The organism is Gryllotalpicola sp. CP2-P1 (assembly GCF_057512245.1).
This window is the reverse complement of the sequence record NZ_JBLRDT010000001.1, coordinates 1-57,671: the sequence shown is the minus strand read 5'-3', so window position 1 is coordinate 57,671 and position 57,671 is coordinate 1. Positions and strand designations below refer to the sequence as shown.

The window sequence follows — 57,671 nt, the reverse complement described above, 5'->3', positions numbered from 1 at the left end:
ACCCGCTCACCGATCGCATCTCGACCGACCAGTTCTCCCGGCGTTATCCGCAGCGCCCCAACTGGACGATTGGACCGTTCGCGCGCGACGAGTCGCTGACGTTCCGCCCGCAGGGCCAGTGGCCGGACCCAACGGGTATCGACTGGACGTCGAGCTCCGTCTTCAACCCGTCGCTGATCGTGGATGGCGACGCGCTGCACATGTTCTATCGGGCATCTCCACGTAAGGAGTCGACGGCCAGCAGGATCGGCCTGGCCACTTACACCGCGCAGCACGGCTGGAGCGACTCCCAAGCCAATCCGATCGTCTACCCGACAGTGGACGACGAACTGCTCAGCTGCGAAGACCCCAAGGTCTACCGCACCGACGACGGGTATGTGCTCTTCTACAACGGGATCTGGCAGGCGGCCGGCAGCGAGGAAGCGGAGCGCTATCCGTCCCCCGGCTATCCGATCGCCTCCCTCGGGTGCGATGTGAAGGTAGCGACCTCGACTGACCTGGTGCACTGGGAGAAGCGCGGGCTCGCCGTGCCCTACGAGGTGTCTCGGCTCTGGGCCAAGGGCGCTGTCATCCCGCGAGACTTGAGCGGCCGCGCGGTCCGCGTGGGCGGGCAGTACCTCATGTACCTGTCGGAGGGTTGTGGCGGGAGCCCGTACATCGGCCGATCGGACGACCTCGTGAACTGGTCGTTCACGCAGCAGCCCTACCTTGATCTGACGTCGCTCGGCGGATCGCTGCTGGAGGTGTCCTGCGCCGTGACGGGGCACGACGACTCCGGCAGCATCGTCCTCGACTTCTTCTACCGCGACTCGTCCGGCGAGTTCGCGGCGGCCCAGGCCCTGTACAGCGTCGACGACCCGTTCCGGCAGGTGGCGGTGAACCGCGGCGGGTCCCTCTCGTGGGGTGGCTTGGTTCGCTACGACGGCGACGTCCTGTTCGCGCAGGGCTGGGACGCACCCTCCGGGACGCATGAGATGTACGTCTATCGCGAGGTCACGGCGTGACGGCGGATTCCGCGGATACGGTCGATCTTTCCGGGGAGTGGATCCTGCGCGGATGGCGTCAGAACGACTGGCTGCTCGGCCTCACGCCCGAGCGGGCCAAAGTGTCCACCGCCGACATCGGCCCGATCCCGACCCCGGTCCCCGGCTCCGTCCGCGGCGCACTCGTGCGTGCCGGTGTCGTCCAGAGTCCCTATCGCGGAACGGATTCGCGAGCCTCCGAGTGGATCGAGAACCGCCACTGGACGTTCGAGCGAGCGATCCCCTCCGCGTCGCTAACGGATCGTGTCGCCGTCGCCGATGAGCGGGTCGTGCTCGAGGCCGACATGCTGGACGGCGAAGGCGTTATCCTCATCGGCGAGACCGTCGTCGGAGAGTTCGCGAACGCGTTCGTGCGCCAGCGCTTCGACATCACCGACAGCCTCGGTCGCGGCGACGACTTGCTCACGATCGTGTTCACCCGGGTTCCGGACGCCCTCGGCCAGAACGGCTGGACCTCCCGCATCCGGGACTGGAAGCCGCGCTTCTCATTCGGGTGGGACTGGACGCCGCGGACAGTGCAGATCGGCGTCGCCGAGGGCATCCGGCTCCGGGTGGGACCGGACTGGAGCATCGACGATGCCCTCGTGCGCAGCGTCGTGGATCGCACGGGTGACGGAGTGGTGGAGGTGGATCTGCATCGCTGCGGGCTCCCCGCCGACGGGGCCGTCGAGGTCTCGGTGATCGACGGTTCCGGAACAGTCGTCGCGTCGGAGTCGGGCGCGGTGGGCGAGCTGCGCACCCTGTCCGTCCCCCGGCCGCGGCTGTGGCACGTCCACCCGACCGCCGAGCAGGCCCTCTACACCGTCCGCGTCGACGTCCGGGCCGACGGCCGGTCGCGGACGACGACCCGTCAGGTGGGCTTCCGGACCCTGGAGTGGCGACGGAATCCCGGCGCCGTCCCCGACGCAGATCCCTGGCTGTGCGTCGTCAACGACCGGGAGATCTTCCTGGCGGGCGTCAACTGGGTCCCGCTGCGCGCGGACCACGCGGATGTGAGCGACGCCGAGGTCCGTGCCCGGGTCCAGACGTACCGTGAGCTCGGGTTCAACCTGATCCGCGTGTGGGGCGGCGCACGGGCTGAACGTCCGGCGTTCTACGACGAGTGCGACCGGCTCGGCGTGCTCGTGTGGCAGGACCTCCCGCTCAGCTCGTCCGGGCTCGACAACGAGCCTCCGTCCGACGCGTCGATCGTGGACGAGTTCCGCCGGATCGCCGCCGACTACGTCACGAGGCTCGGGCATCACCCTGCGCTCGCGTTGTGGTGCGGCGGCAACGAGCTCACCCGGGTGACGGCGCCCGCCGTCCCCGGCCCACCTTTGACGATCGAGCACCCCATGCTTCGTGCGGCCGGCGATGTGTGCGCCGATCTCGCTCCCGGAGCCCGGTATGTGGCGACGACGCCGTCCGGCCCGCGCTTCGAGGCCTCCGCCGCCGAGTTCGGCCGGGGCCTCCACCACGACGTTCACGGCCCGTGGGAGTTCAGCGGCGACGAAGACCAGTGGGCGGCCTACTGGGCGGCCGACGACGCGCTCTTCCGGTCGGAGGTGGGAGTGGCCGGAGCGAGCGGCGCAGACCTGCTCGAGGCCTTCGGACTGCTGCCCGACGGCCTCGAGGACAACCGGGTCCGGGCACTCTGGACGCACTCGTCCGGCTGGTGGCTCGCGGGCTTCGACGCCCGCGATCGCGACGTGCCCGTAGAGCAATGGTTGGACACCAGCGCCCAGCGTCAAGCCCGAATGCTCAGCGTCGCATTTGAGTGTGCGCTCCGACGTTTCCCCGCTACGGGCGGGTTCATGCTGTGGATGGGTCACGACACGTTCCCCTGCGCTGTGAGCCTGGCTGTCGTCGACTTCTGCGGGCGTCCGAAGCCGGCTGCACTGGCCCTCCTGAGCCTGCTCGATCAGTGCGGCGCGAACCTGTCGTCCGCGCCGCACTGATCGGGCTTACTTCGCTGCGAAGACCGCGACGGGTGTGCTCACCGCGTGGCCCGGGGTCCGGCAGCGTTCGCTCGCGGTCACAGCGACGCTCAGCTCGTGCCCTGCGTCCTTCTGTTGAACGGTGTACGTCCGCCCGCGAGCGCCCGGGATCTCCTGTCCGTCGCGGAGCCACCGGTACGAGAAGCTCGCGCCCGCCGGCGTCCAGCTGCCGGGATCGGCGGTGAGGACCGAACGCGGCGCCGCCGTGCCGCCGATCGTCGGTGCGACTGTCGGGATCGGCGACATCCTGGCGGCGATCTGCTCAGGCGTCCCGGTCGTCAGGGTGCCCTCCGAGGCATCCCTCAGGACCGTCACCTTCCGCCCGTCGAGGAGCGCGTAAGTCGCCGTCGTCTGTACGGGATAGAGGATCAGCGCGTCGAGTCCCGCATCGGCTTCCTGCGGGACGGTCACCGTGACAGTGGTTGCGCCGGCCGCCAGCGACGTCCGCCCGAGGTTCACGATCGACACCGTCCCCGCGCCGGACGGCACCGTCGTCGTCGAGCGGAACGCGCCGCCGACGCCGATCGCGGCGGTTGCGGCCTTCGACTGGCCCACCTCGCTCAGGAATACCGAGTACTCGCCTGCCGAGGCCACATCGACCGAGAAAGTGCGGCTGGAGCCGGCCTCGGCGAGCGCGTAGGCCGAGCCGGAGAGGCTCGTCGAGCCGTAGCGGACTTCTGGTGTGCCGAGCCGGAACAGGTTCGCCAGCGTGACGGTCGAGTATCCCTCGTAGGCGTTCGGATTCGTCGATGTGCTCGAGAACTCGACACGAACGGAGACGGTTCCCGCGGGAACAGTCGCCACCGGTGTGGTGTTCACCGACCCGCTGCCCGAGTACCAGGTTCGTGCGTTGTAGCTGAATCCGCTGTCGTCGGCCAGGAGCGTCTGAGCCCCGGACGCGTCGACGGCGAGCACGCGCGCGCGCAGCGCGGTTTGGAACTGCACCAGTGCGGCGAAGTTGAGTCGGAGGGCGTCCCCGACCTGGGGTTGTCCTGCGCCGCCCACGGGCACGTCGACGCTCAGGGACCCGCCGTCGAAGATGCGGACGTTGTTGTAGCCGACGCCCTTCACGAAGATCGCGTGCGTGCCCTGCCACTGTCCGTACACGGGCTGCTGCTGGGTCAGCGGCAGCCCGTCCGCGTAGATCGCCTTCTCGTCGGTGCCGGAGGTGGCGCTCTGACTCAGGAGCGCCTGCGCCGGATCGTTCAGCTGACCACCGGGCAGGGTGAGCGCCGCGTCGGCAGGCCGGCCCTGGCGGTACAGATCCTCGAACTGCACGGTCTGCGTGATGCGGTCCGCTGTCTTGGTCGAGGTCATCAGCGCTTCGGCCTCCGGCACCCGCTTGATCCGCAGAATGGCCCTGAGCGCTTCATCGACCGACTCCGCACCGCTGTTGTCATTGAGGCCGTCGACGGTGATGCCGTCGAACGCGAGGCCGAGCGTCTGGTCGAACATCGGGACGCCGAGCGCGTTCTGCCCCATCCACCAGCTGGCGGCGATCCCCGCCAGCTGGGCGTACTTCTTCTGGCCGGTCACCGAGTACAGAGTGAGGTAGTTCTCGACGTAGGACGCCGTCGCGTAGTTGATCGCCGGAAGCCCCGACTTGTTCGGACTCACCGAGAACGAGCGCCCCGAGATGAGGAGGTCGGAGAGGTAGCTGTCCGCCTCGAGCTCGGCCTTCTTCACCAGGGATTTGTCGCCGGAGAGCTGACCCGCGAGCGCGAGCGCCTTCACCTGGATGCTGCCCCATTCGTCCCACTGTCCACCAGTGTTCGTCACCGCGCCGAGGGGATACGTCGTGAAGTCGCCGGATTGGAAGGTGCCGATGCCCGTGCCCAGCTGGCGCGCGAGTGCCACGGCCTGCGCCTTGGCCGCGCCGGTGAGGCTCGGGGCGTGCGCGGCGAGCGCCGACACCGCGATGGACGACAGCCACACATCGCCGCCGAGCAGGGCCGGCGCCGACGAGCTCTTCGCCCCGGCGATCGGTGCGACGACCTGTCCCAGCCGCTTCAGGCTCAGCGAGAGGTGGGAGGTCAGCTGGGCCGTGAGCGTCGCGTCGCCCTTCTGGATGAGCGGAAGGGCTGTCGCCATTGCCTCATAGCCTCGGGCCGCCCAGTAGCTGAAGCTGGTCGACGACGATTGGCTGTCGCGCTTGTAGATGACGCCTGCGGGGTCGCGGTCGACGAAGTTGTCGAAGTCGCCGTTCGGGGCCTGCATCCACATGACGAAGGCCAGAGCGAGCTTCAGCTGCGCGTAGCTGTGCGCGTCCCGGTAGGTGCGGTAGTGCTCGGCCCAGACGATGGCCGCCCGTGCGACGTCGTCGAGTGCGGCGATGCCCTCCTGCGGATCCGAGATCCAGGTGTAGCCGCGACTGAGATCGGCCGGGTCGACCGGCGCGGAGTAGAGGTGCACGATCAGCATTGGGGTGCCGTCGACGGTGACATGCTCGCTGAGGAAGTCGAGATGCGCCAGGTTCGCGTACACCTCGCTGCGGTCGCCGAGGATGAAGCGGGTGAAGTACGAGACGTCGGCGAGGGTCACCTGCCCGTCGCCGTCGTAGTCGAGCCCGGGGTCGGTGGTTCCGGCCCTGACATGGGCGGCCAGCCACGTGGCATCCGCCGCGTTCACCACGCCGTCGCCGTTCAGATCATCGTTCCCGGGGGCGCGGGTCGCCGTGGCCTGTACGGCGGCGAGGCGCAGCGGCGTGTCGCCCGTGTTCGTCAGGGCTACGGTCACCGCCGTTGCGCCGAGCAGTACGACGCCGGCGCCGAGCGCACTGCTGGTCAGCGTCTGCCACGTTCCGCGGGAGGTCGACGACGGCAGGACAACGGATGCGATCGCCGTGTCCCCGGAGCTCACGGATGCCACCGGACGTGCTGCCGTGTCGTCGGGCGAGACGAACGCGCGGAACGACAGGGTGGGGGCGTCTCCGGGAAGCGGGCTGCTCGCGCCGGCTCCGACGGGCAGCGACTGGCTGATGCCCGCACCGGGTGCCAGCAGGACGCTGCGCAGGGACGTCGCGCCGCTGCCGGACCAGTTGCCGCTTCCGGTCGCCGCGGAGAAGTCGCCGTTCGGCACCGCGTAGTCGACGCGCTCACCGGCGCCGCGGATCCCCCACGCGTGCACGGCATGGAACTCGATGGGCGCGGCGGTGTCGTTGTGCAGTTCGAGATAGAGCGCGCCGGCTCCCGCGCCAATGGCCCCACCGTTCGAGACGAAGTTCGTCTCGGCAGTGACGCGGGCACCGCGGGCGAGACCCGTCAGGTCGCTCCGCTCGGCGAGGATTGAACTGCCGTCGGTGAGGCGCACGAGGACATCGGATTCCGTGGTCAGGCCTGAATCGAGGGTTACGTCGACGGAGGCGTGCACTACATCGCCGCTCTGCGGCGCGCTTCCGGGGCCGACGGGGATGCCCTCCCAGAGCACGCCGCCAGGAGCGATAAGGACCGAGTTCTCGGCGGTGACGGTCCCTGTCGCCGACCAGGGGTCGCCGAAGTCAGCGCCGGCGAGAGGGTAGGTGACTGCAGCGCCGGCGGCGGTGGTCGCCGCCGCCGGCGCTGCAGTCACCGGCGAGACGCTGAGCGTACCAAGAATGACACCGAGGATCATCGCCCCCGCCAACCCCGCCCGCATCGGGCCTTTCCCTGCTTCGGCCCACGTGGGTCGCACCATCGTAACCATCCTCATCGATCGTTAACGCCATCCGTCCGGACTCCGCAGCAGGATAAAACAACGTTGTTCGGCCGCGCAAGAGCACCCTTCGCCCCACCCCTTGGGATTCCTGGCCATTTGTGCAACAGTTGACCCACCAGATTAAACAACGTTGTCTCTCGTGTCTCACTCAGGATTAGGCGGCTGAATGCCCTCGCGTATTACTTCTGTCCTGCCCGAAGCGGCTCTGCCTCCGGGCATCTCGGTCCTGGACCGTTCGATCGACCGGTTCTCCCGTGCCCACGACGCCTCGCATTACCTCCTCGTCCCCTCAGTCGTCGTTCAGCCAGCGTCGGCCGAGGAAGTTGGCCAGGTTTTCCGCGTGTGCTCCGATCAGCAGATCCCGATCACCCTCCGCTCAGGCGGCACGAGCCTGAGCGGACAGGCCGTGAGCGACTCGGTACTCCTGGACACGCGCCAGCGCTTCCAGAAGATGTCCGTATCCCCCGACGGAACATCGGTGACCGTCCAACCCGGCCTGACCATCCGTCAGGTCAACGCTCGATTGGCCCGCTTTCGCCGCCGCCTCGGCCCAGACCCAGCGAGCGAGATTGCGTGCACGGTCGGCGGTGTGATCGCGAACAACTCCAGCGGTATGGCGTGCGGCACCGAGCAAAACACCTACCGGACCTTGCGCTCGCTGGTCGTCACCCTGGCCGACGGGACCACGATCGACACGGGCAGTTCGGACGCTGACGACATGCTCCTTAAGCGCGAGCCCGGGCTCTACCTCGGGCTCCGGGAACTGCGCGATTCGATCCTGCGCCGGCCTGACCTGGTGACGGAGATCAAACATCAGTACTCCATGAAGAACACTATGGGCTACGGGCTCAACTCGCTCCTCGATTTCGACAGGCCGATCGACATCCTGACGCACCTTCTCATCGGCAGCGAAGGAACGCTCGGGTTCGTTTCCGAGGCCACCTTCGAGACCGTCCCGATCTCACCGTCGATCGCAACCGGCCTCCTCGTCTTCCCCGATCTGCGGTCGGCCGCCGCCGCCCTCCCCCACCTCGTCGCGGCGGGCCTTGCAACTATCGAGCTCATGGACGCCACCTCTCTTCGCGTGGCGCAGTCTCTCAGCGATGTGCCGGCTGAAATCTCGACCATCCAGATCGTCGACCAGGCCGCCCTCCTCATCGAGCACCACGCCGCGGACGAGGCAGACTTGAATCGCAAGACAGCCGTGTTGGGGGAACTCCTACAGAGCCTTGAGATTGCCGCGCCGTTCGAGTTCGTCACCGACACGGCCGCCCGGGCATCACTCTGGCACGTCAGGAAGGGGCTATACACAGCGGTCGCGGGAGCACGCCCGTCCGGCACCACGGCGCTGCTTGAGGACGTGGCGGTTCCGGTTGAGCGGCTGCTCTTCACGTGTGAACGGCTGAATGTCCTGTTCGCGGCGCACGGCTACACGGACACGGTGATCTTCGGGCATGCGAAAGACGGCAACATCCACTTCATGATCGGCGAACGCTTCGACGACCCCGACTGCGTCGCACGCTACGAGCGCTTCACGGCCGACCTGGTCGACCTCGTCCTGGAGCAGAAAGGAACGCTCAAGGCCGAGCACGGAACCGGACGCATCATGGCGCCGTTCGTCCGCCGGCAGTTCGGCGAGGAGCTTTACGAGGTTATGTGGCGAATCAAGCGCTTGTTCGACCCGCATGGCATCCTCAATCCGGGCGTGCTGCTGTCGGACGACCCGTCCTCCTACCTCCAAAACCTCAAGTCGAGCGCCTCGGTCGAGCCGGAGGTCGACCGCTGTGTCGAGTGCGGATACTGCGAGCCGGCCTGCCCGAGCAAGAATCTCACGCTGACTCCGCGCCAACGCATCGTCCTCCGACGCGAGATGCGCGCGGCCGAAGAGCGCGGCGACACCGACTTGCTGCGAGAGCTGGCGGCCGACTACGACTACGACGGCGTGCAGACCTGCGCGGTCGACGGCATGTGCTCCGTCGCGTGCCCGGTCGACATCAACACCGGCGACCTCGTCCGCCGGCTCCGCGAAGAGACCGCCAACCGGTTCGCCGGTGCGGCATGGGGGTTCGCTGCCACACACTGGGGAGCCGTTTCGCGGGCCGGTGGTCTCGCTCTGAGCACTGCCGACCACCTGCCGCCCGCACTGGTGACAAGTGCGACCGACCTCGGACGAGCTGTTCTTGGCGCCGACCAGGTGCCACAGTACTCCGACGACCTGCCGCGTGGCGGGCGTGCGAGAAAGCCCGGCCAGCGCGTTCAAGGGCCCCAGGCGGTCTTCTTCGCAGCGTGTATCGGCACGATGTTCGGTCCGGGGGGCGACGGCGTCGGCAGCAGCGAGGCATTTAGGCTGCTGGCTCACCGAGCAGGCGTCACAATTGTGGAGCCCGAGGGGATAGCCGACATGTGCTGCGGGACGCCCTGGAAGTCGAAGGGGCACACGGCAGGTTATGTAACGATGTCCGACCGCGTGTTGCCGTCCCTTCTGGCAGCGAGCGACGGCGGCAGGCTGCCGATCGTGTGCGACGCCGCCTCCTGCACGGAAGGCCTCGAGACCATGGCGGAGCGTGCGCTCGCCGCTGGACCGGAGTATGCGTCTCTACGTTTCATTGACTCGGTGGAGTTCACGAACAGAACTCTCCTGCTGAAACTGTCCGTGAAAGCACCACTGGCTTCCGTCGCTCTGCATCGCACGTGTTCGACCACGACGCTTGACGTGAGCGACCACCTCGTGGGTATCGCCCAGGCAATCAGCGAGGAAGTCTATGAACCCGTCGACTGGGGATGCTGCGCCTTTGCTGGCGACCGAGGGATGCTCCACCCTGAGCTGACATCCTCAGCGACTGAGCGTGAGGCGGCTGAGATCGGCGCGCGCGAGTTTGAGGCCTATGCATCCGCAAACAGGACATGCGAATTGGGCATGTCGCGGGCGACAGGCCGCACCTACGTGCACATTCTCGAGTTGCTCGAGCAGGCGACGAGGGCGGGCGGTGACCAATCTGCGATTTGACGCCTCGGCACGCCCCCTGTCCAACGGCCGCGGCGCTGGCGCGCACGGTAACGAGCGCCAGCTTCCCGGTCGAGACCGCCGGAAGGGCCCGACCTATGCATTATCGGAGCGGTGATACGCGATGAACCGACTCAGTGACCTAGACGTGTCCAGTTGACTTGCGATTCACCTCGCCCGCAACTCAGGCATCCGAATGGCATCTCGTGCGCTACTCCAGCCGACTGGAGCTAACCGCCCTGGTGGTCGTAGTCCTCGCGCATCGACTGGGCGGGTGCCTTGAGGTGATCAGCTGATGCCCCCCGATCTCTGCTATCAGGTGGCGCCAAGTCGAGCGGAGTCGGGCGCGGCATTGATCATCAGCGAGCGCGACCTCAATGCTTTTCCTTGGGTTGAACGACCACATCGGTTGGGCTCCCCGGCGAGGCACACTCGGGCCAGTATCGCCCGCCGGACACGGTCACGCATTCGATCGACTGCTTCGGCCGCCGCGATGCCGAATGCATCGTGTTCGGTGACCGTTGAGATCCCGAGGATCCGCTTTCTCAAACTCCCTCGCTGAGGTTGCCGCCGTGCACGAGTGACGAGCGGAGCGAGTAGAACGCGTTGACGTTCTCGAAGATGCTCGTCGCCAAGTCCGCCGCTGTTTCGAGTAGCCGCCGCACGGCCCCGATAGCGGCCAGTGAGTTCTGAGGTGCCGTCCTCTTCATCGATGAGGATCGCCTCCAGAGCGGTGGCAAAATCCACGATCGTGGCGAGTCTATCGGAGTCGTACGAGCGTGTGAAACTTTGGACAGCTACGAGGCAGCAGCCCTGTTCCTCGCTTGATTTGGAGGGCGCTCCGGATGCGCGGAGGCTGGGCAGGGCACAGCTGATACGCCCGAACCCATCCACACGTTCCTGCCGATAAGCCGAGAATTGAAGAGCCGCACAAGTCGGGCGCTCGTCGGTCGGCAAGACAACGAAAAAGCCCCCGCTGCAACGGGGGCTGATTCTGAGTCGAACCGAGAGGCTGACTGCGTGAGACGGAGATGACGTCTCGAGACTTAGTTGTCCTCGGACTGCATGTTACCCCGGGAACCTGCCTAACGGCTAGAACTCCGGCTCCTTCCCACCAGCGGCTAAATCCCGCCTGGGATTGGAGGTGAGTGACTTGGCTGACAACCAACCAAGACCCTCACGAGGGACAGATGGTCACCTGTGTCGTCGCGATCGCGGGAGCGGTAACGGCGGTCTGCAGGGTCATCATCGCCCTCCACGGCTAACCGCCTAACGAGGCCCGTCGACCAACTGGTCGGCGGGCCTCCGTGCGTCCGCTTCCTGATGCCGCATGGGATCTGGCCCGGAACTCCCCCGCTGAGAAGTATTCAATTCAAGTCTGGCCCGCGAAAAGTTGCGGAATCAAGGCCGCGGGAAGGCTCTTGCGTCCCGGAACGAGCAGCGCCTTCTTGGCCAGGCGGTCGGAAGCTACTTCTGGAAACCCACAAACCGCAGGGCTACGCCGGGGAATCCTGCGAATCTGACTTGCGCTCGACCTGGCCTCCACCATCTGTGAGCACGCCGGCACTGGAAAGCAATCGGTCCAGACGAATCGCTTCGGCTGCAAGTGACTCTATTCGCGCCTCGAGCGCATCGATATCGGCCATGAGATCTGCGTCGCGAGAGTCGGCGGACACGTTCTTGACGATATGGAGCCGCTCGAGCTCGCGCCGTAGAACTCCGAGCTCGCGAAGCGTGTTCAATAGTTCGATGTCTGCTCGTTCCGCAGCAAGTGCGGGGCGGTAGTAGCTGGCCGGTGTCGCGGAGAGCCACGAGTCAAACTCCGCGGCGGTCATTTCGGTGAAATCCGCGCTGAGGTTCGGGAGGTCCAGCGCTGCGTCCGGTCTGGCGATCGGAGCCAGCAGAAGGCTGGGCGGGACGCCGAGGGCGCGGGCAATGTTCAGCAACTGGCTGACGCTGATATCTGCCTTCCTGCCTGACTCGATGTTCTCGAGGATCGCCGCCGTAATCCTTCCGTTCGGAATCGCGTCTGCGAGTTCGCGCGTCGTCCGGTAGCCGCGTTCGCGGCGGGCCAGCTTAATGCGCGCCCCAATGGTTGCTTCGGCTCGGAAATCGGTCATTTCGACAGGCTAATGCGGAATGGGTTGTCAAAAATGAGATTTAGCAATACTGTCACTTCGACAACTCGATCACTCAATGGCTGTCAAATAGGAGAGGAGCCCTCGCATGATCGCAAGCGACCGCGCGAATCACGTCCGCGAACTCGGAGAGGACGAGATCGCGGAGACGGATGAACCTCTTGGCGGCAGCTACATCGTTCCGATCGATCCGATGGAAGGTCTCGGCTGTGACTCGTGCGAATGAACTCCCGACCGACACGGGCGTGGCATCCCTCGTCTACCCCCGCACGGGGGTTACTTTTCGAATCGTGAAGAGGCGGATTCTGGTCCTCTTTGTTACGCCGCTCCACTCCCCGGCCGAGCCAGAGCGGCGGTGAGTCGACGTGACTGAGACTCAACTGACACAGGGTCGCAGTCACCTCCTCGCCCCAGCTTCTCGACGGTCTGTGCCGTCGCGCGCGCCGGCGTCCCGCGCGGATGTCCGCGCTACCGCGCTACCAGACGCGCAGCTCAACGAACTGCTTCGTGAGGTCGACAGCATGCGCCCATTCGTCTGCTATCGGCTTCGCGGGCGCCCGAACGACATTGACATCGTGCTGCAGCACGTGCGCGAAGTGGTCTGGCACCGCGCCCACCGCTACGACGCCCGCCGGGGCACGCCGAATGCTTTCGTGTTCGGCATCACCCGCAACGTTGTCCGAAGCACGCTCGGCAGGCCAGCTCAGACATCGGACGGTCTGCCAGATGAGATCGAGTCCGATTTGCTCGATCCGCTTACAGCGCTGGTGAGCCGGTTCGATTCCTATCGGTGGATGACGCTCGTGGCCGACTTCGTCGGCGAAGCCGATTGGACGCTGATCGCCGAACTCGCCCTCTCTGACGGCGCCGCCCAAGAGCTCCTCGCGGGCCGGAGCCTGACCTCACGTGCGCTGCGAACCGTTCGCGACCGCGTGAGCGACACCGCCTACACCGTGCGGGCCGCGCTCGTTGCGGTCGATGCCGAGGTCCCACTCACCGGATCGGTGCTCATTAGCTGCATCCCCGAGCACGGCGGGCTGCGCGCCGTCGCCGCAATGATCGGCACGGAACCCACACTGATCGCCGAAAAGCTCCATGTCCACGAGGGCACGGCTCGGGCGCGCATCGCCGCCGCGAAGCGGCTCCTCACGATCGCCGACGCAATCCTCCGTCAGGACGCCGCATGAGTCCGGTCGCCGCGGTCATCGCCGCACAGGCGGCCAAGCGTCCGAAGACGACGCGCAACCTGCTGATCGTTGCCGCGGTCGCGGTCTTAATCGTTCCCGCGTCACTCGTCGCGCTTCCCGCCTCGATAGTGCTGGCCATGGGCAACGGAAGCGGCTCACAGGCATCCCTCGGCGCATGCGTCGGCGACGCACCCAGCACGCCGTCCACGCAGACCGTCGACGGGTACGGGCCCGCTCAGCTGACGATCGCTGCGACGATCGTCTCGGTCGGGCAGCAACTGAACGTGCCGCCACAGGGGCAGGTGATCGCACTCATGGTGGCCATGGGCGAGTCCGGGCTGCGGAACCTCAACCACGGCGACGCCGTCGACAACACGACGATCGGCGTCTTCCAGCAGGGCGTCAGCTACGGCGCACAGGCCCAGCGCATGGACCCCGCGCAGGCATCCCGCGCGTTCTATGAGCGGATGCTTCGCGTGCCGAACTGGCAGACGACGGCGCCGACGCTCGTCGCCCAGAAGGTGCAGGTGAACCGGGACCCGAACCACTACACGAAGTACCTCGCGCCGGCCCGCGCTGTGCTCGCGGCGCTCACCGGCTCGGCCTCGGCCCCCTGCCAGACGCCTGCCGACGCGAAGGCGGCCGCCGCGCTGCTCGTCACGGCGATCCACGACGGCAAGCTGAACTTCCTCGACCCGCGCTACGAGCAGCAGGTCATCGACATGGCCAACGACACCGCGAAGCCGCAGTGCCGCATCGACGCGCACGTGCTGCAACTCATCGGCGTCGCGGTGCAGTCCTTCCAGCAGGTCGGCGTCAGCGATCTGAACCGTCGCTGCACGGGCGAGACGCCGGGTGCCGGTACCGAGTCGCAGCACTGGAAGGGCAAGGCCGTCGATTTCTACGCCCTCAACCGGCGCGATCTGACTGGCGCCAACGACCTGTCGATCCAGCTGATCCACACGCTGGATCCCTACGCCCCGCATGGCTCGGAGCTCGGCCAGAAGACCTGCCGACTCGACGCCGGTGACGAGGTCTCGGGCCTCGTCAACTTCACTGGTGACTTCGCTGACACGTGCAATCACCTGCACGTCCAAGTGCCCTGACCAATGACTGACCAACGAATTTCCGAAATGCGCGCCAAATCCGCAGTCCGTGTGCAACGTGCAGGTGAAGGGGCGCAAGCGAAAGGGGTGAACATCATGATCAAGAAACTGATCGCCCTCGTCGCACTCGCCCCGTGCCTGGCACTCGCCGGGTGCGTCGCCTCTGCACACGCACAAGATCAGGCATCCAAGCCGCTCGTCACGATCGATCCGATCAGCCCGTCGCCGACGCCCACGGATGTCGCGCCGGCCGCGACCGGGATCGTCGACACGGTGCTCGTCGACGTCTATCCCGGCAAGACCTTCAAGTCGACGCACGGGTGCGGATGCACTGTGCCCGGGTCGAAGCAGGAGATGTTCCCCGCCGGCACCCCAGCAGTACTGGTGAAGATCACGCTGACCGGCAAGTGGAAGCCTTCCCAAGGTGACCAGACGACGCAGGACGTGACTGGACTGAACCTCGGCGACACCAAGTTCGACGGGCGGCCCGAGCGCGCGGTGCTCGACACCGCTGACGGCCCCGCGCGGGCGGCGGACGCCGACCTGCCGTGGCTTCCGGTCGGCCTTTTCGCGGGGCACCGCGACTGGACGATTCCGAACGACCAGGGCCGCTCGTTCGCCGCCGTCTGGTATCTGCCGCCGGGTGTCGACCGGCTTCTGCTCACGGTGGACGTCCCCTCCGAGGGGATGCCCAACGACTTGATCGTCCCGCTGCCGGCGGACGCGGTCCGGGCCTCCAACCCAGGTGACGAATAGAAGGGGATGTACGAATCATGATTGCGATGAACGAAGCCGTGGCAACCGTGCACGCCCGCACGGTGAGCTACCTTTCCGTCTCGAACCCGACCCCGGACTTCTCCGGGCCAGGCGTCGGGGCGCTCCAGACGGTCGCGAACGTGGTGTTCGCGATCGTGCTGACCCTCGCCGTGATCGGCGGCCTCATCGCCGCCGGATGCATCGTCATCGGCCACGTCTCGAGCAACGGGCGCGTGCAGAAGATGGGCATCGTCGGGCTCATCAGCTGCGTCGCCGGGGTCGCCGTCGCCGGCGGCATCGCGGGCCTCATCAACTGGGGCCAGTCCCTCAACGTGGTGTAGCCATGCTGTCGTCTACCGCTGCTGTACTCGCCGCCAGCATACAACCGTGGTCGCCCGACTACGGCTGCGGGTTCGCCGACGTCGGATGCCAGGCGAACCAGACCATCGCCGGGTTCATGGCCTCGACCATACGCAACCTCGGCGACTTCATCGCGACGCTGATCTCGTCGGCGTTCGACACGACCATCGACCCCGCCAGCTGGGGCGTCGCCCACTCCCAGTTCCTGTTCTGGGTCGCGGTCACGGCGCCCGTGATCCTGATCATCGCGCTCGTGCAGATCGGGATCGCGATGATTCTGCAGGACTGGCACCGCATGGGCCGCGCCGCCGGTGGCGCCGCGCTCGCGATCCCGTTCGCGGCGATCTGCGTGTGGGCAATGCAGCAATTCTCGACGGTGACCGACGGTGTCACCAGCACCCTCACGACGAGCGTTCAGGGCGGCAGTCTCGCCGATGGCCTGCTTCGCGTTGTCGGCATCGTCGACGTTCGCGGTGACGTCGAGGGTGCAGTCATGTCCAGCTCGCAGTTCAGCAAGGACAGCGTGATCTACACGCTGGCGTCGCAGGGTGCCGCGGCGCAGAACGCGATCGGCGAATACGTCATGGCCCTGCTTCTCGTCGGCGTCATGATGATCGCCGCTCTCTTCCTTTTCATCGCCATGGCGATCCGAGAGTTCGGCCTGCTCGCGCTGGCCGCGATGGCGCCGATCGGGCTCATGATGATCGGCCAGCCCAAGCTGACCGCCTGGGCGAACAAGTGGATGAGCGTCACCACCGGGCTGCTCATCGCCAAGCCGCTCGCGGCCGGCATCGTGCTGCTGGCCGTCGAGCTCACCAAGTCGAGCGCCAGCATCGCAGTCATTCTCATCGCCTCAGGCGCCGTCGTCGGGGCGTCCTTCTCGCCCCTGTGGGCGACGCGCCTGGTCTCGTTCGCCGGCACCGAAGTCGGCACCGCCCTGCACCGCCGTCCCTCCGTGCGTGACCAGGTGTCGCGCGCCGGAACCGCGGCCGCCCCCGCACGCGGAGCCGTGCGCCTCATCACCCTCGGAAAGTGAAAACATGACCACCTTCGCCGCAGACCAGATCCTGTCTGAAGAAGGCGCCCCGCGCGTCCGCTTCGCTGCCCGCGAGCGCCGCGGCGCACTCCTCGGCCTCTCCTTTCTGCAGCTGATGGTGATCGGCGCCGCCGTCGCCATCCTGCTGATCAGCCTGTTCGTCGACGTGAACGCGATCTGGGTGCTGCTTCCCATCTGCACCGTGATCTGCTTCTTCGCGGTCGCGACCTATCGGCGCGAGCCCATCCTCGTCATCGCGGCCCAAGCGCTTCGATATGGGCTGCGGTCAACCGCTGGTCAGACGAAGTTCCGCCGCGACGTGTGGCTGCGAGTCAGCGTCGCCTCGCTCAACGTCGGGCACGCCGCGCAAGCTGCGGCCGCCCCGATCGTTGCCTCGCGATTCCTGCTGCCCGGTGCGCTCGGCGACGTGCAGATCGTGCAGATCCCGGGCGCGGGCGCCTTCATCTACAACGCACGTGGCCGGCTGGCATCCGTCACCGTCCGTGTCGGGTCGCGCGCGTGGGCGCTGCGCGACAAGGGCACGCAAGAGGGCGCGTACGACGGCTTCGTCGAATGGCTGAGCTCGCTCGAGAACCTGCCCGGGTTGCGCGAGACTTCAATCCGGATCCGCGTCGACCGCGCCGCCTCGACCGAACTGCGCGACTACCTCGTCGACCGCGAGTACGAGCGCCAGCCGCAGGTGAGCGCCGAGTTGCGGCACGAGTACTGGGCGCTGACGCAGGCGGCGTCGAAGAGCTCGATGGGGTTCACCAATTACGTCACGCTCACCTTCGACACCGGCATCCTCAACGCGGCGATCCGCGACGCCGGGCGTGGGCTCACGGGCCTCGCCGCCGTGCTGAAGGAGCGCGTCGCCGGCATCGAGACCGCCATGGAGCATGCACGACTCACTCCAGCCGGCTGGCTCGACTCGGACGAGCTCGACGAACTGCTCGCCGCCGCCTCCGACCCGATCGCCGCGGCCTCGCGCCGCGCGGGCAGCCCGCATCAGGCATCCGACGCGCACCAGTCGCCGCCACCCGTGATGGGCATCGACGAGACGTGGGATGCGCTGCGCGTCGACGAGTCCTGGCACCAGACGCTGTGGGTCGCCGAGTGGCCGCGCACCGACGTGCGCACCGGATTCCTCGAACCGCTGCTCTACGCCGGCGATGCCACGCGCGTCATCACCCTGCAGGTTCGGCCGATCCCGACGCACACCGCGCTGGCGCAGTTGAACCGGGCGCAGTCGGACATGGAGACCGCTGCGACCATCCGGCTCAAGCTGCAGTCGCGGATCCCGCTGACCCACATTCGGGAAGAGGAGAACCTCGCGATCCGCGAGCACGACCTCGTCGACGGGTTCGGCGACGTGGAGTTCCGCGGGTTCATCACGCTGTCGGCCGAGTCTCGCGACGGGCTTGCCAAGGCGCGTACCGACATCGGGCAGGCCTCGCACCCGGCGCGGCTCATGCTCGCGACGCTGTCCGGGCAGCAGGCGGCTGGGTTCGTCACGTCGGCGCTGCCAGTGCCGCTCGAGGGGGAATGAGAGATGAAGCAGGCAAGCGTCATCGGCCGGGTGTCGGCTGACAAAGGCTCGCGGATGCCTCAGCGCGCCGCAACGTCAGAGAACGAACACGACGGGTCGAACTGGAAGCTGCAGGCGCCCGAGCTTCCGGCGTCGAAGATGCCCGCATGGGGGTGGAAGCGCCCGCACAACCTGCGCGGGCCGCTGCGCGTCGCGCCGCCCGCACACCACACCTCGTCGAAGGTGCTCGGCGGCGCGTACCCGTTCCTCGCCGAGACGGGCGACATCCTCACCGGCGCGTACATCGGCGAGAACCAGCTCTCACGGGCTCCGTTCTGCTTCGACCCATGGGACGCCTACTCGGCCGAGGCAGTGCGCTCCCACTCGGTCGCGATCATCGGGGTGAAGGGCACAGGCAAGTCGATGCTCGCGAAGTCGTGGTCGTCGCGGCTGGCACGGCTGGGTCGGAAGATCGCGGTGCCGCACGACCCGAACGGCGAGTGGGTGCGGGTTGCTGAGTACGTCGGCGGTACGTCGATCAGCGTCGGCCCCGGCAAGCCGGCCCGCATCAACCTGCTCGACGAGGGCCCGCGGGATCCGTCGTTCTCGAACGAGGACTGGAACCAAAATGTCCTGCAGTACCGGCGAGCGACGGTGAAGACGATCATCCGCCGGCTGCGCGAGGGAGGGAACTTCGAGCCCATCGAGCACACCGCCCTCGACATGGCGCTCGACGCCCTGCGCGACAACTCGGTCGTGACGATCACGCAGGTCTACGCGCGGCTCGCCGAGCCCGACGCGAAGCTCCCGGCCGAGGTGGCCGACGCTGGCCGCCGACTCGCGCACACCCTTCGCCGCCTGGTCTCGGGCGACCTCACTGGGTTCTTCGACGGACCGTCGACGGTCGCCTTCGACGCATCCGCCCCGATGATGGTCGTCGACACCTCGGCGCTCAAAGGCGCATCCCCCGAGGCGCAGGCACTTGCCCGGCTCGCCACCGCCAACTGGATTCGCCGCGCGAACCGCGGAGCGAACCGCGAAGCCCGGGTGATCGTCCACGAGGAGGCGGCCGTCGAGCTGCTCAACGACGTCTCCGGTGGCGACGGACTCGCCGACCGCGTCGAGGACGAGAAGGTCGCCCGACACCTCGGCACGAGCAACTGGTACCTGCTGCACCGCGTCGCCGACCTCGACGCGCTCGGCGACCGCAACAGCGCCCTGCACTCCCGTGCCCTTGGGCTGCTCGCCGACTGCGAGACCCGCATCTCCTACGCGCAGCACGCCGGCGAAATTCCGCGCTCGCACGAGGTCCTCGGCTGGAATGACACCCAGGCGGATCTGGTGCGCAAGCTCCACAAGGGCGAAGGGCTCTGGCAGATCGGCCAGGACCGTGTCGCCAAGGTGCGCAACATCTGCACCGACCACGAGCTCGGCGTCTTCCGCACCGACGCGCTCGGCGGCGCGCGGCCATGAGAGCCCGACCATGAACAGCAAGCAGTCCTCGCAGTGGACGACGATCGCCGTCTACGGAATCTTCGGGCTCGTCGTCGCCGGCGGGCTGGCCACGCTGATCGGTGCGGCTGCGATCCGGCTCATCTGCGGAACCGGCGGCAGACCGAGCAGCGTCTTCGCCGGCCTGCAGCTGGCGATCAGCGGCAGCGCGGCGGGCTACGCAGGCGTCAGCGGATGCCACGTCCCGGTCATGTCCGTCAGGGTGCTCGATCTGCTGGCGCTCGTGCTGATCATCGCGGCGGGTGTCGCGATCGCCGTGTGGTGGTTCCGCTTTCAGCAGTCGGACCGGCACTTCATCCACGAGCTGCGGATGCGGGACGGGCTCGCCAAAGGCGGCGAGATCCGACGGCACGCCTCCGCCCGCACCGCACTTCGGCGATCGAGGACGCTGCGCCCGTCGCTCGCGAACCCGACTCCGGCATCCGTCGGCTGGAAAGTCGGCAGCTCGCACGGCCACGACGTGTACGTGTCCATCGAAGACTCGGTCGTTGTCGAAGGCGCGCCCCGCTCCGGCAAGGGCTACCGCTTCATCATCAACGCCATCCTCGACTGGGACGGCCCCCTGATCACCACCTCGACCCGCAACGACAACCTGTCCGCGACGATGCGCGCCCGCGAACGGCTGGGCGAAGTGACCGTCTTCGACCCGCAAGAGTTGTCAGGCATCCGCTCGTCTCTGCGCATCTCGCCGGTGACGGGGTGTGAGGATCCGCTGGTTGCTGACCAGCGCGGCCACGCTATCGTCGCGGGCACCGCGCTCGGCGAGTCGAAGACGAACCAGGAGTGGGCGCACGTCGCGTCCTCCGTGCTCTCGCGCCTGCTGCACGCGGCCGCGGTATCGGGCCGCGGCGCGGAGGCGCTCGCCCGCTGGGGCTCCAACCCGCGCCTCGCGCTCGAGGCGGTCAGCGTTCTGTCGAGCCAGGGCACGCCTGGCTGGGCCGAGGACCTTGACGCGATCATCAACGGGGACGAGAAGCTGCTCGCCTCCTCGTGGTTCGGGGTCTCGGGTGCCGTGCGGCCGCTGGCGATTCCGGCGATCCGCCGCGCAATGACACCGGGCCCCGGTGAGCACTTCGACGCCGACCGGTTCCTTACCGCGCCGAACAGCCTCTATCTCGTGGGCACCGGTTCCGGCGCGGGCTCCGTCGGCGGTTTCCTCGGCGCGGTGCTCGACGACGTGGTCGAGACCGCGCGCCGCAAGGCACTCGCTTCGCCCGGTTCACGCCTCGACCTGCCTCTGGCGCTGATCCTGGATGAGATCGCGAACATGTTCTCCTGGCCGGCGCTGCCGCGCATCATGGCCGATGGCGGCGGCCAGGGCATCTCCACCATCGTCGTGCTGCAAGCCCTCTCGCAGGCAGAGACCGCGTGGTCGAAGGCCGAGGCGGACACCATCTGGTCCGCGGCGACGGCGAAGCTCCTGCTCGGTGGCGCCAGCGACGTGGATCATCTGCGCGACGTCGAGTCGCTGCTCGGCACGCGGCGCATCCGCGACACGGGTCACTCCTACAACGACTCGGGGTCGTCGACGAGTGTGCGCAATGAGAAGGTGCCGGTGATGTCGGTCGACGAGATCCGGCGGATGCCTGAGACCGTCGGCCTGCTCGCGTACCGGACCCGGCGAGGCATCCTGCTCGATCTGCGCGGCTGGACCGATCGGCGCGACGCTGCTGACATCGCTTCGGCGAAGAAGGCGACGGAGACCGACCAGCAGAGCGTCTTCGCCGAGCAGTACCAGGAGTCCATCAGCCGGCGGCGCGCTGCCGAGGAGCGCAGCTGATGTCGAACCGGCGCCGGCCCGCATGGGACAACCGCTACCGCACCCGCTACCTGCGATCGCCGGCCTGGTTCGCACGCCGCGATCGCTGGTTCATCGACGAGGCGCACCGCAATGGCGTCGTGCGCTGCGCGCTCTGCCTCGGCGCCGGAACGTCGCGCACGCTCGAGCTGCACCACCTGGACTATCACGGCGTGATGCAGACGCCGTTCGGCTGGCGAGCCCATGAGCGCCACAAAGACCTCACGGCGCTGCATCCGCGTTGCCATGAATCCGTTCATCAGCTCATCGACCGCGATCGCGCGTTGTCAGGGCTTGTGTCGCGACGAGCGGCGTCCGCGGAGGCAATCGCCCGGCTGCGGACCAAGATCGTGCGCTTCGTCGAGGTTCCGGAGACGCCGTGAACGCGGGCGAGATGCCCAACGAGACGCCGTATGAAGAACTTCTTCAGTCGCTGCCGCCGGGATGGGAAGCCACCGCCAGCAGGCGAGAGCCGGGGATGCTCGGCATCACCGTCGTCAACTGGCGCACGCTTGAGGACGAGAAGGCGCCCGAAGTGTGGACCGAACTCGGGGACTGGGTCTCGTGGTTCGTCCGCCGCTACCGCCTGCCGGCCCGGAAGATCCCGCCGTGCTGGTACCGGCACGGCGCCCTCGTCGAGGAGCTCTCCGCGCTACATACGGCGTGGCTGGTGTCGTTCGACAGCCTCGATGCCGGGTACGGGCCGATCGGCTTCCACGAGCGCCTCGCCGCTGCGCTTCCGCGGCTCGCGAGCTGGTACAGCGGCGAGTGCCACGACGGGCACACCGAGTTGCCGCACGCCGCCGAGAGCGCCCCGCCGCAGGAGTGGGCTGACTGGATCGGACTGACACATGGGAGATGACCGGATGCGCGCCATTTCGGGGCCGAAATCGACGGTGCTGTGCAACGTGCAGGTAGAGGCGGCCCGAAAAGACGGACCGCGGCATCTGAGAGGAAGAAGACGATGAGCACACGCGTACCCATCACCATCGAAGGCAACCTCGTGGCCGACCCAACGTTCGGAGAGTCCGCCAACGGCACGAAGTTCGCCAAGTTCACCGTGGCCGTCACCGACCGCAAACTCGAAGCCGGCAAGTGGGTGGACGGCGACACCCAGTTCCACCGCACGACCGCGTTCGGCCACACCGCGGAGAACGTCAAGGCCAGCCTCACCAAGGGTGACGCCGTGCTGGTGAGCGGCCACCTCGAGTTCCATCACTGGACTGACGAGAGCACCGGCGAGAACCGGTCGGCGACTGCGGTCGTCGCCGACGCCGTCGGGCCATCACTGCGCTACAACCGGGTGGAGATCGCACGACGGCCGAAGACGGATGGGCCGGATGCCTCGGCAACCGGACCTGCAGTTGAGCAGTCGACACCAGCCGGAGCATCGGCGTCCGTCGCATAAGTGGTCGGCAGCGGGGTCGGCGAGGCCGACCCCGCTGTTGGCCCGTAACGGGAGGAATGGAGTCATGAGCGAAGACGATGAGCGTCCCGGTGTCGTGGCCGATGCCGACGCGGCGTACGAGGCGATCCGCGCCATCAATCACGCCACCATCTGGGGCGGCGGCATCCCAGCGCCGACGGTCCATGGCGTGCTTGGCAACCTCAAGACGGCGCTCGGATACGGCGCCGAGCAGGCGCTCAATCAGCTGGGCGAGCGGCTCGTGGATTCTCTCTGCGAGTACGCCGTCACGGAAGATGACGGACGCAACCCGACCGAGAGCGTGGCGTCGGCCGTCGACCACATGCGCGTAGCGGCGCACCTTGCCGAACAGATCGGGGAGCACTTGTCGGCGGCCCAGAGCGCGATCGGTGGCCAGGGCCACCGCGGTCGGCTCGAAGCCAGGGCGCGCGATTGGCCATTTGCTTCAGTCACCGGGCAGACGCCTGACAGTTCCGACATTGCTTGAGTCCGTGCCGGCGCTTCAATCCAGTTCCGCCGCGCGCTCCCACCGAATCACGGCGTACACCACGGACCACCACAGGTACGATCGCTTTTCGTGGCAGCGGGTGAAAGCGGAGCGGATGAGCACCCTTTGCGCGTGCGCACGCGACCCGCCTTCGAGGACGGCAATGGCTCGTTCCGGGTGGTCGATCTATTCGCGGGCTGCGGTGGCCTGACGCTTGGCGTAGCCCAGGCCGCGCATGCAAGAGGACTCGCTCTTAAGATTCCACTGGCGGTGGACTTCGAGCGCACCGCCACACAGGTCTACCGCTCGAATTTTCCTGGCGCGGAACGCGTCGAGTGCTGCCGGGTGGAGGAGCTCTTCGACGGTGACGCCGGGGCAGGCCACGAGCCGCATCAATCGTGGACATTGGCCGAAGCCCGAATCCGCAAAGAAATCGGGGCTATCGACGCGCTCATCGGCGGGCCGCCGTGCCAGGGCCACAGCAATCTCAACAACCACACGCGACGCGTGGACGCGAAGAACGCCCTGTACCTCCGCATGGTACGAGCGGCGCAGGTCCTCAAGCCGAAGATCATCCTCATCGAGAACGTGCCCGCGGTGGTGAACGATCGCCATGACGGCGAAGGCGTGGTCACGCGCGCAAGCACCCGACTGCAAGCCATGGGTTACCGCGTCGAGGCGCGCGTAATTCCGATCGCGGAACTCGGCGTCGCGCAGACGCGCCGACGGCATGTACTGGTCGCGACCATGCCTGGCGAGCTCTTGCCTAGTGATCTGTTCGATGAACTTGAGGCCACTGCGATCACGCATGACCTCAAGTGGGCAATTGGCGATCTCGTCGACGCTTCTGAGGAGGCGACGACGATCCTTGATCAGGCGCCACAGGCGAAGGCCGACAACTTGAAGCGAATGCAGTGGCTGCTCGACCACCCCGAAGAGTTCGATCTGCCGAATCATCTTCGGCCGGTGTGTCACCAGGGCGAGCACTCGTACAAGTCGATGTATGGGCAGCTCCGGTGGAGTGAGCCAGCGCAGACGATCACTTCCGGCTATGGCTCGATCGGACAAGGTCGCTACATGCACCCGTCGCGAGCGCGAGCCCTGACCGCTCATGAGGCCGCCCGCATCCAGGGTTTCCCTGACTACTTCGACTTCACGGGTTGCCGGACGCGCAGCGAGCTCGCGGTCATGATCGGCAACGCGGTTCCCCCACAAGTGGGGGAGCGCATGTTCTCACTGCTGCTTGAGTTCCGCGAAAACTCGCGGAAGTCGACGAGAACCAGTATTGCGTCAGGTGCTTGATGCAAGCGAATACGTGTAGACACGTTGGTAGCGAGGAGTTCGACCCCAGGAGTTGATATCGACGTGGATGCCGTGATCGAGTCGAGCAAGCGCGTCTCCATGGAGGTACCCGACGTCGGGCAACTTGTGAATGTGCGAGGCGCACGCTGGACGGTCACCGATGTGTGGCAGCAGGCGCTGCAGCACTCAAGCGCTGATGATGCCCGAGCCGAACTACAGCACGCGGTGCGCCTACAGTCGGTCGAAGAGGACCAGTACGGTCGCGAAATCACGGTGGTCTGGGAGCTTGAGGCGGGTGCGAGCACGATTCCCGACCAGGGGCTACCCGACGCGATTAGCGTGACCCGTTTCGACGAACCGAACCTCTTCGCGGCCTATGTGGATGCCCTCCGCTGGGGTGCGCTCACCAGCGCCGACCCGAAGACGTTGCAGGCGCCGTTCCGCAGCTCAGCGACAGTCGAGGACTACCAGCTCGAACCCCTACGTCGCGCACTGGATGCACCGCGCGCGAACCTGCTGCTGGCCGATGACGTGGGCCTCGGCAAGACGATCGAGGCGGGTCTGGTCATCCAGGAGCTGCTGCTGCGGCACCGCGCCCGCTCGGTCATCGTCGTGTGTCCAGCCGGCCTGCAGATCAAATGGCAGGAGGAGTTGCGCGACAAGTTCGGCCTGGGCTTCGAGATCGTCAACTCCGAGGCTCTCAAAGACTTCCGGCGCAAGTTCGGCGTGCACGCCAACCCGTTCCGCGTCTACCCGCGCGTCATCGTCTCGATGTCCTGGCTGCCGTCGCCGCGGGCGCAGCGTTATCTGAGTGAGGTGTATGCCAGCGTGGCGGATTCGAGCACTGCGCGGCAGAACGCCTTCGACGTACTTGTGGTCGACGAAGCGCACCACGTCGCGCCGGCGGCGCCGAGTCGCCGGGCTTCGAGCTCAAAGCGCCGATATGCGATCGACAGTCATCGCACCATCGCTGTTCGCGAGCTCGCTGAGAAGTGCGAGCACCGTCTGTTCCTCAGCGCGACCCCCCACAACGGGTACACCGAGTCGTTCACCGCGCTCCTTGAGATGATCGACAGTCATCGGTTCGCACGTGGCGCCGACCTCGACGAGACGGCACTGCGGCAGGTCGCGGTGCGCCGGCTGAAAGTTGACCTGCCGCAAAAAGGCTTCAAACCCCGCGAGATCAAGTCGCTCGATTTCGTGCCTTCGGTAGACGAGGCCGAGGCGTACGACCGTCTGATTGCCTTCACGAAGCGCCGCAATGCCGCGGTGAGGCAGGACAGCGGAGGGCGCGCGTCCGACTTGGCGACCCTCATTCTCAAGAAGCGGTTCTTCTCGTCGCCAGTCGCGTTCGCCTCGACGGCCGAGACTTTTTTGCGCACCCGCGACGGTGATGCGCTCGATCTGCCCGACTACGACGACGTACTCGGCGATGAAGCATCCGATCTCGAAGAAGGTCGCGACGAGCAGCCCGAGCTTGAGGCGCTGCGCAACGCGAAGCGAGCCCAGGTACCGCTTGAACAGCAGGACATTGACGACCTTGAGTTCCTGATCAATTGGGGCTGGAGCTACGAGGGCAAACCCGACTCGAAGCTCTCCGCGCTCCTTGAGCTGGTGCGTACTGTCCTCGATAACGCGAGCGTCCAGCGGCTCGTGATCTTCACCGAGTACGTGAGCACCTCCGACTGGCTGCGCGAGATTCTGCAGGCTCGTGGTTTTGGTGGCCCCAGGCTCGCCGTGATCGACGGCTCCACCGATGCGGAGGAGAGGGAGGAGATCCGGGCGAAGTTCAATGCCCCGCCGACCGAGGACGCCCTCCGCATACTCATTGCGACCGACGCCGCGGGCGAAGGTATCGACCTGCAGACATACTGCCACCGGCTCGTGAACTACGACGTGCCATTCAACCCGAACCGCCTCGAACAGCGCATCGGTCGCATCGACCGGTACGGCCAGACCCAGTCGCCGATCGTGTGGCACCCAGCCGCCGACAGGTCGGCGGCTTCGACGAGCTACGCGAAGGACACCGAGCTGCTGGCCCGGCTGGCCAAGAAGGTCGCCCAGGTCCGACACGACCTGGGCTCGGCGGGCGAGATCCTGCCGCCCGACATCCAACGCGAGTTCGGCTTCGGCACGAGCTCTGGCCGCACGGTCAAAGTGGATGCCGGTGAGGAGGTCATCAACAAGGTGCTGCAGGACGAGCACACGATGTCGCGTGAGCTGACCAGACTCGCAGAACGCCTTGAGGGCTCGCGCGATCGCCTGCACCTGCACGAGCGCAACCTGCGCCGGGTGCTCTCGGAGGGCCTGCGTGTGACTGGTCAACAACCGCTGGAGGAGATTAGCGATCCCAGCGACGACGGCACGCTCTACATAGTGCCGAAGGGCCTCCATCAATCGTGGGTCCCCGCGATCCGCGGGCTCGACACTCGTCTCAAGCCGGGTGAGCCTCGCCCGCTGACGTTCTCCGACCAGCACGCGAAGGCCCGTTCCGATGTGGTGTTCGCACACCTGGGCCACCCGCTCGTGCAGCGTGCGGCTCGAGCACTGAGGGCAGAGGTCTGGCAGCGCACCGACCGCGTGCACGGAGTGAGCGCGGTCGTCGTCGATGGTCTCGATCAGTCCTTTGCCGCCGGAGTCGCGCGACTCGTGCTCGTCGGCGATGGTGGTGTGCGCTTGCACGAGGAAGTCTTCCTCGCGGGTACGCGGCTCTCGCGCCGGCAGGAGCTCGGCATCGAGAAGGCCGAGCAGCTCTTATCGTCGGCTCTCGACGGTTCGCGACTGTCTGAGCCCGGCGACGCAACGAAACGGCAACTCGTCAACCGGTGGAATGCCGACCTTGAGAAGACTGACGGCGTGAGCGCCCGCGTGTCGCAGGCGATCGAGAATCGCGCCAGCCGCCGCAAGCGCGAGGTCGAGGCCGATCTCACCGAGCGTCGCGAGGCAGACCTCGTCGCAGTGGACGCGATCTTCGACCGTTTCCGCACGACCCTGATGGGCGCGATTGCCGCAGCAGAGGAGTCCCGTCGTGTCGGCGAGGAGGCGCTCTTCGAACTGCCCGAGGAAGTGCGCCAGCGCGAGACCGATCTCGCACGCATCCGCACGCGCCTCAGCACCCTTGAGCAGGAGCATCGCGAAGAACGCGAGGCAGTCGAGCGGCGTTACCGCAACGTGACCGCGCACGTGTTCGTCGCCGCGCTCGTGTTCGCGCTGACACCGTCAGATGTCGAGAGTCTGGAGTCCGCGAATGCCCGCGCCTGACCAGTGGGAGTGGCTGTCGCTCGTCGACGCCGATGGACCCTTCCTGTCGAAGGCTGCTCTGAAGTCGTTCTACAGGCAGGGTCTGCCGAAGCCCGATGACTCGATCGACGACGTGAACGCGACGTTCATCGACGAGCACACCCGCTGGATCGCGGCGTGGACGGCCGCGGCGAACGGTGGCGACGAGCAGGTGTACACCGTGGAGCGCGACCGCTGGATAGAGACCGTGCTGCACGACCTGCTTCGCTGGGGCGACGAGCTGAACGTGCAGCCCGCGGCCGACCTGCGGTACGTCCAGCCGGGTGGGTCGATCGTTCTGCGCCCGTTCGCGACGCTCGAAGCCGGTGAGGCGAAGCCCGAGCTGCTGGTCACGGTGGTCGAGCGCACCGAGGATCTGCGCAAGTCGGGCACAAATGTTGATGGCTGGTCCGCGAGCGCGATCGACCGAGCCGCCCTGCTCGCGCGTGCGACCGGCGTCGCGCTCGGCATCGTGACCGACGGTCGTTGGTGGGCGCTGGTGTCGGCCGCGAAGGAGCGCACGACTGCAAGCGGCGTCTGGGATGCCCTGCTCTGGCGCGAGGAGCGCCCGAGCCGCGACGCGTTCTTCGCGCTCGCAGGCTTCGACTCGATCGCAGGCGGCAACGCCGAGCAGCGGCTTGCGCCGCTCTTCGAAGAGTCGATCGCAAGCGCGGAGGAGATCACCGAGGCGCTCGGCGACCAGGTTCGTCGAGCGGTCGAGCTCGTGCTTCAGTCCTTCAGCGACACACATCTCCGCGCGCTCGCGAGGCCGGGCGGGGTCTCACCGCTGCCCGAGGACGCCAAGGTGGTCTACGAGGGCGCCGTAACCGTGCTCATGCGCGTGGTGTTCCTGCTGTTCGCCGAGGAGCGCGAGCTGCTACCCCAGCAGGGCCTATATCGCTCGGCGTACGCGATCGCGGGTGTTCGTCAGCAGCTCGAACGAGAGCTGCTCGATGCCGCCGACGCGAGCTTGCTCGACGGGCGCTCCGAGACCTGGCACCGGCTGATCGCGGCGAGCAACGCCGTGTTCGGCGGAGTTTCATTCGAAGACATCCGGATGCCCGCTTACGGTGGTTCACTATTCGATCCGAGCCGGTTCCCGTGGCTGCACGCGACCGACGCCGATGGTCGGCTCACGATTCGCGTGAGCGATCGGGCGATGCTTGAGGTGCTGCGCGCCGTGCAGATCGCCGAGGTCAAGGGCGAGGCTCGCAGCCTGTCGTTCCGCGACCTCGACGTCGAGCAGATCGGCTACGTCTACGAGGGATTGCTCGGGTATTCGGCCGAATACGCGAATGACATCATCGTCGGGCTGCAGAGCAGCAAGTCCGGCTACGAACCGGAAATTCTGCTTACCGAACTCGAGTCGCTCGCTGCAGCCGCGACGACGCCCGACGACTTCGCGAAGCGGTTGCTCGCGCACCTGAAGAAGACCCAGGAGCACTCGAAGCCGAAGACGGCGAACCAGCTCGCGAAGGCGTACGGTGCGAAGCCCGATGAGGCTGCGATCGCGGCCGCTCGTACCCGCTTGGGGTACGTGCTCATTGACGATCCCGCCGCGGTCGAGCGGCTGCTGCGGTTCCACGCACTCATCCGTGACGATCTGCGCGAGTCGCCGTACGTTATTCCGGCCGGCGGCATCGTGATGACTGAGTCGCCGCAGCGGGCGAACACCGGCACCCACTACACGCCGAAGTCGCTCGCCGAAGAGGTCGTACTGCACGCCCTCGAACCGCTTGTCTACTCCCCCGGGCCGCTCGACGTCGATGACTCCGCGCAGTGGAAGCTCAAGTCGTCGGCTGAGATCCTCGACCTGAAGGTCGCCGACATCGCCGCGGGTTCTGGCGCGTTCCTCGTCGCCGCGGCACGGTACCTCGCCGACCGACTGCTTGAGGCTCGCGCCGAGGAGGGGCTCGACGTCGGGGCCGAGTCCGACCCGCGGCGCTGGGCGGTGCGTGAGATCGTTGCACGTTGCCTCTATGGTGCCGACATCAACGGCATGGCCGTCGAGATGTGCAAGCTCTCGCTCTGGCTCATATCGATGGACCCAGACAAGCCGTTCTCGTTCGTCGACGACCGGGTCTTTCACGGTAACTCGCTGCTCGGCGTCACTACGGAGGCGCAGCTCAAGGCCCAGCACATCTATCCGGAAGAATCGATGCAGCGGCAGCTTGCCGCCTTCGACGTCGACAAGGAACTTGCGGATGCTGGACGGCTCCGGCGTGAGCTCGCCTCCGGACAGGTCGATGACGATGACCCCGCACGATCCACTCGCGCGAAGCGTGTTCTCCTCGCTCAGTCGAAAAGGGTCACAGCAAAGCTCCGCGATGTTGCCAATGGCACCATCGCCGTCGGTCTGCTTGAGGGAGGTCGGCCAGGGCGCAAACTTGAGGAGCGCTACGACGAACTCGCTGAAGCGCTCCGCGACGCCTACCCGGCCGACGGTTCGGCTGGTAAGCGACGCCGCCTTGACGCGATCATCGATGCTGGATTGACCCCGACCGTTGATACCGGTGAATCCCGCTGGAGGCCGCTGCACTGGATCCTCGAAGCTCCCGACGTCGTCCATGACCACGGCGGTTTCGACGCAGTCATCGGCAATCCGCCGTTCCTTGGCGGGCAAAAGCTAACCGGGGCCATGGGGGACTCGATGCGTAGCTGGATGGTAAGGACGTTAGCCGCGGGCAGAAGCGGCAGCGCCGATCTTGTCGCCTACTTTCTGCTCAGAGCATTCGGTCTGCTGCGGCCGGACGGCGTTTTCGGAATCATCGCGACCAACACTGTGGCCCAGGGTGCAACGCGAGAAGTGGGAATTGATCAGCTTCTCGCACAGCACGCGACCATCTATCGGGCTGTTCAAAGTGCACGTTGGCCGGCCCGCAGCGCGAACTTGGAGTACGCCGCCCTTTGGGTGACCGCGGGCGGTCGCACGCTGCATGTAGAGCCGGTGTCCGACGGTCTACGTGTCCGTTCGATATCGTCGCTCCTGGAGCCGGATGGGAACGTGACTGGTAGGCCGACCGAGTTGCGGGCAAATAAAGGAATCGTCTACCAAGGAACTATCGCGCTTGGAAAGGGCTTCGCCGTAGAAGCGGACGAGGCTGCAAGGATGCGGTCTGCTGACCCTCGATCTGCCGAGGTACTTCGGCCATACATGAACGGCGAAGACCTCAACGGCCGGCCGGATTTCACCCCCGGCCGGGAGATCATCGATTTCGGTTCAATGGATGAGTCAACGGCTCGAAGCTATGCGATTCCGTTCTCGGTGATCGAAGAGAGAGTCAAGCCCGACCGTCTGCGACAGAACGACCCGTACGCGCGCGAGTACTGGTGGCGATTCCTCCGCCCTCGAACTGAGTTGTACAAGAGTCTCTCGGGTCGATCGCGCGCAATGGCCATTACCATCGTCAGTCGCACCGCGTTACCTGTTGTCGTCCAGACGGGCATTGTGTTCTCGCACGCACTGGCGATCTTCTTGCTTGACGATTTCGCTGATTTGGCGTTTCTCTCGTCGATGCCACATCAGACGTGGGCGATCAAGTACGGTTCGGGAATGCGGAACGACCCGCGATACACGCCGTCAGATGTCTTCGAGACACTGCCGCGACCGGAGAACACCGCGAGCATGCGCGAGCTCGGTGAGCAGCTTGACAGCGATCGCCGCAAGTTGATGATCCGCCGCCAACTCGGGCTCACCGCGTTGTACAACCTCGTGAACTCGCCGGGCGTGCAGGATGATGCCGATGTCGATCTCATCCGGTCGATCCACGTGCAGATCGATGAGGCGGTGATGGAGGCGTATGGGTGGACGGACATCCCGCTTGAGCACGGGTTCCACACGTATCGGCAAATGGAGCGATGGACGGTAAGTCCGGCCGCCCGCGTTGAGATACTCGACCGGCTGCTTGAGGAGAATCACCGGCGCGCGGCGATCGAGGCGCAGCAGGCTCCGAAGAGAGCCGGCAAAGGCAAGAGCTTCGAGGAATCCGACAAGCCCGAAGGAGCGTTGATTTAGTGACCGAGTCATCTGCCACCACTTCGGCGCAAGTGCGCGACGAGCTGCTCGATCTGCTCGAACGCGACCTCATGGGGCCATGGGGAGGCGCCGATGAGACGATCGACGGCACGCCACGCGGTCGCTACCTCGTCGGCGCGCTCGCCCCCATCTCGGTTGACGAAACCGACAAGTCCGGGCCGAGCGCTGATGACGATGTGGTTCGGACCGATGCAGATCGAAACAAGGACGTTCGCGGCGTCACCGCCGACGACGACGATGACGATGTCACCAGCGTCGATTCCCGCGAGCAGGACGAGGACCGCGGCCCCGAGTCGAAGCTCATCGCGCCGTCGTCCATGGGCCTGCGCTTCAGGGTGCCCTACGGTGCCCCGCCGTTGCGCTTCACGCCGAGCTGGGGGCGATACGCGTCCCGCCGTGAGGCCGACGAGCAGGGAAATACCCGGACGTACTACGATCGCCGTCCCGGAGGCGCTGTCGTCGACGTGGACGTGACTGAGATCGCGACGGGAAGCTCGAAGCGCTACGAAATCGAGCCCGGCGAGGTCGTGCTCGACATTGAGGTTTACGACCACGACGGCGCGCTCGTCGTAGAAGCAGCTCTCCTCAACATCGTCGTCACCGGCAAGGAACTCCCTCCTCGACTCTGGCTCTTCCAGGCGGCGTTCTTTGTCGCTGCCATCGACGGGTCAGCGGTGTTCCTTCCGACGCACGATCCCATCGAGGTCGATCGCCGCCACCGCGACGAAGAAGTGCGCCGCCTCGATCTGCTCTACCGTGACCGGCTCGAGTTCGCGATCGGCCGCACTGTCTCCGCCACGTGGACGATGCCGGCCCCCGACGCGCGCCGCGCGACTGAAGTGCGGACGACCTGGCTTCCGACCGCCGAGATCCCACAGACCCTCGCGCCCGAAGTGCCCGGCGCCGAGCTCTCGATGCGTCTCCTCGTCGAGGCCGGCCGTGCTGAGCTCGAAGCCGGCCTGACGCCGCTCGTCACTGGCTACGAGGAATGGCTCGCCAAGCAGGCATCCGTCGCGAAAGATCTGCCGCCCCACCTGCGCGCGGAAGCTGAGATCGGAATCGCCGATGGCGCGCTTGCGGCCGCGCGCCTGCGAGAGGGTCTCGACGCCCTGCTCGCCACCGATGCAGACGGCGAGCTCGCCCGCACAGCGTTCGCGTTCATGAACCGCACGATGCGCGAGCAGCGGCTGCGATCCCAGGTCGCGGCCACTCGCATCGCCGATACGTCGCTCAACGAGGCCGCTGCAGTCGCCATCGTCGAGGCGAGAGGTGACAAGGCCGCGTCGTGGCGCGCGTTCCAGCTCGCGTTTATCCTCATGCAACTGCCGGCAGTTATCGACCCGACCGCCCCTCGCCGCTCGTCGGACCTCCCCCGCGCCGAACTGCTGTTTTTCCCAACCGGTGGTGGCAAGACCGAGGCGTACCTCGGGCTCGCGGCGTTCACGTTCGGCCTGCGCAGAGTGCAGGGCGTCGTCGAAACCCCCGACGGCCCGCTCGACGGCCGCGACGGCGTGACCGTGCTCATGCGATACACGCTCCGGCTCCTCACATCGCAGCAGTTCCTCCGAGCCACGACGCTCATGTGCGCCGCCGAACTCGTGCGCCGCGAAGACCCCGCGAAATGGGGCGAGACCCCGTTCACAATCGGACTCTGGGTTGGCTCAAGCGTGAGCCCGAAGTACTACGCCGATGCCGCGCGCGAGGTCAAGGACGTCCGCTCTGGCAAGACCTCGGCGGGTTGGGGCCTCACAGCGCTGCAGTTCACGCACTGCCCCTGGTGCGGCACGCCGATCGACGGTGGCAAGGACGTCGAGGCCGATGACGTCGAGGCGCGCATCCGCGTGTACTGCGGCGCACGCGCGGGCTGCCCTTTCCGCAAGGGCGGCTTGGCGGTGGACGGGCTGCCTGTGCTCACTATCGACGATGAGATCTACCGCCGCCCGCCAACCTTTCTGCTCGCCACGGTCGACAAGTTCGCGCGCCTCGCCCGTGAAGGCGAAGCCGCTGCGCTCTTCGGTTACGTTTCGAAGTACTGCCCGCGGCACGGCTACCAGCACCCTGACTCTCGCGTCTGCCGTGCGTCCAGTCACCAGCCGAAGACCGAGAACGGCCGCAACTACGGTCCTGCCAATGTGCGGCCAGCCGGTCGGCTGCGTCCGCCGGACCTCGTGATCCAGGACGAACTCCACCTCATCACCGGCGCGCTCGGCACCGCCGTCGGCCTCTTCGAGGGCGCGATCGATGTGCTCTCGACCTGGCAGCTCGGTGACGACGCAGCCACGGCATCCACTGTGAAGCCGCTCGTCGTCGCGTCGACGGCGACGGTGCGGCGCGCGGCGGACCAGGTGCGCAAGCTCTACGCCCGGCAGGTGCAGGTGTTCCCGCCGCAGGTGCTCAGTGTGGCCGACACGTTCTTCTCGAAAGAGGAGCCGATAACGCCCGAGATGCCCGGCCGTAAGTACGTCGGTGTCTGCGCGCACGGCGCCCGCCTCACACTGGCAGAGATCCGCGTCAGCGAGATCCTGCTGCTTGCCGGGCAGCGACTATTCGACATGCACGGTGATGCCGCCGAGCCGTACATGACCCTCGTTGACTACTTCAGCGCGACCCGCGAACTCGCGGGTATGCGTCGATACCTCGATGACGACATCGCGACTCGTATCTCGAATCCTGGTAAAGACAGCGGTTATCCGCGTCGTGCATCGAACGGTCTGAGGATCGGCGAACTAACGTCTCGCATCTCGTCCTCGCAGATAGGCGAAACCCTCACCAAGCTCGCTGTGCCCTTCGACGCTGACAAGGACACTACCGCGGGTCGCGCCGCCTTCGCGAAGCTCGCAGCCGCGGCGGACGCGGCGCGCAAGAAACTGCCGGTGCGTGATTGGGCTTATGACGTCGTGCTCGCGACGTCAATGCTGCAGGTCGGCGTCGACGTTCCTCGACTCGGTTTGATGCTTATCGTGGGCCAGCCGAAGAACACTGCCGAGTACATCCAGGCGTCCTCGCGTGTAGGCCGCGTTTCGGCAAAGCCGGGACTCGTAGTCACACTTGCGAATCGAGCCCGCCCTAGGGACATGGCCCACTACGAGCAATTCGAGCACTATCACGACACGTTCTACGCGAACGTCGAAGCGCTCTCGGTGACCCCGTTCTCCGAGGCCTCTCTCGAGCGCGGCCTGACCGGGCTCATCGTGTCGGCGGCGCGCGTCGGGGACGGGGCCGCAGCGCCCGCTGAGTCGCTCTCCCCCGAGAAGACCACCGGCGCCGGCAAGGTGGTTCAGCGGAGGCCCGTTCTCAATCAGCTCGTCAAGCGTCTCGTCGAGCGCCTTGCGATCGCCGCGGATGATGGCGGAGCCGCCGCGGCGTCGTCGGTGTCCAAACTCGTCTTGCGGCTCGACAAGTGGGAGGAGGAATCCGCATTGGTCAACGGCGGTCTGACATACGTCAAGAAGTCGGTGCCCGGCGGCGCCTATGTCAAGCCGCTGCTGCGCAGCCCGGAAGACGAGATCTCCGAGTCGGCGCCGAAGCTATTCCAAGTCGCGAACTCGATGCGTGAGGTGCAGCCCGAGATCGAGCTGCTCGTCGCCCCGCTCCAACTCGTCGAGCCTCCCACCTCCATCGCTCCGCAATGGACCTTCTCGAACAAGGCGGCCAAGAAATGACCGACGCCACCGCGCCTCTTTCCGTCACCAGCGCAGCCGACTTCACTGACGGATCCACGAACGAAGGGGTCATCGGTGCCGTCGACGTCTCGCCGGGCATCGCCGGTGTCGTCGTCGACGCCTTTCTCGACGACGAGCAGAAATCGAAGAACCATAGCAAGGTCGGCACGATCCGCCCGAGTGGCATGCTGTACACCGCCGGAATCGGCTCCACCGTCGATCTGCCCCACATCGCCGTCATGCCGCAGGGCCTCGACGCCTGGGAGAAGGCGTACCACCGGCAGGGCGGGGCAATCCTTGTGCAGGTACCGCGACTGCTTGAGGCCGTGCGTCGCGAACTCGGCCCGCTGGTCCAAGAACTGCGCCTGCCGCCGTGGACACCCGACGAAGACGGCCCACCGGTGGGCATCCCCGCGCGCGTATTCCCCGGGTGGCTTCGCTGCACTGGGTGTGATCGGCTCGCACCGATCAATGAAGACTTCTTCGCGTTCGAGAACACGAGCAAGTACAGGCCTGACCAGGCCAAGTTTGTACACAAGTCCTGCAAGGGGCGCCCTGGGAAAGGACGGAAGGAGGGCTCGCTCAAGCCCCGGCCGCGTCCCGCCGTTCCCGCGCGGTACCTGATTGCGTGCACAAACGGTCACCTCGACGAGTTCCCCTACCGAGAGTGGCTACACCGCCACGACGATCACCCGCTCGACAACTGCACTGTTCCGAATCCTCCGCTGCGCATGGTCGAGTTCCGTTCGAACATCGGCCCTCAGGTCAGGCTTGAATGCGTCGCCTGTGGCGCAACCCGCAACATGGCCGAGGTCACACGCGCCGGCGGTGACTCCTCACTACCTGCGTGTCGCGGCAGGCATCCGCATCTTCCTAGCTACGCGTCGCCGGACAAGCCCTGCACCGGCGAAGTCAAATTCATGCTGCTCGGTGCCGCAAATCAGTGGTTCTCGACGACTCTCTCTGTGCTTGTGCTCCCAAAACGGAAGGTGCCGACGATTGCGGATCTAACGCTTGAGGTCATGGGGTTGCCGGGCGGAACCGTCGCCAAGCTCACTTCTCTCCCAGCGATTGCGAGTTGGCGCGAGTGGAACGCTGACCAGGCCGCCCCATTCGCATTGGCTTCCGACGAACAGATACTTGAGGCAGTGCACGCAGCGCTGCTCCCCGGCGGCATGGCCGCTACCGTCGATACTGCAGCGGCCTACGACGCGCACCGGCTCCTCATCCCCGAATGGGAGACCCTCACCCACCCGCACGAATTCGAATCCGAAGACGCCAAGGCCGGATTCAAAGTGCATTCCGAACCCGTGCCGGCCGCGCTCGCCGCGGTGCTCAGCGACGTCGTCGCCGTCGACCGGATACGCAAAGCCAATGCGTTTACGGGGTTCACCCGCATTGATGCCCCCGACCGTGTCGGCGGTGAACGGGGGCGGATCGCGCCACTCTCGCAGAACGGCAAGCCGACGTGGGTGCCGGCGACCGAGGACCGCGGCGAGGGCGTCTTTCTCCGCTTCGATGAGCAAGCCGTGTTGAGTTGGGAAAACGCGACACTCGCGTCCGAAGTTTGGGGAGCGCACGTCGCGGCACACGAGCGCAACCTGAAGCGCCGGCAAAGCAAGACCGGCGTGGTGCTGGATCCCGAAGAGCTGTTGCCACCGCCTAGGTATTGGGCTCTGCACACGATCTCGCATCTCCTCATACGTGAGATGGCGATGTCGAGCGGATACGGTTCGGCCTCGATCGCCGAACGCATCTATGCGTGGCGCGGTACTGATGAACGCGAGCCCGCAGCAGGCATCCTCATAACGACGACGTCGCCTGACAGCGAAGGCACGCTAGGCGGTCTCGTCGACCTCGCCCGCACGGCGCGCCTTGACGACGTGATGCAGGAAGCGCTGCACCGCGCCGCGCGGTGCTCGTCGGATCCGATCTGTGCGGACCGCGTGCCAAAAGGCCAGGAGGACTTCCTGCACGGGGCCGCTTGCCACTTCTGTCTCTTTCTGTCCGAGACCTCGTGCGAGCGGGCCAACCGCTTCCTCGACCGCCGCTTCGCCGTTGATCTACACGCGGGCTCGAAGGGCCTCACACCGCTGCTCGCGGACGTGCATTGGCCCGCGGCGGGCATCGGCAGCTGAACCCATGGCTCTTTCTCCGATCGAGCATCTCGCCGCAGCACTGACGGCACCAACGGCCCGCGCCGTTGCGGCCAGTCTCGAGATCGACCACGACCTGACCATGGGGCTTGCAGCGCTCGGAGCGGAACACCCAGCGCGAGCCGCGTTCACGACCTGCTTCGAATCCTTCGGAGCTATCCCGCTCGCCCAGGTGCTGCGCGCATTAGCGAGTTCTCGCGACGACTCCCGAACAGATCTCCGTCCGGTGTGGAGCGGCCCGACATTCGACGGCGACGGCGATCACACCACCGCCGCGCTCGCGAACCTTATCGACGGCGCCACGACCGACGTGTTCGCATCCACCTACTCTGCGACCAGCGACTCCCCGTTCGTGAGTTCGCTCTGGCGTGCGATCGGTCGCGGTATCGCGGTTACCCTGCTGGTCGACAACTCGATCAAGGACGGTAACACGGCGAAACTCTTGCAGCGGCGCCTCGCCGGCGCGAAATTTCTAACGTACGTGCCCTCGCCGCCGGGCTCGTACGGTGCTCAGCATTCCAAAGTGATCATTATCGACTCCACCATCGCGTTCATCACGAGCGCGAATCTCTCTGACGCCGCCGCCCACCGCAACCTTGAGGCCGGCGTGGTCATCACGGACCCGGTCTTTGCGTCGAATCTCCGTCAACGCTTCACCCGGCTCGCGCAAACGCCCGCTGTTGTCGCGTTAGCGCCGGCGTGAACGAACACTGAGCGCGCCGCGGTTGCGGCGACGACCGCTGCCTCCGGCAGGATCTCCTCGCGGAGACGTGCGCCTCGAACGCGTACATGGCTGGGTAGTCCGAAACGACGCGATTCGGCGACGGTCGCCGGTCTTAGCTTCGCACTTGCGGCAAGGCGACGTAACCGCCCGCGACTCGGGCTGGAGTCGGATGGCGGCAAGCGTGCATACGCTCTTCACATGACAGAGGAATCGGTCCACGTAATCGAGATACCAGTGGAAGACCTCCGGATCGGAGACCGTCTGGTTGGCTCACCCGACGTGCCGGCAGCAGCCATCATGGACGATGGCGAATTCCTGCGGATTATTTGGGCCGGGACGCCAATCCCGTCATCGTTCCGCAAGGCCGGGACTCTGCGCGTCATCCGCACTGACGTAGGTGTTCGTTGACTCGACGCGTCTGGACGGCCTCCTCGTGCCCCTGCCTCGTCGAAGCAAACGCCGAGCTGTCGTTGAATGAGGGCTCGCGAACTCTACGAATTTCGTGAGTGCCGCTGCCGAGGTCTGACGTTGGACTCAAACTTGGCTCATGGACCCTCAGCCGCTTCGAGCGATGGCCTACGGAGCTTCCGCGCACGAGGCTTTGGATGTCTGCCGCGACTGGATGGTCTGTCTCGGTGCCACCGATGCAGTCGAGGCGACGGGCGACGCGCAGCTTGTATGCGACATCTATAGCGCCGGCTATCTCGCCTGGGTCGACAATCGGCGCGGCAATCTAGATGTCGCCATCGTCGAGCATGCCGCTGCGACTGCTGCCGCAGACGGCCGACACGCCCTGGTCTTCGTGCCCGGCGGCGTTCGCCCCTCGACTCAGCAGCGGGCCGATGAGTTGGGGGTTGCGCTTCTTCGCTTCGGCTCGTATGACGGCGGGATCGATGGTGCGAACACGCTGGGGCGCTGGCTGCGCGCTACGGGCATGCAATCGCGCTGACGCGTTCGTTTCCGCGCTACGAGAGCCGGACGCCAGGACGCCCGCTTGCGCCGACAGCCGTCAGTCTGGCTCGCTGGTTAGATCTGGCGGAGCGGTCAAGTTCGGTCTGAGCGGCAGCACGGGACTTGTCCATGCTTTCCTCGATGACCTGCCGCTGCATCGTCTCGACGAGTTGGGCGCGTGCGGCGGCTTCCGTTGGCGCAACGACGACCGCGGAATTGTCGTGTTTACCCCGCGTGAGTCCGACGTAGAGGCCTGCCGCGTCGACACCTGGGCCGACGAGTGACCGGTCGGTCGTCTCGCCCTGGACTCCATACACCGTGGTCGCGTAACCGAGGTGGAGGTGAGCCGCGGCATAGTCGTGGGTGATCTTGCGCATGTCCGATGAGTCGGACACCGATGCCAGGATCACGTGCTCGCGTCCAATCGACTTGACGACCCAGGTCTGCCGGTTCTGCACGTTGGCGGCTCCGTCGTTGCGCCGGGTCTGGACGACATCGCCGGCGAAGATGGCCTGACCGCCCTGGCCCGACGTCGCGTGCGTCGCGTGAAGTTCGCCAGCCTCGAGCCGACGAGTCTGGATCGCCTCGCTGATCACCTGCGCTTCACCGTGCGTTGCGGTGACCAGGGCGAGGCTCTCACCGCGACGTCGGCTTTCGAACCAGGCAGCCGTCATCGCTTGCTGCGCTTCAACATCGTTGTTGGCGCGCACCACGTGCCCCGTCGCGACGACCTCGCGCGCGACCGCCGCGGCCTCGTCGGCGCCACGCGGGTCCCGCAACCGAGCGGTGAGATCCGCCCACGTCGGGTCGCTGTAGCGGTGGATCGTCGACAGCTCGACCTGCATGGTCGCGCGGCGCCAGAAGAGCGCCATGGCGCCGGCGTGCCCGACGGGCAGAGCCTGGTGCTCGTCGCCAACCATGGCGACGCCGGCGCCGGTGCGTTCGAGGACATCCATCAGTGCGGATGCCGCCTCAAGGTCGAGCATGCCGGCTTCGTCGACGACGATGCGGTCGACGGGTCGGATTCGGATGGTCGGGCCGTTGTAGGTCGCGCCGGACTGCGGGTCGGTGTCGCCGGGCTGCAGGCGTGTCCATCGGGTGGCACCTGCGGCGTCGTCCGCCCAGCGCCAGCCGTAGTCGTGTAGCAGCTGGTGCAGCGACGACGATGCGCTGCCGGTCTCGCGTCCCGCGACTGCCGAGGCCTTCTTCGTCGGCGCGACGATGATCGTGTTGCGCCCCTGGCGGCGCAGCGCCGCGACCGCGACCTTGAGCATCGTGGTCTTGCCGGTGCCCGCCGGGCCCGAGATGGCGACGCTGCGCGCCGTGCCGGCGAGCGCGGATGCCGCGTCGGCCTGGCTTGTGTCGAGGGCGCGTGCGGGGTCGAGGGCGTAGGCGATGCGGCGGATCACTTCGAGGTCGAGTGGGATGCCCGGAGTCGACAGCGCCTCGATGCGGCGGGCGAGCGTCGCCTTGAGCGTCGCCGTGTTGGTGGCCATGAGCCGCTTGACGTGGGCGGGGATGTTCGGCTCAGTCAGCAGGGTGACGGTGTGCGTGCCGATCGCCGTGGCGGTCAGTTGGGCGATCAGCGGATCGAGTTCGCCGCGGTCGGCGACGACGTCGGATGCCGCGACAGCCCGGATCGCACCCGCCCGGACATCCATGACGCTGAACCGGCCGCCGGTTCCGGTCGAGCGGGCGTCGGCGTCGACGATCGCCTTCGCGACCAGCAGGTCCAGATCGAGGTCGTCGATGGCCAGGTGGCGGATGCCGGCGGCGGGCAGCGGCCGGCTGAGGTGCGGGTCCGCGGCCTGAAGTTCACGGCGGACGCGCGCCGACCATTCGTCCTCGTCGACGCGGCCCGGCTTGTCGGGCCGGCCTGTCGCCCACGCCCAGCGGTCGATCTGGGTGAGGACATCGCGCGAGGGTTCTTGACCGGGGTGCTGCTCCTTCCACCAGCGAGTTCTCTCGGCCTTGTTCGCTTCGATCTGCGCTGCCCGCTTCGACAGCGGCCGCACGAGGTGGGCGAGCTGGTCGATCTCGCCGTCGTCGTTGAGCGTGAATCCCTTCGCGGCGAGGGCGGCGATCCAGGCGGGGTCGGTGCGGGCGGCGAGGTCGCCTTCGGCGTTGACGACGTTCTGGAACCGCAGCGCCACCCGGGTGTCGACGTTGGACCACCTGCCGTCCTCGCCCTGCACCTTGACGTTCAACCACAGGTGCCGGTGCTTGTGCGGATCCAGCGACCGGGAACGCTCGTGCTTCAGCTCGACGACCTCGATGCGGGCGAGGCTCTCGCGGATCGCGCCGGCGTGCCCGCGGCGGGCGTTCAGCTCGGACTGCCAGAGCTTGATGATCCGGTCCCGCAGCCGGTCCTGCAGATCCTCGCACGCGGCTGCAAGCTCCGGGTCGAGCATCGCGGCGATCGAGAACGACTTCGGCGAGTTGATCGTCGCATCCAGCACCAGGTCGGCGCTCGGTGACTCCAGACGCGTGCCGCGCTGCTCCTTCGTCAGCGGATCGAAGCCGTCGACCCAATCGCGCAACTGCGCCCGGGTGAGCAGGTCGTCGCGGATGGTCCCGTTCTCGACGATGTAGCGAGTCATCACCGCATCCGCGTAGTCCGCCGCGGCCAGCACGCCGTCAGCCGTTTTCGCGGTCAGGGTCGCGTCGCAGGCGCCGCCGAAGGCATAGGCCACCGCCTGCCTGACCCCTTGAGCGCGTTCCCCGCGCTTCCATCTCGCTACTCCGCCCCTCACACCTACACGTTGCACATTCGGCGCGCATCCTGACCGCAATCGGCGCGCACACCACCCCGTGGTGCCTGCGTGCATCGGCTCCCAGCCACCTCAGACCCACCGAAGTGGACTATGTCCGGGCGAGGTGGTCTGGCGAGGACCGGCTCCTCATGCCTAAAGGCTGACTACGCCTTGGCCTCATTGTCGGAGGCGTCCTTGCGCCGTAAACCTTGACGACAACTGAGGCGATCTGTGAGAGCCATCTTGGGGCGCATACGACCTGACGGAGGCCCGGTTAGTTGCGCGGCGCCTGCAGCTTGGTCAAGTGAGTCGCCCCAACCGTCATCGTGACAAGGGACGGGACGATGACGATGACATTGAAATGCTCCGCCGAAATGAGCCAATACGAGAAGGCTCCGAAAGCGAGTCCGATAAGCAGCAGACCGAGGCCGGCAACATCTAGACGACGTCGGCCTGAATGGCTATGAGTCGCTGTCACCCGCTGCTCTCCTGTGGCTCTGAACCTTCAGCACGGTCCAACTGGTTCGCGTGCTGCCGTTCTTGGTAATCGCATCTTCGCGGATTTGAAGCCGGAAGATGTCGTTTTTCCGGATGGCGAGCCCGCCGGCCACTCGGCCGAGGAAGATGGTGTCCACGACCGTGGCCGATCGAGTACGACTTTTCGTCTTTACTCTCCACCTGGTGGGGTCGTCGAAGTCAATGGCGGACATCTGAGCCTCAACCTCAAAGATTTCGAAGTCCTCGTGGACTTCATCCTCGGGTTTTACCGCGGCGTAGTCCGCCTTGTCCAGTACAAACTCCTCGGGTGCCTCGCGGTCCTTGACCGAATCGAGATCCACCTTTGGCGCGCCGGCAACATCGAGTGCGGACACTCGAGAATCGCCAAGCGGTGCCATGATCTGCCGAAGCTGCTTCTTCCGTCGCCGCGTCCGTTTCTGCAACTCATCCCACGCCGCTCGAGACACCTCCTGTGCCGAGTCGTCTTGCCAGACCACCTTGACATTGCCGTTCTCGAGGGGCGTGAAGTCCTTCACTTCCGCGCGTGCGGACTTGGTCGCCCACCAAACCACCTGAGCCAGCGACGGAACGCCCATCGCGGCGCCGTAAGCGCTGATCGTCGGCCAATGGTCCTGTGCCACGCGGACCACCTCAATCAGAAAGGAGCCTTGTTGCGCGGGCCGGACGAGAACGTCTGAGCTTGCGGGACTTTCCGGATCGAAAACCCCTGCCTTGTCAAAGTCATGCGCAAGTCCAACGATGCCCTGCAAGACCTCGGCCACGTGGGCGGCACGAAGCTCGTGCAACGCAGAGCCGTCCTCCTCTACACCTGTGAAGCGAAGAGTAAGGGAATCGACTGCACTGTCGATGGGATCGTCGGCCATGCTTAGAAAAGTACCGGTCGGTTGGCGGCAGTTGACGCCGGAGAAGCGCCCCCGTTGGAGGGGCCGAGATCTGCGCGCCAGCAACCCTCCCGTGGGCAACCTGGTGGCACGCATCTTGCGTCAGCCCCGCCGGAAGCACGCGCTTTCGAGTCGACTGCGGAGCTCAGGATCATCAGCGTGATGATGCGCGCCTCCTGCGGGCAGCTTCTGCCTCTCGCGTGCAACGTGCAGATGAGGGCGGCCTATTCAGGTGGCCCCGTCTCGCGAAAGGCAGAGAATCATGGACGCTCGAGTACGGATCACCGTGGAAGGCAATCTCGTCGCTAACCCGGTGTTCGGCGAATCCGCAAACGGCACGAAGTTCGCCAAGTTCACTGTGGCCGTCACCGGCCGCCAGCTGCAGGACGGCGTCTGGGTCAATGGCGACACGGAGTTCCACCGCACGACCACCTTTGGGCGCACCGCCGAGAACGTTCGCGACAGCCTCGCGAAGGGCGACACAGTCATCGTCACCGGCACCCTCGATTTCCGCCACTGGACGGATGACGCCAGTGGAGAGCACCGCGCAGCCACCGAGATCGCGGCCGATGCGGTCGCTCCATCGCTGCGCTTCGTGCCAGCCAAGAGCGTGCGTCAGCCGCGGCCTGCAATTGACTCGGCGGCTGCTCCAGTCACGAGTTGGCAGGTGCGAGTGCCTGGCACGGACCGGACGGCAGCGTCACTCTCATGACCGCGCAGCCGGCAATTCGCACCCTAGGTGGGGTCCTTCACTTGCTTGAGGAGCTGTGCGAGAAGGCGCTCTCGGTCTTCGGAGACTCGCGCGAGTCCGGCGTCGTCGCCGCGCGCGAGCAGGACCCCTTCCGCAGCCGCAGTCCTGCCCCACGAGCCGAGGAATTCGAGCGCAGCTTCTTCGGCGACGGATCGCGGGCAGGAAGAGTGCGTACGAAGGATCGCGTCGCGCAACTGATCGCAAGCGGCGTCCATGATGAGGTCGAGCACCGCATCGAACTGAGCGAGACCAACCTTCATGGCCAAAGTCTCCATAGCGGCGGCGCTCGAGATTCCGGCTGCAGCGAACGTTCGCGCGGCAACTCTCGCGTGGCGAAGCAGCACCTGCGAGGCATCCGGTTCAATCTCATCGATCTCGCTCACGTCGACAGGATGACAGACGAGGGATGCCCGCGCGCCGCAACTGAGTTCGGTGTGGGGAGCTCACCCTTCGCTCAAGCTGTGCGTGACATGTCGAGGGGATCGGCGACGTGAACGCGATCGATCCGAACGGCGGGCCCGAGGACCGAAGCCAGGAGAGCGAGACAGAACGCGAAGAGGCCCGCGTGCGGCATCGCGCCGCGGCGGCGCGCTGGCGCCAGAGTGCCGCTGGGAGGGCGTGGCGCGTTCGCTATGACGCCGAGCATCGCGAGAAGCGAGCCGAGCAGCGGCGCGAATACAAGCAGCGACCGGAAGTGATCGAACGCGAAGCGCGGTACCGGGCCGAGCATCGCGCGGAGATCCTCGCCCAGAAGCGCGAGGCTGAACGGAAGCGGCAGGCGAGGTTGGCTGCGCGGGAGCGTGCGAATGCGAAGAAGCGTGAGCAGTACCGCGCCAACCCGGAGCCGGCGAAGGCGAAGATGCGCGCCTGGGCTGAGGCGCATCCCGAGCGGGTTCAGCAGTTCAAAGCAACCAGCCGTGAGCGAAACCGGGAGGCGCGCAGGTCCCGCGAGCGTGAGCAGTACGCAGCGGAGCGCGAGAAGTTCCTGAGCTATCAGCGCGACTACCGCGCTCGAGCGGCGAACAAGGAGAGGATCGCTGCTCAGAAGCGGGAGTCTGAGCGGCGGCGTCGGGCGGCCGACCGCGAGGGCTACAACGCGTATCAGCGCGAGTACCGCGCGCGGGAGAAGCGCCGGCGTGAGCTCGGGCTGCCGCCGCGGCCCGCGCATCGCAGCACCAGCGCCGAGATCGCAGCGAACGAAGTCGCCGCATTCGAGTTCTTCGAGAAGCGGCGAAAGGCAGCGCAGCGGCGAGAGCTGGGCCGTGAGGGTCTCGAGGTGCATCGCGCGGCAGCCGTACCGCGAAGTGAGCCGTCGCGGGAAGCGGCTTTGCGCGAAGCGGCGGATCTCGTCGCGGCCGCCGAGGAACGAGCTCGGCGGGAGGAGGCTCGCTTCGCCGCGTTCATGACCGGCGAGGAGGGCGCGACGCTGCGTGAGGAAGTCGAGATGGACAACGCTGCTCGCACCTACTTTGGCAAGGCGCCCTACCCGGATCTCCACGCGGAGGTGCATCGCCGAGCCAAGGCGGTCCTCGCGGGCGACGTCGAGTCGGGCGAGGGAAGGGGGCCGGCTGCGGGCGGTGACGAGCTGGCGCAGCGGCTTAGAGCCGAACACATGCGCCGCTTGGAAGAGCAAGAGCGGAGGGCGGCCACCGGGCCGCTGACGAGTCAGCCGGCATCCCGACCGGTCAGGGCACTTCGGAAGCATCCGAACGGCCCGGCAGTCACATAAGACGCATGCCTTCCCAGGTTGCAGTTCTTTCGGGAGCGTTCTAATTTAGCGAGGTCGCGAATCTGGTTGATTCGCAGATGTGTTCAGAGGAGGCGTTTCGGATGTCGATGATTTCCCATGTGGGTGAGCCCGTGAACCTCCTGCTCAAGGCGGGCCGGCCGTCGCGCTTCTACTGGGGCGAGCACTGGGTCGTGACCGCTGCGGAGCCTGACGGATTCGACTATCTCGGCGACGACACGCGGGTGGCATCGTGGCACGTCGCAGCCCAGACAGAGGACCAGAGCGACGCGGCAGTTTTCGAGCTGACCCGCGACTACGCGGCAGGTGGCTGGGTGCTCGACTCGGTCGCGTACGCCTGAGCTTGGGCGGTCAGACCCGCTACCCGTCGCGGATAGACAAGGCCATCATCCGCGGCTTGATCCGTCCACTTCCTGTGTCGCTTCCGGAACAGATCACCGGTCCGCTGCGGAAAGTGTCGCCGGTGAAGGCTTGGGTGCTGTTTGGGTTCCTCACGCGGAGCGGCCCGACATGGGTAGAGCTCGAGGCAACCGCGGTGGCGTGGTCTTCGCGGTTCGTGACAGTGAACACCGTGCTGCCGGGCGGCGATGTGGTGACGGTGACGGTGTTCGCGTCTGCGTGCCGCCGTTACGACGCTGAGGAGGAACTCGCGAAGCGCCGTGCCGAGATGGGAGCCAACCGGAGCAGGCGCCGAGCGCCGCACTGATGAGTGTCGCGCGGGACTTAAAGCGCAGGGATGCTGCGAACAATCGGCGTGCAGGTCAGCTGCACCTCGACGCGTGCCGGTGCGGCTCTGGCGGCGGCTCGCCTACGCTGAGGACCGATGGACGCTGACCTGGCTGGACGTGCGCGCGAACTTGCCGCCGAGCGGCTATTGGTCATGCCTCGGCGCTGGGCACACGTTCAGGGCGTGGCTGAGACGGCAGCGCGAGTCGCGAGTCGCATCGCGCCGGCCGACTCCGAAGCAATCGTTGCCGCAGCCTGGCTGCACGACGTCGGATACGCGCCAACGGTCGCGGCTACTGGCTTTCACCCTGTCGACGGCGCCGCATTTGCGAGGGAGAGCGGGATGCCCGAACTGGTGGTGTCGCTGATCGCGCACCACACTGGCGCCGACGCTGAGGCCAACGAACGTGGACTCGGTGAGGCCCTCGACGAGTACGCTTCTCCGCCACGAGATGTCCTCGACGTGGTGACGTTCGCCGATCTCACGACCTCGCCCGACGGTGCCCAAATCCGCGCCGAGGATCGGGTGGCCGAGATCCTGTCGCGCTATGAGCACGATGACCCGGTGCACGCGGCCGTCTCTCGCTCGGCACCTGAGCTGTTGGCATCCGTCTCACGTGTCATTGAACGGCTCGAGCTGGCGCCAGCCGTGCCTGCTCAGCCCAGGTAGGGCCGCTCGCGATTCTCGAGGTAGTGGTCGATGCGCAGCTTCATTGACGGATGCATCGACAATTCGGGGATCTTGACGGGCTCGACCCACGCGATGTCGGTCGACTCTGAGTCGTACGCGAGGTCACCGCCGATGAGCCGCGTGGTGTAGCAGATCGAGAACTGCTGCCTGACTTCGCCGTCGCTGTACGCCATGACGTGGTGCGGGTTCGTGTAGATGCCGACGAGCCCGGTGATCTCGACGTCGAGGCCGGTCTCTTCCTTGACCTCGCGGACGGCGCAGTCCTCGATGGATTCGCCGAGTTCCATGCCGCCGCCGGGTAGCGCCCAGAGCCCGTTGTCCTTGCGGTGCACGAGCGCGATGCGGCCGCGCTCGTCGAGCACGACGGCGGTCGTGGAGGGCACGACGCTGTTGGCCTTCGGGGCATCCGGGTCGTTGTAGTAGTCGATGCGCGGCACGGGTTAGCTCCTCACGGGGTATTGGGCCGGTCGCGCGCTGCTCCACACGGTGTCGAAGGCGGCGGCGTAGTTGTCCCACAGCTCGGGACTTGCCTCGCGGTGCAGCTCGATTACCGGGTTGTCGCCGGCGGGCGACCCGAGGATGTGGTGGTTGGCGTAGAGCATGTCGTCGATGAAGAACATCGACGTGTAGAGCGGCGTGCCGTGGGTGCGGATCTCGACGCCCTCGACCTCATGCAGAGGCTCGAGGTGCACGAGCGTCATCTTGCAGCGGCCGGCCAGGGCGTCGCCGATGCGCTCTTCGCTGCCGCGTTGGCGAACGCCCGCGGAGTCGGGGTCGCCGACGGCGAATCGGACCTTCGTGCCGCGCTCGGTGGCCGCACGGATGATGCGCGTGAATCCATGCAGCGCGTCAAAGAGGAATGTGCCGCCGTAGACGCAGATGTCGATGTGCTCGGTCGCCGCCTCGAACAGCTCGCGCCACAGAGTGACGGGGACCTGCGCCCGTGAGGGGAACAGGCGCACTCCGATGGTCGCAGCATCGATCGCGGGACGGATGCCAAAGCGGGGCCACAATTCCTCGGCTCCGACGCCGAGCACGCTCGCGATGTCCTGGGCGACGCGCGTCTTCGGTGTCGTCTCGCCTCGAATCGCGCGCTGCACGGTTCGTTCGTCGCATCCTGCGCGCGCGGCGAGCTCGCGGATGCTGATGTGCCGGGTCTCCATTTGCTCGGCAAGGAGTCTGCCCGTTCCGGCTCCTGTCGATCTCTGAATCACGGCCATGAGATCTCCCGTCACACCAGATCATGCCGTCGAGGTCTGACATCTTCTGGTCCCAGTGTGGTCTTCATCTGGCGCGTTTGGCCCTGTGCACTGGCTGGCGTGTCGGCCGATGTGGTCGATGCGTCTGAGAAGGGCAGGACGATGAACCTCTTCATCCTCGACACGCGCGACCGAGGCTCGAAGTATCGCGGTGGGTTCGTGTGCGTTGTGGGCTCGTCAAGCCCCACGGCGGAAGAGAAGAAGGCCTGCGTAGACGTCGTCTCAAGGTACGCGATGGACGGCTGGGCGATTGCCGCGGATCCCCACACGCTGATCGGTCGACTGGCGGCGCGAACGGCGTGCGCCGCCGGAGCGAAGTTCGTGCCACTCGCTCGAGTGCCGGGAGCAGACCTGCCAACCACGAGCGCCCCGACGTTCGCGCCAGGCACGCGTCTCGGCACAGTGGATGGACTGCGATGAGCGAGCGGATGCCAGCGCCGGACGAGCGCCCCACGGCAGTGGTCGCCATGGAGCACAATTCAGCAGCCGCGGCGGTTGGCATGAGCCCGACGCGGCTGCGGCAGCATGTGCGCCTCGGAGACGTGACTCCACACTTCTCTGGCACTAAGCCGCTTTACTTGGTCTCAGATCTCGAGCGATTCGTAGAGCAGCTGCCGACGCGGCCTGAGCACTTGCATCGCTTTTGACGCGCGGGTCGAGGAGGTCTGCGCATGTTAGGCCCGGCGGCCGCTGCCGGGTCCACCCCCACCAAGATATGCGCGGACGCTGACGGTTGGACCGTCGTGCCCGTCGTGGTACTTGTGCCGGGTCTTAGTCTTCTTGGCCGGCCGCTTTTCGGTCTCGCCGTCTTTCACTCGCCCTGCCCTCGCGAACCACACCGTTACGCGTTCTACGGGCAGATCGTGCGGCTGCTTGCTCCTTGGACACCCGCGGCCGGGAACGGCGGAGTGATAGAGGATGAGCCCGCTCTGCATGCTGATGCCAGTCTCATTCCGGCATGTGTCGCAGGTCCACCGACGGATGTTGTAATTGCGCGAAGGCAGGCGTACCTCCCTGCCGGATGCTTTGCACACGATCCCGCGGCTGTCTGAATGGGGTCGTACCACGCGATTCTGGACCTCTATCTGGTGATGGCACGTCGGGCAGACCAGTGCCAGCCAGTGCCAGTCCTGGGATCCACCATCGCCCGTTGCATCAAGCACCACATTGTCAAGGTACCCACGGGCAGATCCGGCCGATTGCACCAAAAAAGGGGGCAATGGGCCAGCGTCGGTAGGCGGAGATAGTCTGGCGCAACGAATGCCGAGTTTCGCTCGGCTGCCATATGGAGCCCAAGGGAAGAGCGGCGTGGATAGTTCCTCAAACTCGAGCGAGAGTGAGGGCGCGGGTCCGGATGACGAGCGCGATGCGGAGGCGGTCTCGGAAGACAGTCTCGGTTCTGATGCGGGCGACGAGGTCGCGGAATCACCTGCTGGCGTCATCGCAGAAGTCCTACCGGGTGTGGCGGTCGTGTATGGAGCCCTTCCGGCGGGTCTCCGCCTAGAGCCGATCGACACGGGGCTTGTCTCAGAGGACGACTTCGCTCAGATCACTGCAATGGTCGCTTCGATTGGCGGGAACGCGGCGACGGTAGGCGGCAATTTCGGGAACGCACTGGCCAGCGTTCAGGGACTGTATCGAGTGTCAGACGCAACGCGGGCATTGCTGCAGTCGGGAGGAGCCCTTGCCGTTAAGGACGGCGCGAACCTTGGCGCGATATTTGCTAACGGCGACCTTGTTGCCCAGGCTCGCTTCATCCCGGTGACGGCGATCAGCGCCGCGCAAGCGGCGGCCGCGATCGGTCCGGCGGTCGCCATGATCGCGATCCAAGTGAAGCTCAGTGAGATCTCCGGCTTAGTGAAGACCAACATTGCGGTGACTCGTCAAGTCTTGATGGATTTTCGTCGAAGCGAATGGGCGGAACTGAAGGGTCTTGCAACGACTGTGGATCGGGCGATCGGTGAGGCGAGGCAGGCCGAGTCGGTGCCGGAGGGCCTCATACGCCCTCTCGACGGCACCTCGGCGGCTCTGGACAAGCAACTTGATCACTACCGCGAGAACGTCAAAGCCCACATCAAGCAGATCCATGGGCTCCACGTGCACCAGCGGCGTGAGTACCTCGACACGAATGCCGAGGCGATCGTCTTTGACACTCACGCTCTGCTGACGTCGCTAAAGGCATGGACTGGGTATCACGCATTGCGAGTTGCGCACGCCAGGGAAGCAAGTGCCGAGGACCCACGCGAGGGGCGGTTGGCCGAGATCGTCGAGGCGGCCGCGCGCGCAGAGTTTGAGCGAGTGCTTGCCGACGCCAGAGTCCTAACAGCCGCGCTCAGGCGCGAACTGTGGTTGCTTGCCGAGCTTCCCGGCAGCGTGACGATCCCGCTGACCCGGGGTCGGCGCGACTCGAAGGCCATGCGCCTCATGGGTTCCCAGCTACTCCACACTATCGAACCGCTCGCTTCAGCTTTCGCGCCGCCACCGCCGATGCCTGACTTGCCGAAAGCGATTGTCGCCCCGTCGTGGGTGGAGCCGGTCGAGTACCTGTCCGTGTTGCGATGGCTACTTGATGATGGGGAGGTGCTACGAGCCCTCGCTTTCCCGTACACCGAGGATGCCGGTTCTGTGATGAGAGCATCAGGAAAGACGGCGCTCAAGTTCCCGTTTGCGTTTTCAGCCGAAGTCGGCCGCGGTATCACTGACGTCGCGGCCGAGCGTTTCGGTCCTGTCGGCGTGATCGGTGATGCATTCCTAAGCGTCGCTAAGGGCGAGTTCGCCCGCACGAAGATCGCTGCGGAGATTGACAAAGCGGGAACGACAACTCTCGTCGCGGTTACGAGTAAACGCATCCTTGTCGCCGACACCAAGGCGCTTGTGCGCCACGGAACGGTGCTGCGCGAAGTCGCGCGAGCCGGCATCAAATCTGCAACTGTCCTGGAGGCTCCAGTTGCCGGGCGTTGGGTGATTCGGATCGTCACCGAGGATGCTGAAGTCAGCTGGTCGACCCATCTCGGCGCAGCCAAATCGGATGTAGATGACCTTGTAGACGCACTCGTGCGCGATGATGCCATGGTTGGCACATCTGAGACCCTGGAGTCGCCGGCCACCGGCGCGGGGCCCTCCGTTGACATGCTTTAGTTATGCGGCCGCGGGTTCGCTTCGGGCCGGCAAAGGTGTCGCCTTACGGGCAATATGGTTCCTGGAAGAAGTTGTCCGCTCACAGGTTGTCCGATGTGAAGGGCGACACGCCGCGGACCCGTCCTAGGTCATACGCATTTGTGAGTGCGGCCGGTGTATATGAGTCCGCGAGTTCGATGGCGGCGCGGAGCCAGTTTTCGAGATCTATAAAATCAATGCGCCGAACCGAGCGGCGCTGCTCGTAAACCATGTCTGAGACCCAATAGGCATCAGTCGACGCCGACGCTCGGGCCGAAACAAAGGCGGCGTCGGCTCGATCGTCTTCGAGTGCGGTGGCGTTTGTGAGCGCGATTTCAGCCGACCGTTGGATGCCGCCTCCTGTAGACCACGTCACGCCGATAAACCAACTGCCGTGGCGCTCCCCGCGACTAAGCGAGCCACTGGACGACGCAGTCCGCTCAATGACTAGTTCCGTGTCCGCGAGCGTCTCGAGGTATTGGCCCAAAGCGGCAACCGACTCGGCCATTCCGCCTACCTAACTCTTACGTGCCCGACATCGAGAATTGCAGATTTTGGGAACCCATCGGGTAAGTAGTACTCGATTCCCGACCCGAGTCTGATCCAGGACGGCCCGCAGATCCACGGGACCTTTGACGGATCCAGTAGGAGGGCGTGTTCGCGCGGCTGAGTTGGCGCAAACAGGGCGAGCCAGTCGACAACGTCGTGGGAAGAAATAGCAGTTGGTGTCACCCAATGTCCGCGATTAGTGCTCCCACCAAGGAAGCTGGTCAGCTGTGAGGCCGCCAGGTACCTAACGAGGAGACGGCCGCCGAGTTCCTCGGCTACGTCGCGACCGCTCCTTCGAGGCATCGTTGTGACATCCATCGTGCGGGATGAGATGAGAGTCTTTCTCTCAATCTGCTCTTGGTCCAACGTCGTTGCAAGCCAGGAACTCGTCACGCACGCCTCCATTCCGATGTCGCAATGGTAATGAGGATGACTGGCCTCAAGCGCAGATCCCGCGCCGTTGTTGAATTGCGCAACTTCTCGGGCGTCAGCACGACGCCGACCGGCTCAATTCGAACCGGCGCTTCTAGTGCTTCATCCATTCCGCAAGGGTGATCACCGCGCGCCGCCCCTCTTCAGTGAGCGCGTGTCTGTACGGGTCGGACGCCTGCTCAGAGCTGTGGCCGCTAACTCCTGCATAAGCGGCGTGTGGGATGCCCGCGTGCTCGGCTAGGGTCGTGTAGCTGTGCCGGAGCCAGTGGGTCGATGCGGTCGGGCGGTCGATGCCGGCCCGAGTTAGCGCAGCGCGAAGCGCGGCGTTGTCATCCTGGTTGGTCATCGGTGAACCATCTGGGCGATGCCACACCAAGCCATGCGGGTTCGGGCCGTCTGCGGCCAGGTGCAACTGCAGTTGCATGATCATCTCGGGAAGCAGGGGAACCTGGCGCGCAATGTAGTTCTTTGGCCTCACGAGAACGTGTCTGTGCTGCAGGGTCTCGAACTCGAGCTCTGGCGCGAGGTCGAGCACTCCGAGTGGGCATGCGCCTGCGATCTTGCGTCCGCATGGGTATATAGCGCGGCCGCGCTCATCCTTCTTCCCGGTCGGCTTCCCGCAGCCGTGGCGGTACCTGGCCTCGGTGCGCTCCCAGCTGACCCACGCGCATTCGTTCTCGAAGTCGAGGTCGGCGATGCGCAGGCCGCATGCCTCACCCGATCGCATGCCGGTGAGCAAGCTCATCGTCCAGCGAGCGTCACCCAATGTGAGCAGCTGACGCGCCTCATCGCGGGTGAGGCTGCCCTTGGCCTTCCCGGGCCGTGTCCTCTTGGGCCGTGTGATCGATGCGACGTTCTCGGCGATGAGTCGCTCGCGCCGAGCCCACTCCAACACCGACACCGTAACGCGGTGTGCGCTCGAGACGCTTGAGTCGCTTCCGCCGCGAGCCCGCACCGACTGATGCAGCCGTCTGATGTCGCCGGGCGTGAGGTTGGCGACGATCTTGTTGCCGAGTACGGGGTTGACGCTCGCGCGCAGGGTTGATCGGTAGCCGTCGATGGTCTTCGGCTTGCTCGTCTTGGCGACTTCGGAGAGCCACCTCGCGGCCAGATCCTCGAACCGCGTCGAGCGATCGAGCACCCGGCCGAGCGAGTCGCGCTCGCGGATCATCTGATTGAGCTTCTTGACGGCACCGTCCTTCGTCTTGGACGTGCGCTCCTTCTGCGATCGCTTCCCAGTAGTCGGGTCGAAGCCGTTGTCGATGACCGCACGCCAGAGCCGGCGGCTGTCCGACCAGTACAGCGCGCCTTGGCCGTGCTCTCGTGCCTTTGGCATCTCAGTCAGAGCCTCTGCGAAAGCAGAGATAGAAGTTCCCACATAGGTTCCCACATGGCTGTGTTGTGTGGGAACTCCTCGTGTTACGAGAAGCGCGAAATTCCGCGACGTTTAAAGCAGTCGCGCCTGTTCAACCCAGCTTGGGAAGCAGAAGTTCTGCCATTGAACTACATCGGCGCTGCTCGGGTTCCCCCGAGCAGAAGCCATCTTATGGGGTGTTCCTGGGCGGTGCGATCCGTTCGCCACCCGGATTCTCGCGCGGCCCCGGCGCGAGGCGGTCTGCGAGCGCGACGACGAGGAGCGCCACGCCCGCCCCGACGAGCACGCCGCCGATCGTGTCGGTGAGCCAGTGCGCGCCGACATACGTGCGGCACGCCGCCATCAGCAGCACGTAGGCGACGGCGGCGACGCCCGCCCACGCGCGGGGCAGGAACAGGACGAGCAGGGCGGCGGCCGTCGCGGCGTTCGCGGTGTGGCCCGAGGGGAACGACCCGAAGTCGGAGATCACGATCATGTGCTCCGGCCGCTCGCGCGCGAAGAGGTGCTTCATGATCTGCACGGCGAGACCGCTCGCGAGCGACGCCGCCAGATACACGATGAGCGTGCGGTAGTGGCGCCGGGCCAGCAGCACCGCGGCGATCAGCAGGGGAACGACGACGATGCCGATGACTCCCCCGCCGACGCGGTCGAAGGCGAGGGCGATCGCGTCGCCCACCGGCCCGCGGGTCGCGACGATCCCGCGCGCCCAGCGGGCGTCGAGCTCGAGCAGGTGGGTGTCGGCCTCGAGGGCGATGCCGAGCCCGACGCTCGCTGCGATGAGCAGGATGCCCGGCACGAGCAGGCCCGTGCGGGGGCGGCGGGCGTCCTGTGGCATGCGCCCATCGTGCCCGAGCGGATGCCGCATCGCCTGGCAGCGCCGCCGATAGGCTGGGGGCTGGTGCGCCGGGAAGTCTGGTCGGCAGAGTGATGCAGAGCAGACGGAAGGACCCGCGTGGCAGCTACTGACTCCTTCGCGCTGATCGTGACCGTGGTCGCCGGGGCGATCGCGCTGGCCGTGCTCTCGCAACTCGTGAGTCAGCGCGTCCGGATTCCTGCGCCGGCCTTCTTCCTCGTCGCGGCGGCCCTCGCCGCGCTCGCACTGCCGCCCGTGTCGGCCCACGGCCGCCTGCTCGATGAGCGCATCGTGAGCGTCGCGCTCGCGGTCATCCTGTTCGACGGGGGCATGCACATCGGCTGGCGGCGATTTCGCGCGGCGGCCGGGCCGATCATGTGGCTCGGGATTCTGGGCACCGCGCTCACGGCCGCCGCGATCGCGGCATCCGCCCACTTCGTCTTCGGCCTGGCCCCGACGGCGTCGCTGCTGCTCGGCGCCGCGCTGTCGCCGACGGACCCCGCCGTCGTGTTCTCGGTGCTCGGGCGCAAAGAGATCGGCGGCCGCAGCGGGACGATCCTCGAGGGCGAGTCCGGCGCGAACGACCCCGTCGGCATCGCGATCATGGCCAGCCTGCTCGCCGCCTCGGGCACCGGCTGGGCCGCCGTCGGCAGCGGTGCGCTCGAGTTCCTGCTGCAGCTCGGCATCGGCGCGGCGGTCGGCGTCGCGGGTGGCGTCGGCCTGCGGCTGCTGCTGCGGCGGCTGGTGCTGCCGAACGAGGCGCTCGCCTCGGTGATCGCGATCGCGGGCGGCGTCTTCCTCTACGGTGCGGGCACTGTCGCCCACGGCTCGGGGTACCTCGCGATCTTCGTCGCCGGCATCCTGATCGGCGACGTGCGCGCGCCGTACAAGACCGAGATCACCCGGTTCTCGTCGGGCGCCGCCAGCCTGGCCGAGATCGTCGCGTTCGCGGTGCTCGGCCTCACCGTGCAGCTCGACTATGTGCTGCGGCCGTCGGTGTGGCTGACCGGGCTCGGCATCGCGCTGCTGCTGATCTTCGTGATCCGCCCCGTGCTGGTCGGGCTCGTCACGCTGCCGATCCGCATCGACTGGGGCGAGCGGGCGTTCGTGCTCTGGGCGGGCCTCAAGGGCGCGGTGCCGATTCTGCTCGGTCTGCTCGTGGTGAGCTCCGGCACCCCCGGCGCGCATGAGCTCTACGCCGTGGTGTTCGTCGTGGTGCTCGTCTCGGTCGTGCTGCAGGGCGGCCTCGTGCCGCCGCTCGGCCGGCTGTTCCGGGTTCCGATGCGCGAGGTCGAGACGCGGCCCTGGTCGCTCGACGTGCGCTTCGCCGCGCCGCCCGAGAACCTCGAGCGGCACACGGTCGAGGCCGGGTCGCGCGCCGACGGGGCCGAGGTCGGCGAGCTGATCCCGGGCGATTCGGCCTGGATCGCCCTCGCCAGCCGCGAGGGGCACATGCTGCAGATCCGCACCAGCACGCGCCTGCGGGCCGGCGACGTCGTGCTCACCGACATCGACGACGGGCTCGAGCTCGGGCGGCTGTTCAGCGCCGAGCGCGAGTGAGCGGCCGCCGGGGCCTCCGTTCGGCCGCGCCGAGCCGGCCCGGGGCTCTCACGCGGCCGGCGTCCGCTCGCCCAGGAATCGCTCGATCACGTGGTCGGCGATCGCCATCGAGCTCGTCGCCGCGGGCGAGGGCGCATTGCGGATGAGGGTCACGGGCCCTAGCCGGTCGACGGCGAAGTCGTCGATGAGGCTGCCGTCGCGCCCCCATGCCTGCGCGCGCACGCCGGCAGCCGACTTGCCGGCCAGGTGCGTCATGGCGAGCTCGGGAACGAAGCGCCGCGCCTTCTCGAAGTAGCGGCGCTTGAGCAGCGAGGCGCTGATCTCGTCGATGCCCATGTACCAGTGCTCGCGCAGCAGGGCGCCGGCGCCGGGCCAGGCGATCGACCCCAGCGTGTCCTTCAGCGAGATGCGCGCCCACGAGTAGCCCTCGCGGGCCAGCGCGGGCACGGCGCTCGGCCCCAGCCGCACGTCGTCGTAGACGCCGCGGGTGAAGTGCACCCCGAGGAACGGGAACCGCGGGTCGGGAACCGGGTAGATCATTCCGCGGCAGAGGTCGTTCGCCTCGGCCGAGAGCTGCCAGTACTCGCCGCGGAACGGCAGGATGCGGGGGCTCGCGTCGGCGCCGGCCAGCTTCGCGACGAGGTCCGATTGCAGCCCGGCGCACGCGACGACGAGGTCGAACTCGCGCTCGTCGTGCGGCGTGGCCACGTGCGCCGTCTCGCCGGTGATGCGCAGGCCGGTCACCTCGCTGCCCAGCCGGATGTCCGCACCCGCGCCGCGGGCGTCGTGGGCCAGCGCCTCGGTGATGGCGGCGTAGTCGACGATCGCGGTGTGCGGTGAGTGCACCGCGGCGATGCCGGCGACGTGCGGCTCGATCTCACGCATTCGCGCCGGGTCGTCGATGCGCTCGAGGTCGGGCACGCCGTTCTCGCGCGAGCGCCGCTCGATCTCGGCGAGGGGTCCCAGTTCGGACTCGTCGACCGCGACCACGAGCTTGCCGACCTCGCGATACGGCAGACCCTTCTCGCGGCAGAAGTCCCTGATCTGCCCGCGCCCCCGCGTGCACAGCTCGGCCTTCAGGCTTCCCGGCGCGTAATACAGCCCCGCATGCACGACCCCGGAGTTGTGCCCGGTCTGATGCGCGGCCAGTCGCCGCTCCTTCTCATAGATCACCACCTCGCCCAGCCCGCGCACGGCGAGGGCGCGCGCAAGGGCGACCCCCACGATGCCGCCGCCGATGACGGCGATGCGGCGCGGGC

General features: G+C 66.5%; 44 protein-coding genes (1 of these 44 running past the window's edge). 32 read left to right on the top strand and 12 right to left on the bottom strand.

Annotated features, from left to right (window positions below):
- Window positions 1-1,004: the 3' portion of a glycoside hydrolase family 130 protein gene (locus ACM2XV_RS00220; RefSeq protein ID WP_487025567.1), read on the top strand. 61 nt of this gene lie to the left of the window's left edge; only the last 1,004 of its 1,065 coding nucleotides appear in the window; its start codon lies off the left edge, out of view; it ends in the stop codon at window positions 1,002-1,004.
- Entirely contained in the window at window positions 1,001-2,980 is a 1,980-nt protein-coding gene (locus tag ACM2XV_RS00215; RefSeq protein WP_487025566.1) for a glycosyl hydrolase 2 galactose-binding domain-containing protein, read from the top strand. The genes ACM2XV_RS00220 and ACM2XV_RS00215 overlap by 4 nt, the downstream gene beginning before the upstream one ends.
- A gap of 6 nt (window positions 2,981-2,986) precedes the next feature.
- Here the strand turns inward: ACM2XV_RS00215 and ACM2XV_RS00210 are convergent, their stop codons facing one another.
- Window positions 2,987-6,586 (bottom strand): dockerin type I repeat-containing protein, encoded by a 3,600-nt coding sequence (locus tag ACM2XV_RS00210; RefSeq protein ID WP_487025565.1) that lies wholly within the window; start codon window positions 6,584-6,586, stop codon window positions 2,987-2,989.
- Between the two features lie 292 nt (window positions 6,587-6,878).
- Between ACM2XV_RS00210 and ACM2XV_RS00205 the strand changes: the two genes are divergently transcribed.
- Window positions 6,879-9,719 (top strand): FAD-binding and (Fe-S)-binding domain-containing protein, encoded by a 2,841-nt coding sequence (locus tag ACM2XV_RS00205; protein ID WP_487025564.1) that lies wholly within the window; start codon window positions 6,879-6,881, stop codon window positions 9,717-9,719.
- 312 nt (window positions 9,720-10,031) lie between these two features.
- Here ACM2XV_RS00205 and ACM2XV_RS00200 read toward each other — a convergent pair whose 3' ends face one another.
- Together ACM2XV_RS00200 and ACM2XV_RS00195 are read right to left on the bottom strand one after the other, a co-directional pair.
- The gene (locus tag ACM2XV_RS00200) at window positions 10,032-10,463 is read right to left on the bottom strand and encodes a hypothetical protein (RefSeq protein WP_487025563.1); all 432 of its coding nucleotides are present in this window, start codon (window positions 10,461-10,463) and stop codon (window positions 10,032-10,034) included.
- Window positions 10,464-11,212: 749 nt separating this feature from the next.
- Window positions 11,213-11,836, bottom strand: a complete 624-nt coding sequence (locus ACM2XV_RS00195; protein ID WP_487025562.1) for a helix-turn-helix domain-containing protein — start codon at window positions 11,834-11,836, stop codon at window positions 11,213-11,215.
- A 106-nt stretch (window positions 11,837-11,942) separates the two neighbouring features.
- Here ACM2XV_RS00195 and ACM2XV_RS00190 point away from each other — a divergent pair, with 106 nt between their 5' ends.
- From ACM2XV_RS00190 to ACM2XV_RS00090, 21 genes are all read left to right on the top strand, one after another.
- Entirely contained in the window at window positions 11,943-12,080 is a 138-nt protein-coding gene (locus ACM2XV_RS00190; protein WP_487025561.1) for a hypothetical protein, read from the top strand.
- A gap of 295 nt (window positions 12,081-12,375) precedes the next feature.
- Window positions 12,376-13,041: an RNA polymerase sigma factor gene (locus tag ACM2XV_RS00185; RefSeq protein WP_487025560.1), complete on the top strand. Its 666-nt coding sequence runs from the start codon at window positions 12,376-12,378 to the stop codon at window positions 13,039-13,041.
- Window positions 13,038-14,147: an RAD23 family protein gene (locus ACM2XV_RS00180; RefSeq protein WP_487025559.1), complete on the top strand. Its 1,110-nt coding sequence runs from the start codon at window positions 13,038-13,040 to the stop codon at window positions 14,145-14,147. Before ACM2XV_RS00185 ends, ACM2XV_RS00180 begins: the two co-directional genes overlap by 4 nt.
- Window positions 14,148-14,174: 27 nt before the next feature.
- Entirely contained in the window at window positions 14,175-14,903 is a 729-nt protein-coding gene (locus tag ACM2XV_RS00175; protein ID WP_487025558.1) for a hypothetical protein, read from the top strand.
- Between the two features lie 26 nt (window positions 14,904-14,929).
- Window positions 14,930-15,244 (top strand): hypothetical protein, encoded by a 315-nt coding sequence (locus ACM2XV_RS00170; protein ID WP_487025557.1) that lies wholly within the window; start codon window positions 14,930-14,932, stop codon window positions 15,242-15,244.
- A 2-nt stretch (window positions 15,245-15,246) separates the two neighbouring features.
- The gene (locus tag ACM2XV_RS00165; RefSeq protein WP_487025556.1) at window positions 15,247-16,299 is read left to right on the top strand and encodes a hypothetical protein; all 1,053 of its coding nucleotides are present in this window, start codon (window positions 15,247-15,249) and stop codon (window positions 16,297-16,299) included.
- 4 nt (window positions 16,300-16,303) lie between these two features.
- Window positions 16,304-17,848 (top strand): SCO6880 family protein, encoded by a 1,545-nt coding sequence (locus ACM2XV_RS00160; RefSeq protein ID WP_487025555.1) that lies wholly within the window; start codon window positions 16,304-16,306, stop codon window positions 17,846-17,848.
- 54 nt (window positions 17,849-17,902) lie between these two features.
- Complete coding sequence (locus ACM2XV_RS00155) at window positions 17,903-19,300, top strand: hypothetical protein (protein WP_487025554.1); 1,398 nt, start codon at window positions 17,903-17,905, stop codon at window positions 19,298-19,300.
- Between the two features lie 10 nt (window positions 19,301-19,310).
- Complete coding sequence (locus tag ACM2XV_RS00150; RefSeq protein ID WP_487025553.1) at window positions 19,311-21,119, top strand: type IV secretory system conjugative DNA transfer family protein; 1,809 nt, start codon at window positions 19,311-19,313, stop codon at window positions 21,117-21,119.
- Window positions 21,119-21,520 carry a hypothetical protein gene (locus tag ACM2XV_RS00145; protein WP_487025552.1) on the top strand — a complete coding sequence of 134 codons (402 nt, stop codon included), beginning with the start codon at window positions 21,119-21,121 and terminating at the stop codon, window positions 21,518-21,520. The genes ACM2XV_RS00150 and ACM2XV_RS00145 overlap by 1 nt, the downstream gene beginning before the upstream one ends.
- A 95-nt stretch (window positions 21,521-21,615) precedes the next feature.
- Complete coding sequence (locus ACM2XV_RS00140; RefSeq protein WP_487025551.1) at window positions 21,616-21,999, top strand: hypothetical protein; 384 nt, start codon at window positions 21,616-21,618, stop codon at window positions 21,997-21,999.
- A 102-nt stretch (window positions 22,000-22,101) separates the two neighbouring features.
- Window positions 22,102-22,545, top strand: a complete 444-nt coding sequence (locus ACM2XV_RS00135) for a single-stranded DNA-binding protein (protein ID WP_487025550.1) — start codon at window positions 22,102-22,104, stop codon at window positions 22,543-22,545.
- Between the two features lie 64 nt (window positions 22,546-22,609).
- Complete coding sequence (locus ACM2XV_RS00130; protein WP_487025549.1) at window positions 22,610-23,050, top strand: hypothetical protein; 441 nt, start codon at window positions 22,610-22,612, stop codon at window positions 23,048-23,050.
- A 90-nt stretch (window positions 23,051-23,140) separates the two neighbouring features.
- Window positions 23,141-24,352, top strand: coding sequence for a DNA cytosine methyltransferase (locus ACM2XV_RS00125; RefSeq protein ID WP_487025548.1), 1,212 nt, complete (start codon window positions 23,141-23,143; stop codon window positions 24,350-24,352).
- A gap of 63 nt (window positions 24,353-24,415) precedes the next feature.
- On the top strand, window positions 24,416-27,613 hold the full coding sequence (drmD, locus tag ACM2XV_RS00120) for a DISARM system SNF2-like helicase DrmD (protein WP_487025547.1): 3,198 nt from the start codon (window positions 24,416-24,418) through the stop codon (window positions 27,611-27,613).
- On the top strand, window positions 27,600-31,646 hold the full coding sequence (locus tag ACM2XV_RS00115) for an Eco57I restriction-modification methylase domain-containing protein (protein ID WP_487025546.1): 4,047 nt from the start codon (window positions 27,600-27,602) through the stop codon (window positions 31,644-31,646). The genes drmD and ACM2XV_RS00115 overlap by 14 nt, the downstream gene beginning before the upstream one ends.
- On the top strand, window positions 31,646-35,329 hold the full coding sequence (gene drmA, locus ACM2XV_RS00110; protein ID WP_487025545.1) for a DISARM system helicase DrmA: 3,684 nt from the start codon (window positions 31,646-31,648) through the stop codon (window positions 35,327-35,329). The genes ACM2XV_RS00115 and drmA overlap by 1 nt, the downstream gene beginning before the upstream one ends.
- A complete protein-coding gene (gene drmB / locus ACM2XV_RS00105; RefSeq protein WP_487025544.1) occupies window positions 35,326-37,467 on the top strand; it encodes a DrmB family protein in 2,142 nt (713 codons plus the stop codon). Before drmA ends, drmB begins: the two co-directional genes overlap by 4 nt.
- 4 nt (window positions 37,468-37,471) lie before the next feature.
- Window positions 37,472-38,188: a DISARM system phospholipase D-like protein DrmC gene (drmC, locus tag ACM2XV_RS00100; RefSeq protein WP_487025543.1), complete on the top strand. Its 717-nt coding sequence runs from the start codon at window positions 37,472-37,474 to the stop codon at window positions 38,186-38,188.
- A 219-nt stretch (window positions 38,189-38,407) separates the two neighbouring features.
- The gene (locus ACM2XV_RS00095) at window positions 38,408-38,617 is read left to right on the top strand and encodes a hypothetical protein (protein ID WP_487025542.1); all 210 of its coding nucleotides are present in this window, start codon (window positions 38,408-38,410) and stop codon (window positions 38,615-38,617) included.
- 139 nt (window positions 38,618-38,756) lie between these two features.
- On the top strand, window positions 38,757-39,158 hold the full coding sequence (locus tag ACM2XV_RS00090) for a hypothetical protein (RefSeq protein ID WP_487025541.1): 402 nt from the start codon (window positions 38,757-38,759) through the stop codon (window positions 39,156-39,158).
- A 16-nt stretch (window positions 39,159-39,174) separates the two neighbouring features.
- Here ACM2XV_RS00090 and ACM2XV_RS00085 read toward each other — a convergent pair whose 3' ends face one another.
- Both ACM2XV_RS00085 and ACM2XV_RS00080 read right to left on the bottom strand, forming a co-directional pair.
- On the bottom strand, window positions 39,175-41,853 hold the full coding sequence (locus ACM2XV_RS00085) for an AAA family ATPase (protein ID WP_487025540.1): 2,679 nt from the start codon (window positions 41,851-41,853) through the stop codon (window positions 39,175-39,177).
- A 521-nt stretch (window positions 41,854-42,374) separates the two neighbouring features.
- The gene (locus ACM2XV_RS00080) at window positions 42,375-43,295 is read right to left on the bottom strand and encodes an LAPAL motif-containing putative phage structural protein (protein ID WP_487025539.1); all 921 of its coding nucleotides are present in this window, start codon (window positions 43,293-43,295) and stop codon (window positions 42,375-42,377) included.
- A 280-nt stretch (window positions 43,296-43,575) separates the two neighbouring features.
- Between ACM2XV_RS00080 and ACM2XV_RS00075 the strand changes: the two genes are divergently transcribed.
- Window positions 43,576-44,025 carry a single-stranded DNA-binding protein gene (locus tag ACM2XV_RS00075; protein WP_487025538.1) on the top strand — a complete coding sequence of 150 codons (450 nt, stop codon included), beginning with the start codon at window positions 43,576-43,578 and terminating at the stop codon, window positions 44,023-44,025.
- Between the two features lie 23 nt (window positions 44,026-44,048).
- On the opposite strand, the gene ACM2XV_RS00070 is transcribed toward ACM2XV_RS00075, so the two are convergent.
- Window positions 44,049-44,447 carry a hypothetical protein gene (locus ACM2XV_RS00070; RefSeq protein WP_487025537.1) on the bottom strand — a complete coding sequence of 133 codons (399 nt, stop codon included), beginning with the start codon at window positions 44,445-44,447 and terminating at the stop codon, window positions 44,049-44,051.
- Window positions 44,448-44,554: 107 nt separating this feature from the next.
- On the opposite strand from ACM2XV_RS00070, the gene ACM2XV_RS00065 reads away from it, so the two are divergent.
- The 4 genes from ACM2XV_RS00065 (at window position 44,555) to ACM2XV_RS00050 (ending at window position 47,207) form a co-directional block, all read left to right on the top strand.
- The gene (locus ACM2XV_RS00065) at window positions 44,555-45,793 is read left to right on the top strand and encodes a hypothetical protein (RefSeq protein ID WP_487025536.1); all 1,239 of its coding nucleotides are present in this window, start codon (window positions 44,555-44,557) and stop codon (window positions 45,791-45,793) included.
- Between the two features lie 101 nt (window positions 45,794-45,894).
- On the top strand, window positions 45,895-46,152 hold the full coding sequence (locus ACM2XV_RS00060; RefSeq protein ID WP_487025535.1) for a hypothetical protein: 258 nt from the start codon (window positions 45,895-45,897) through the stop codon (window positions 46,150-46,152).
- Window positions 46,153-46,154: 2 nt separating this feature from the next.
- Window positions 46,155-46,517, top strand: coding sequence for a hypothetical protein (locus tag ACM2XV_RS00055; protein WP_487025534.1), 363 nt, complete (start codon window positions 46,155-46,157; stop codon window positions 46,515-46,517).
- Window positions 46,518-46,634: 117 nt separating this feature from the next.
- The gene (locus ACM2XV_RS00050; protein WP_487025533.1) at window positions 46,635-47,207 is read left to right on the top strand and encodes an HD domain-containing protein; all 573 of its coding nucleotides are present in this window, start codon (window positions 46,635-46,637) and stop codon (window positions 47,205-47,207) included.
- On the opposite strand, the gene ACM2XV_RS00045 is transcribed toward ACM2XV_RS00050, so the two are convergent.
- Window positions 47,195-47,665, bottom strand: coding sequence for an NUDIX hydrolase (locus tag ACM2XV_RS00045; protein WP_487025532.1), 471 nt, complete (start codon window positions 47,663-47,665; stop codon window positions 47,195-47,197). The two genes, ACM2XV_RS00050 and ACM2XV_RS00045, sit on opposite strands and share 13 nt — an antisense overlap.
- 3 nt (window positions 47,666-47,668) lie before the next feature.
- Window positions 47,669-48,448, bottom strand: coding sequence for a helix-turn-helix domain-containing protein (locus tag ACM2XV_RS00040; protein WP_487025531.1), 780 nt, complete (start codon window positions 48,446-48,448; stop codon window positions 47,669-47,671).
- Window positions 48,449-48,547: 99 nt separating this feature from the next.
- On the opposite strand from ACM2XV_RS00040, the gene ACM2XV_RS00035 reads away from it, so the two are divergent.
- Window positions 48,548-48,907, top strand: a complete 360-nt coding sequence (locus ACM2XV_RS00035) for a hypothetical protein (protein WP_487025530.1) — start codon at window positions 48,548-48,550, stop codon at window positions 48,905-48,907.
- Between the two features lie 888 nt (window positions 48,908-49,795).
- Window positions 49,796-51,625 (top strand): hypothetical protein, encoded by a 1,830-nt coding sequence (locus ACM2XV_RS00030; RefSeq protein ID WP_487025529.1) that lies wholly within the window; start codon window positions 49,796-49,798, stop codon window positions 51,623-51,625.
- A gap of 79 nt (window positions 51,626-51,704) precedes the next feature.
- Here the strand turns inward: ACM2XV_RS00030 and ACM2XV_RS00025 are convergent, their stop codons facing one another.
- From ACM2XV_RS00025 to ACM2XV_RS00015, 3 genes are all read right to left on the bottom strand, one after another.
- The gene (locus ACM2XV_RS00025) at window positions 51,705-52,151 is read right to left on the bottom strand and encodes a hypothetical protein (protein ID WP_487025528.1); all 447 of its coding nucleotides are present in this window, start codon (window positions 52,149-52,151) and stop codon (window positions 51,705-51,707) included.
- A 567-nt stretch (window positions 52,152-52,718) separates the two neighbouring features.
- The gene (locus ACM2XV_RS00020; RefSeq protein WP_487025527.1) at window positions 52,719-53,960 is read right to left on the bottom strand and encodes a tyrosine-type recombinase/integrase; all 1,242 of its coding nucleotides are present in this window, start codon (window positions 53,958-53,960) and stop codon (window positions 52,719-52,721) included.
- Between the two features lie 208 nt (window positions 53,961-54,168).
- Complete coding sequence (locus ACM2XV_RS00015; protein ID WP_487025526.1) at window positions 54,169-54,834, bottom strand: phosphatase PAP2 family protein; 666 nt, start codon at window positions 54,832-54,834, stop codon at window positions 54,169-54,171.
- 117 nt (window positions 54,835-54,951) lie between these two features.
- Here ACM2XV_RS00015 and ACM2XV_RS00010 point away from each other — a divergent pair, with 117 nt between their 5' ends.
- Window positions 54,952-56,412: a cation:proton antiporter domain-containing protein gene (locus ACM2XV_RS00010; protein ID WP_487025525.1), complete on the top strand. Its 1,461-nt coding sequence runs from the start codon at window positions 54,952-54,954 to the stop codon at window positions 56,410-56,412.
- A gap of 48 nt (window positions 56,413-56,460) precedes the next feature.
- Here the strand turns inward: ACM2XV_RS00010 and lhgO are convergent.
- Window positions 56,461-57,671 (bottom strand): L-2-hydroxyglutarate oxidase (lhgO, locus tag ACM2XV_RS00005; protein ID WP_487025524.1); only part of this gene is annotated, 1,211 nt, incomplete at its 5' end.

Bases quoted from the DNA above. Each gene is read 5' to 3' on its own strand.
- ACM2XV_RS00205 (WP_487025564.1), top strand. From the start codon at position 6,879: ATGCCCTCGCGTATTACTTCTGTCCTGCCCGAAGCGGCTCTGCCTCCG.
- ACM2XV_RS00195 (WP_487025562.1), bottom strand. From the start codon at position 11,836: ATGACCGATTTCCGAGCCGAAGCAACCATTGGGGCGCGCATTAAGCTG.
- ACM2XV_RS00190 (WP_487025561.1), top strand. From the start codon at position 11,943: ATGATCGCAAGCGACCGCGCGAATCACGTCCGCGAACTCGGAGAGGAC.
- ACM2XV_RS00185 (WP_487025560.1), top strand. From the start codon at position 12,376: ATGCGCCCATTCGTCTGCTATCGGCTTCGCGGGCGCCCGAACGACATT.
- ACM2XV_RS00180 (WP_487025559.1), top strand. From the start codon at position 13,038: ATGAGTCCGGTCGCCGCGGTCATCGCCGCACAGGCGGCCAAGCGTCCG.
- ACM2XV_RS00175 (WP_487025558.1), top strand. From the start codon at position 14,175: ATGCGCGCCAAATCCGCAGTCCGTGTGCAACGTGCAGGTGAAGGGGCG.
- ACM2XV_RS00170 (WP_487025557.1), top strand. From the start codon at position 14,930: ATGAACGAAGCCGTGGCAACCGTGCACGCCCGCACGGTGAGCTACCTT.
- ACM2XV_RS00165 (WP_487025556.1), top strand. From the start codon at position 15,247: ATGCTGTCGTCTACCGCTGCTGTACTCGCCGCCAGCATACAACCGTGG.
- ACM2XV_RS00160 (WP_487025555.1), top strand. From the start codon at position 16,304: ATGACCACCTTCGCCGCAGACCAGATCCTGTCTGAAGAAGGCGCCCCG.
- ACM2XV_RS00155 (WP_487025554.1), top strand. From the start codon at position 17,903: ATGCCTCAGCGCGCCGCAACGTCAGAGAACGAACACGACGGGTCGAAC.
- ACM2XV_RS00150 (WP_487025553.1), top strand. From the start codon at position 19,311: ATGAACAGCAAGCAGTCCTCGCAGTGGACGACGATCGCCGTCTACGGA.
- ACM2XV_RS00145 (WP_487025552.1), top strand. From the start codon at position 21,119: ATGTCGAACCGGCGCCGGCCCGCATGGGACAACCGCTACCGCACCCGC.
- ACM2XV_RS00140 (WP_487025551.1), top strand. From the start codon at position 21,616: ATGCTCGGCATCACCGTCGTCAACTGGCGCACGCTTGAGGACGAGAAG.
- ACM2XV_RS00135 (WP_487025550.1), top strand. From the start codon at position 22,102: ATGAGCACACGCGTACCCATCACCATCGAAGGCAACCTCGTGGCCGAC.
- ACM2XV_RS00130 (WP_487025549.1), top strand. From the start codon at position 22,610: ATGAGCGAAGACGATGAGCGTCCCGGTGTCGTGGCCGATGCCGACGCG.
- ACM2XV_RS00115 (WP_487025546.1), top strand. From the start codon at position 27,600: ATGCCCGCGCCTGACCAGTGGGAGTGGCTGTCGCTCGTCGACGCCGAT.
- drmB (WP_487025544.1), top strand. From the start codon at position 35,326: ATGACCGACGCCACCGCGCCTCTTTCCGTCACCAGCGCAGCCGACTTC.
- drmC (WP_487025543.1), top strand. From the start codon at position 37,472: ATGGCTCTTTCTCCGATCGAGCATCTCGCCGCAGCACTGACGGCACCA.
- ACM2XV_RS00095 (WP_487025542.1), top strand. From the start codon at position 38,408: ATGACAGAGGAATCGGTCCACGTAATCGAGATACCAGTGGAAGACCTC.
- ACM2XV_RS00090 (WP_487025541.1), top strand. From the start codon at position 38,757: ATGGACCCTCAGCCGCTTCGAGCGATGGCCTACGGAGCTTCCGCGCAC.
- ACM2XV_RS00080 (WP_487025539.1), bottom strand. From the start codon at position 43,295: ATGGCCGACGATCCCATCGACAGTGCAGTCGATTCCCTTACTCTTCGC.
- ACM2XV_RS00075 (WP_487025538.1), top strand. From the start codon at position 43,576: ATGGACGCTCGAGTACGGATCACCGTGGAAGGCAATCTCGTCGCTAAC.
- ACM2XV_RS00060 (WP_487025535.1), top strand. From the start codon at position 45,895: ATGTCGATGATTTCCCATGTGGGTGAGCCCGTGAACCTCCTGCTCAAG.
- ACM2XV_RS00050 (WP_487025533.1), top strand. From the start codon at position 46,635: ATGGACGCTGACCTGGCTGGACGTGCGCGCGAACTTGCCGCCGAGCGG.
- ACM2XV_RS00040 (WP_487025531.1), bottom strand. From the start codon at position 48,448: ATGGCCGTGATTCAGAGATCGACAGGAGCCGGAACGGGCAGACTCCTT.
- ACM2XV_RS00025 (WP_487025528.1), bottom strand. From the start codon at position 52,151: ATGGCCGAGTCGGTTGCCGCTTTGGGCCAATACCTCGAGACGCTCGCG.
- ACM2XV_RS00020 (WP_487025527.1), bottom strand. From the start codon at position 53,960: ATGCCAAAGGCACGAGAGCACGGCCAAGGCGCGCTGTACTGGTCGGAC.
- ACM2XV_RS00015 (WP_487025526.1), bottom strand. From the start codon at position 54,834: ATGCCACAGGACGCCCGCCGCCCCCGCACGGGCCTGCTCGTGCCGGGC.